The sequence below is a fragment of the Flavobacterium sp. JAS genome, from assembly GCF_020991455.1.
In the GTDB taxonomy this organism is placed as follows: Bacteria; Bacteroidota; Bacteroidia; order Flavobacteriales; family Flavobacteriaceae; genus Flavobacterium.
The window spans coordinates 1-57,671 of sequence record NZ_JAJMOX010000004.1; the positions used below are offsets into that span (position 1 = coordinate 1).

50 protein-coding genes (1 of these 50 running past the window's edge) are annotated in these 57,671 nt (G+C 34.8%); 30 read left to right on the top strand and 20 right to left on the bottom strand.

Annotated features, from left to right (window positions below):
• Positions 1-178 precede the first annotated feature (178 nt).
• Entirely contained in the window at positions 179-406 is a 228-nt protein-coding gene (locus tag LPB88_RS06000) for a CDGSH iron-sulfur domain-containing protein (protein ID WP_230713511.1), read from the bottom strand.
• A gap of 383 nt (positions 407-789) precedes the next feature.
• On the opposite strand from LPB88_RS06000, the gene metG reads away from it, so the two are divergent.
• From metG to LPB88_RS06025, 5 genes are all read left to right on the top strand, one after another.
• Positions 790-2,847 (top strand): methionine--tRNA ligase, encoded by a 2,058-nt coding sequence (metG, locus tag LPB88_RS06005; RefSeq protein ID WP_230713521.1) that lies wholly within the window; start codon positions 790-792, stop codon positions 2,845-2,847.
• A 126-nt stretch (positions 2,848-2,973) separates the two neighbouring features.
• Positions 2,974-3,861 carry a DMT family transporter gene (locus LPB88_RS06010; RefSeq protein ID WP_230713523.1) on the top strand — a complete coding sequence of 296 codons (888 nt, stop codon included), beginning with the start codon at positions 2,974-2,976 and terminating at the stop codon, positions 3,859-3,861.
• Positions 3,862-4,081: 220 nt separating this feature from the next.
• The gene (locus tag LPB88_RS06015; RefSeq protein ID WP_230713526.1) at positions 4,082-4,789 is read left to right on the top strand and encodes an HAD family hydrolase; all 708 of its coding nucleotides are present in this window, start codon (positions 4,082-4,084) and stop codon (positions 4,787-4,789) included.
• Positions 4,789-5,418 carry a chloramphenicol acetyltransferase gene (locus LPB88_RS06020; protein ID WP_230713528.1) on the top strand — a complete coding sequence of 210 codons (630 nt, stop codon included), beginning with the start codon at positions 4,789-4,791 and terminating at the stop codon, positions 5,416-5,418. The genes LPB88_RS06015 and LPB88_RS06020 overlap by 1 nt, the downstream gene beginning before the upstream one ends.
• A gap of 108 nt (positions 5,419-5,526) precedes the next feature.
• Complete coding sequence (locus LPB88_RS06025) at positions 5,527-6,657, top strand: OmpA family protein (RefSeq protein ID WP_230713530.1); 1,131 nt, start codon at positions 5,527-5,529, stop codon at positions 6,655-6,657.
• 567 nt (positions 6,658-7,224) lie between these two features.
• Here the strand turns inward: LPB88_RS06025 and LPB88_RS06030 are convergent.
• A complete protein-coding gene (locus LPB88_RS06030) occupies positions 7,225-8,025 on the bottom strand; it encodes a hypothetical protein (protein WP_230713532.1) in 801 nt (266 codons plus the stop codon).
• Between the two features lie 218 nt (positions 8,026-8,243).
• Here LPB88_RS06030 and LPB88_RS06035 point away from each other — a divergent pair, with 218 nt between their 5' ends.
• The 4 genes from LPB88_RS06035 (at position 8,244) to LPB88_RS06050 (ending at position 11,364) form a co-directional block, all read left to right on the top strand.
• Complete coding sequence (locus tag LPB88_RS06035; protein ID WP_230713535.1) at positions 8,244-9,692, top strand: hypothetical protein; 1,449 nt, start codon at positions 8,244-8,246, stop codon at positions 9,690-9,692.
• Between the two features lie 93 nt (positions 9,693-9,785).
• Positions 9,786-10,304, top strand: a complete 519-nt coding sequence (locus LPB88_RS06040) for a ferritin (RefSeq protein WP_230713538.1) — start codon at positions 9,786-9,788, stop codon at positions 10,302-10,304.
• Between the two features lie 82 nt (positions 10,305-10,386).
• Positions 10,387-10,572, top strand: a complete 186-nt coding sequence (locus LPB88_RS06045) for a hypothetical protein (RefSeq protein WP_083692280.1) — start codon at positions 10,387-10,389, stop codon at positions 10,570-10,572.
• A 99-nt stretch (positions 10,573-10,671) separates the two neighbouring features.
• Positions 10,672-11,364, top strand: coding sequence for a DUF2461 domain-containing protein (locus LPB88_RS06050; RefSeq protein WP_230713540.1), 693 nt, complete (start codon positions 10,672-10,674; stop codon positions 11,362-11,364).
• 69 nt (positions 11,365-11,433) lie between these two features.
• Here LPB88_RS06050 and LPB88_RS06055 read toward each other — a convergent pair whose 3' ends face one another.
• Positions 11,434-11,766, bottom strand: coding sequence for a single-stranded DNA-binding protein (locus tag LPB88_RS06055; RefSeq protein WP_230713554.1), 333 nt, complete (start codon positions 11,764-11,766; stop codon positions 11,434-11,436).
• Between the two features lie 174 nt (positions 11,767-11,940).
• Between LPB88_RS06055 and LPB88_RS06060 the strand changes: the two genes are divergently transcribed.
• The 4 genes from LPB88_RS06060 to LPB88_RS06075 are packed head-to-tail and all read left to right on the top strand — an operon-like array spanning position 11,941 to position 16,651.
• On the top strand, positions 11,941-13,470 hold the full coding sequence (locus LPB88_RS06060; protein WP_230713556.1) for a bifunctional GNAT family N-acetyltransferase/carbon-nitrogen hydrolase family protein: 1,530 nt from the start codon (positions 11,941-11,943) through the stop codon (positions 13,468-13,470).
• Positions 13,467-13,814 (top strand): hypothetical protein, encoded by a 348-nt coding sequence (locus LPB88_RS06065; RefSeq protein WP_230713558.1) that lies wholly within the window; start codon positions 13,467-13,469, stop codon positions 13,812-13,814. The genes LPB88_RS06060 and LPB88_RS06065 overlap by 4 nt, the downstream gene beginning before the upstream one ends.
• A gap of 12 nt (positions 13,815-13,826) precedes the next feature.
• Positions 13,827-16,220, top strand: coding sequence for a M20/M25/M40 family metallo-hydrolase (locus LPB88_RS06070; protein WP_230713560.1), 2,394 nt, complete (start codon positions 13,827-13,829; stop codon positions 16,218-16,220).
• An 11-nt stretch (positions 16,221-16,231) separates the two neighbouring features.
• Positions 16,232-16,651: an SRPBCC family protein gene (locus tag LPB88_RS06075; protein ID WP_230713563.1), complete on the top strand. Its 420-nt coding sequence runs from the start codon at positions 16,232-16,234 to the stop codon at positions 16,649-16,651.
• A 118-nt stretch (positions 16,652-16,769) separates the two neighbouring features.
• Here LPB88_RS06075 and LPB88_RS06080 read toward each other — a convergent pair whose 3' ends face one another.
• Positions 16,770-17,165: a rhodanese-like domain-containing protein gene (locus LPB88_RS06080; protein ID WP_230713565.1), complete on the bottom strand. Its 396-nt coding sequence runs from the start codon at positions 17,163-17,165 to the stop codon at positions 16,770-16,772.
• Positions 17,166-17,311: 146 nt separating this feature from the next.
• Between LPB88_RS06080 and LPB88_RS06085 the strand changes: the two genes are divergently transcribed.
• From LPB88_RS06085 to LPB88_RS06135, 11 genes are all read left to right on the top strand, one after another.
• Complete coding sequence (locus LPB88_RS06085) at positions 17,312-18,214, top strand: LysR family transcriptional regulator (protein ID WP_230713567.1); 903 nt, start codon at positions 17,312-17,314, stop codon at positions 18,212-18,214.
• Positions 18,199-18,648, top strand: a complete 450-nt coding sequence (locus LPB88_RS06090; protein ID WP_230713570.1) for a GNAT family N-acetyltransferase — start codon at positions 18,199-18,201, stop codon at positions 18,646-18,648. The genes LPB88_RS06085 and LPB88_RS06090 overlap by 16 nt, the downstream gene beginning before the upstream one ends.
• Positions 18,649-18,760: 112 nt before the next feature.
• Complete coding sequence (locus tag LPB88_RS06095) at positions 18,761-19,579, top strand: SDR family oxidoreductase (protein WP_230713572.1); 819 nt, start codon at positions 18,761-18,763, stop codon at positions 19,577-19,579.
• Between the two features lie 197 nt (positions 19,580-19,776).
• Entirely contained in the window at positions 19,777-21,666 is a 1,890-nt protein-coding gene (locus tag LPB88_RS06100; RefSeq protein ID WP_230713573.1) for a DUF2207 domain-containing protein, read from the top strand.
• 115 nt (positions 21,667-21,781) lie between these two features.
• A complete protein-coding gene (locus LPB88_RS06105; protein ID WP_230713575.1) occupies positions 21,782-22,258 on the top strand; it encodes a methylated-DNA--[protein]-cysteine S-methyltransferase in 477 nt (158 codons plus the stop codon).
• Positions 22,259-22,484: 226 nt separating this feature from the next.
• Positions 22,485-23,198 carry a 3'-5' exonuclease gene (locus tag LPB88_RS06110; protein ID WP_230713577.1) on the top strand — a complete coding sequence of 238 codons (714 nt, stop codon included), beginning with the start codon at positions 22,485-22,487 and terminating at the stop codon, positions 23,196-23,198.
• Positions 23,199-23,354: 156 nt separating this feature from the next.
• Positions 23,355-24,428, top strand: a complete 1,074-nt coding sequence (locus LPB88_RS06115; protein ID WP_230713580.1) for a winged helix DNA-binding domain-containing protein — start codon at positions 23,355-23,357, stop codon at positions 24,426-24,428.
• Between the two features lie 112 nt (positions 24,429-24,540).
• Positions 24,541-25,980 (top strand): nucleoside recognition domain-containing protein, encoded by a 1,440-nt coding sequence (locus LPB88_RS06120; protein WP_230713592.1) that lies wholly within the window; start codon positions 24,541-24,543, stop codon positions 25,978-25,980.
• 215 nt (positions 25,981-26,195) lie between these two features.
• On the top strand, positions 26,196-26,657 hold the full coding sequence (gene tnpA / locus LPB88_RS06125) for an IS200/IS605 family transposase (protein WP_230713595.1): 462 nt from the start codon (positions 26,196-26,198) through the stop codon (positions 26,655-26,657).
• 65 nt (positions 26,658-26,722) lie between these two features.
• Positions 26,723-27,454, top strand: coding sequence for a hypothetical protein (locus tag LPB88_RS06130; protein ID WP_230713598.1), 732 nt, complete (start codon positions 26,723-26,725; stop codon positions 27,452-27,454).
• Positions 27,455-27,531: 77 nt separating this feature from the next.
• Positions 27,532-29,136, top strand: a complete 1,605-nt coding sequence (locus LPB88_RS06135; RefSeq protein ID WP_230713601.1) for a fumarate hydratase — start codon at positions 27,532-27,534, stop codon at positions 29,134-29,136.
• Positions 29,137-29,291: 155 nt separating this feature from the next.
• On the opposite strand, the gene LPB88_RS06140 is transcribed toward LPB88_RS06135, so the two are convergent.
• Positions 29,292-29,789, bottom strand: a complete 498-nt coding sequence (locus tag LPB88_RS06140; protein WP_230713604.1) for a PAS domain-containing protein — start codon at positions 29,787-29,789, stop codon at positions 29,292-29,294.
• Between the two features lie 98 nt (positions 29,790-29,887).
• Complete coding sequence (gene dinB, locus LPB88_RS06145) at positions 29,888-30,970, bottom strand: DNA polymerase IV (RefSeq protein WP_230713614.1); 1,083 nt, start codon at positions 30,968-30,970, stop codon at positions 29,888-29,890.
• Positions 30,971-31,110: 140 nt separating this feature from the next.
• Between dinB and LPB88_RS06150 the strand changes: the two genes are divergently transcribed.
• Entirely contained in the window at positions 31,111-31,845 is a 735-nt protein-coding gene (locus LPB88_RS06150; RefSeq protein ID WP_230713616.1) for a metallophosphoesterase family protein, read from the top strand.
• 52 nt (positions 31,846-31,897) lie between these two features.
• Entirely contained in the window at positions 31,898-32,425 is a 528-nt protein-coding gene (locus tag LPB88_RS06155; RefSeq protein ID WP_230713617.1) for a DUF6646 family protein, read from the top strand.
• Positions 32,426-32,526: 101 nt separating this feature from the next.
• Here LPB88_RS06155 and LPB88_RS06160 read toward each other — a convergent pair whose 3' ends face one another.
• Entirely contained in the window at positions 32,527-33,414 is an 888-nt protein-coding gene (locus LPB88_RS06160; protein ID WP_230713620.1) for an S-adenosyl-l-methionine hydroxide adenosyltransferase family protein, read from the bottom strand.
• A gap of 214 nt (positions 33,415-33,628) precedes the next feature.
• Here LPB88_RS06160 and LPB88_RS06165 point away from each other — a divergent pair, with 214 nt between their 5' ends.
• Positions 33,629-36,283: a TonB-dependent receptor gene (locus tag LPB88_RS06165; protein ID WP_230713623.1), complete on the top strand. Its 2,655-nt coding sequence runs from the start codon at positions 33,629-33,631 to the stop codon at positions 36,281-36,283.
• A 316-nt stretch (positions 36,284-36,599) separates the two neighbouring features.
• Here LPB88_RS06165 and LPB88_RS06170 read toward each other — a convergent pair whose 3' ends face one another.
• The 8 genes from LPB88_RS06170 to LPB88_RS06205 form a co-directional block, all read right to left on the bottom strand.
• The gene (locus tag LPB88_RS06170; protein ID WP_230713626.1) at positions 36,600-39,383 is read right to left on the bottom strand and encodes a M4 family metallopeptidase; all 2,784 of its coding nucleotides are present in this window, start codon (positions 39,381-39,383) and stop codon (positions 36,600-36,602) included.
• Between the two features lie 369 nt (positions 39,384-39,752).
• Positions 39,753-40,409 carry a 3-oxoacid CoA-transferase subunit B gene (locus tag LPB88_RS06175; protein ID WP_230713628.1) on the bottom strand — a complete coding sequence of 219 codons (657 nt, stop codon included), beginning with the start codon at positions 40,407-40,409 and terminating at the stop codon, positions 39,753-39,755.
• A 111-nt stretch (positions 40,410-40,520) separates the two neighbouring features.
• Positions 40,521-41,420 carry a class A beta-lactamase, subclass A2 gene (gene bla, locus LPB88_RS06180; RefSeq protein WP_230713631.1) on the bottom strand — a complete coding sequence of 300 codons (900 nt, stop codon included), beginning with the start codon at positions 41,418-41,420 and terminating at the stop codon, positions 40,521-40,523.
• 190 nt (positions 41,421-41,610) lie between these two features.
• Positions 41,611-42,312 (bottom strand): CoA transferase subunit A, encoded by a 702-nt coding sequence (locus LPB88_RS06185; RefSeq protein WP_230713633.1) that lies wholly within the window; start codon positions 42,310-42,312, stop codon positions 41,611-41,613.
• A gap of 295 nt (positions 42,313-42,607) precedes the next feature.
• Positions 42,608-44,914, bottom strand: coding sequence for a penicillin-binding protein 1A (locus tag LPB88_RS06190; RefSeq protein WP_230713636.1), 2,307 nt, complete (start codon positions 44,912-44,914; stop codon positions 42,608-42,610).
• Positions 44,915-44,923: 9 nt separating this feature from the next.
• Positions 44,924-45,403, bottom strand: coding sequence for a gliding motility lipoprotein GldH (locus LPB88_RS06195; RefSeq protein WP_230713638.1), 480 nt, complete (start codon positions 45,401-45,403; stop codon positions 44,924-44,926).
• Positions 45,387-46,721 carry a regulatory iron-sulfur-containing complex subunit RicT gene (locus LPB88_RS06200; protein WP_230713641.1) on the bottom strand — a complete coding sequence of 445 codons (1,335 nt, stop codon included), beginning with the start codon at positions 46,719-46,721 and terminating at the stop codon, positions 45,387-45,389. Before LPB88_RS06200 ends, LPB88_RS06195 begins: the two co-directional genes overlap by 17 nt.
• Before the next feature lie 173 nt (positions 46,722-46,894).
• On the bottom strand, positions 46,895-48,253 hold the full coding sequence (locus LPB88_RS06205) for a rhodanese-related sulfurtransferase (protein ID WP_230713644.1): 1,359 nt from the start codon (positions 48,251-48,253) through the stop codon (positions 46,895-46,897).
• Positions 48,254-48,557: 304 nt separating this feature from the next.
• Here LPB88_RS06205 and LPB88_RS06210 point away from each other — a divergent pair, with 304 nt between their 5' ends.
• From LPB88_RS06210 to LPB88_RS06220, 3 genes are read left to right on the top strand one after another with little or no spacing between them, the layout of a single operon-like run.
• Entirely contained in the window at positions 48,558-49,706 is a 1,149-nt protein-coding gene (locus tag LPB88_RS06210) for an efflux RND transporter periplasmic adaptor subunit (protein WP_230713647.1), read from the top strand.
• 3 nt (positions 49,707-49,709) lie between these two features.
• Entirely contained in the window at positions 49,710-52,856 is a 3,147-nt protein-coding gene (locus LPB88_RS06215) for an efflux RND transporter permease subunit (RefSeq protein WP_230713650.1), read from the top strand.
• Entirely contained in the window at positions 52,853-54,217 is a 1,365-nt protein-coding gene (locus tag LPB88_RS06220; protein WP_230713652.1) for a TolC family protein, read from the top strand. Before LPB88_RS06215 ends, LPB88_RS06220 begins: the two co-directional genes overlap by 4 nt.
• 139 nt (positions 54,218-54,356) lie before the next feature.
• Here the strand turns inward: LPB88_RS06220 and LPB88_RS06225 are convergent, their stop codons facing one another.
• From LPB88_RS06225 to LPB88_RS06245, 5 genes are all read right to left on the bottom strand, one after another.
• A complete protein-coding gene (locus LPB88_RS06225; protein WP_056207398.1) occupies positions 54,357-54,767 on the bottom strand; it encodes a BrxA/BrxB family bacilliredoxin in 411 nt (136 codons plus the stop codon).
• A 169-nt stretch (positions 54,768-54,936) separates the two neighbouring features.
• Positions 54,937-55,365: a helix-turn-helix transcriptional regulator gene (locus LPB88_RS06230; RefSeq protein ID WP_230713654.1), complete on the bottom strand. Its 429-nt coding sequence runs from the start codon at positions 55,363-55,365 to the stop codon at positions 54,937-54,939.
• A 344-nt stretch (positions 55,366-55,709) separates the two neighbouring features.
• Complete coding sequence (locus LPB88_RS06235; RefSeq protein WP_230713655.1) at positions 55,710-56,870, bottom strand: lycopene cyclase family protein; 1,161 nt, start codon at positions 56,868-56,870, stop codon at positions 55,710-55,712.
• 18 nt (positions 56,871-56,888) lie between these two features.
• Positions 56,889-57,353: a thioredoxin family protein gene (locus LPB88_RS06240; RefSeq protein WP_230713657.1), complete on the bottom strand. Its 465-nt coding sequence runs from the start codon at positions 57,351-57,353 to the stop codon at positions 56,889-56,891.
• Between the two features lie 157 nt (positions 57,354-57,510).
• A protein-coding gene (locus tag LPB88_RS06245; protein ID WP_230713660.1) for a TonB-dependent receptor crosses the window boundary here: on the bottom strand, positions 57,511-57,671 show its end. Its footprint extends 2,137 nt past the window's final position; the window shows 161 of its 2,298 coding nt (coding positions 2,138-2,298); its start codon lies off the right edge, out of view; the stop codon is at positions 57,511-57,513.

Below are 57,671 nucleotides of genomic sequence, written 5' to 3' on the forward strand. Positions count from 1 at the left end.
ACTAAAAGTGGTATTTTTTTCATTTTCTAATTTTCTTACAATTCTGTGTAAATATATATTCTTTTTTTAAGAGTTTCCCATAATTATTATTCGAAAATTCCTTCAAAAACAAAATTATATAAAACAAAAAAGCTGCATTAAATGCAGCTTTAGTATGATAACATAGAAATTAAATTTCTTAGTTTGTTTTCATTGGCGGTAAATCAAACGCAACAGAATCGTGTTCGAAATTGTTACGGTGTCCACCATCGCAAAATGGTTTGTTTGCAGATAATCCGCAACGGCAAAGCCCTAATGCAGATCTTCCTTGAAGTCCGTAAACTGCTCCTTCAGAATCCATGATTTCGAAATCGCCTTCGATTTTTATAGATCCGTTTTTATTGATGATTAATTTTGTCTTGCTCATAACTTGTTTTTGTTTTTTCAGGGCAAAGGTTGCAAAATATATCTTTATTTATAAACTTCAAACGTAGTTTAAACTGGTTCTATTTTATTGTGATTTCACAGAGATACACGAAGTTTCCCGGAGATTCGCTAAGTTTTTTTTTAAAGAAATGAGAATTAATCTCGCAAACTCGCGAAGTCACAAAGTTTTTGTTTCACGCAGATTCCGCAGATTGAGCAGATTTAATTAAAAAACTTTGCGCCTCTGCGACTTTACGAGATTAAAAAACTTTGCGAATCTCTGTGTTTTTTCTTAGTGCAACTCTGCGAAATTGCGTGCGAATCTCCGTGAAATAACAAAATCTCAATTCTATTGCTTATTTTTGCACTCAATAAAATTGAGTTATGATACAGAATCCAAAGAGATATACTATTACGGCAGCATTGCCTTACACCAACGGACCTATACATATTGGGCATTTGGCGGGGGTTTACGTGCCTGCAGATATTTATTCGAGATATTTACGTTTGCAAGGAAAAGACGTTGCGTTTATTTGCGGAAGTGATGAACATGGCGTTGCAATTTCGATGAAAGCCAAAAAAGAAGGAATTACACCACAAGAAGTTATTGATAAATATGACGGAATTATTAGAAAATCATTTGCTGATTTCGGAATTTCGTTTGATAATTATTCTCGTACTTCGGCTAAAATTCATCATGATACGGCTCAGGAATTCTTTAGAACATTGTATGATAATGGTGATTTTATTGAAGAAACAACAGAGCAATTGTACGATGCAAAAGCAGATCAGTTTCTAGCAGACCGTTTTGTGGTGGGAACTTGCCCAAAATGTGGCAATGATGGAGCTTACGGAGATCAGTGTGAAAACTGCGGATCTACTTTGAATGCGACGGATTTGATTAGCCCAAAATCGACAATTACCGGAGAAACTCCGATATTGAAATCTACAAAACACTGGTTTTTACCTCTTGACAGATATACTGAATTCCTTACTGAATGGATTTTGGTTGGACATAAAAACGACTGGAAACCTAATGTTTACGGACAAGTAAAATCGTGGGTTGACGGCGGATTGGAACCTCGTGCGGTAACGCGTGACCTTGATTGGGGAATTGATGTTCCGGTTGAAGGTGCCGAAGGAAAAAAATTATATGTTTGGTTTGATGCGCCTATCGGGTATATTTCGTCTACAAAAGAATGGGCTGCACGCGAAGGAAAAGACTGGGAACCATACTGGAAAGATGAAGACACGAAACTGGTTCACTTTATTGGGAAAGACAATATTGTTTTTCACTGTATCATTTTCCCTGCGATGCTTAAAGCAGAAGGAAGCTATATTTTGCCGGACAATGTTCCTGCAAATGAGTTTTTGAATTTGGAAGGAAATAAACTTTCGACTTCTAAAAACTGGGCGGTTTGGTTACACGAATATTTAGAAGAATTTCCAGATAAGCAGGATGTTTTGCGTTATGCATTAACATCTAATGCTCCTGAAACTAAGGATAATGACTTTACCTGGAAAGATTTCCAGGCGAGAAATAACAACGAATTGGTTGCTATTTTCGGGAATTTTATTAATCGTGTGGTTGTTTTAACCAACAAATATTATGACGGATTTATTCCGACTCCGAATGAATTATCTGAAGTTGATGAAAATACTTTGGCAGAATTAAAAGCGTATCCAGCCGTGATTTCAAGTTCGGTTGAGCGTTACAGATTCCGTGAAGCATTGGGCGAATTGATGAATGTTGCTCGTTTAGGAAATAAATATCTTGCCGATGAAGAGCCTTGGAAAGTAATGAAAGACAATCCCGAGCGTGTAAAAACTCAAATGTATGTGGCGTTGCAAATTGCTGCTGCTTTGAGCATTTTGGCTGAACCGTTCTTGCCTTTTACTGCGGCTAAATTGTCAAGAATATTGAAAAACGAAGGCAATTTGAGATGGAATGACGTTGCTGAGAATTCAGAATTAATTCCGGAAGGGCACCAAATTGGTGAAGCTGAATTATTATTCGCAAAAATCGAAGACGAAGAAATACAAAAACAAATAGATAAATTGGAAGCTACAAAAACTGCAAATCTTGCCGAAAGCAAACAACCGGAACCTCAAAAAGAATTGATTCAATATGAGGATTTCGCTAAAATGGATTTACGTGTAGGAACAATCATTGAAGCCGAAAAAATGCCGAAAGCCAACAAACTTTTGGTTCTTAAAATTGATACCGGAACAGACGTTCGTACAATTGTTTCCGGAATTGCCGAAAGCTTTTCGCCAGAAGAAATCATTGGTAAACGTGTTACAGTTTTGGCAAACTTAGCGCCAAGAGCTTTACGCGGAGTTGAAAGTCAAGGAATGATCTTAATGACAACAAACGCCGAAGGAAAATTAGTATTCGTAAATCCTGATACTGACGCTCCAAATGGTGAAACGATAAACTAACGTTTTATAATAATTATAGAATTGCGTGAATCGATTAAAATTTTTAATTGATTCACGCTTTTTGTTTTTAAAATATGGCTTAATTGATTTACATTTAAAATAATTAAGTCTAAAAGTCCACAGAAAATGAAAATCACCAAACCAAGACTAGCTTTAATCTGCGGAATACTTTGTATTTCAATATTCCCGATATTGATTAAGCTTAAATTAGCACCGGGATTAATCTCAGCTTTTTATCGAATGACTTTTGCGGCGATTTTACTTGTGCCTTATGTGCTTATTACAAAAAGCTTCAAACTGCCTACGACAAAATTTATACTTCTTGCAGCACTTTGCGGCGTTTTATTCTCTTCGGATGTTGCCGTTTGGAATATCGCCATTCAGGATTCAAGCGCGACTCAGGCTTCGTTGTTGACGAATTTATCGCCGCTTTGGGTTGGAATTGGTTCTTTCTTCTTTTTGAAAATAAAACCTGCAACCAACTTCTGGATCGGAACTGCGGTTTCATTATTCGGGATGATTACTTTGGTTGGTTTTAGCTTTTTTATGGAATTGAATTTTGATCAGGCTTTCTTGTTTGCCGTTTTGTCCGGCATCTTATATTCGATTTATCTTTTGGTGAGTAAAAAAGTCCTTTCAGATGTTGATGTTTTATCCTTTATGACGATTAGCTTATTGGCTTCCAGCATTTATCTGGGAATACTTTGTTATTGCTTAGATCAGCCTTTTACCGGATTTTCTGATACGGGTTGGTTTGTGTTGGTACTTCAGGCGGTTATTTGTCAATTGTGTGCCTGGCTTTCTATTAGCTATGCCACACAACACATGCGTGCAACAAGGGTTTCGCTAAGTTTATTGAGTCAGGCTGTAATTACATCGATTTTAGCTTGGTTGTTTTTGGAAGAACAAATAACTTTACAAATGGTTTTCGGCGGAATCATTTTGCTTCTCGGAATTAGAATTACTTTTTACGACAAAACTATTTCATTTAAGAACTTGTTTGCTAAGAATTAGGATTGAGAAATGGGACGCGGATACACGGGTTTATGCGGATTTATTTTTTAGTCTCTCGCAGATTTGGCAGATTGAGCAGATAATTTTTTTAAATCTCTGCAAAAAAGTTAATGATCATTCATGAATTCGTGTTTAATCTGTGGCAAAAAAACCTGAAACAAAGAAAACCTGAAACTTGAAACAAATCTGCATCCAGCAGAAAACTTAAAACAAAAACATCATGTTACATAAAAGCAAAATACCAAACCTAAAAGTAATCGCATTTGATGCTGATGATACTTTGTTTGTAAACGAACCATACTTTCAGGAAACCGAACATAAATTTTGTGCTTTGATGGAAGATTATCTTTCACATCAGGGAATTTCACAGGAATTATTCAAGATCGAAATTGAGAATTTACCTTTGTACGGTTATGGAATCAAAGGATATATTCTTTCGATGATTGAAGCGGCGATGAATATTTCGAACAATACAATTCCGATTGAGGTTATTGAAAAAATCATTCAATACGGAAAAGAATTACTAGAAAAACCTATCGAACTTCTGGACGGAATCGAAGAAACATTGCAGGCTTTACATGGAAACTACAAATTGGTTGTTGCCACAAAAGGTGATTTAAAAGACCAACACAGCAAACTGCACCGTTCTGGTTTAGGGCATTATTTTCACCATATCGAAGTGATGTCAGACAAACAAGAAATAGATTATCAAAAACTTTTAGGCCGTTTAGACATTCAGCCTCATGAATTTTTAATGATTGGAAATTCTTTGAAATCTGATGTTTTGCCGGTTTTAGGAATTGGAGGTTACGCTGTTCATATTCCGTTTCACACCACTTGGGAACACGAAAAAATTAGTCATAAAGTAGAACATCAACATTTTAGTTCATTCGAAAAAATTACCGAAATAGTCCACAACTTACTCTAATGAAAACACTTTTAGATTTAGAAAACTGGAACAGAAAAGAGCATTTTGCACATTTCAGTAAAATGGAAGAACCTTTCTTTGGGGCTACCGTTGAGATTGATTGTACCAAAGCGTACCAAACAGCAAAAGAGCTCAAAGCTTCCTTCTTTATTTATTATTTACATAAAACACTCGTTGCAGTAAATTCAATCGAGAATTTTAAATACAGAATTGATAAAGACAAAATTTATATCAATGACCGAATTGATGTTTCGGCAACAATTGGACGTGAAGACGGTACTTTTGGATTTTCTTTAATCGAATATAACTCTGATTTTAAAACATTCGAACAAAATGCTTTAAAAGAAATAGAACGCATTCAAACCACAACCGGAATTTTTACAAGATCATTTGATGATGATAATGTAATTCATTTCTCGGCAATTCCGTGGCTAAATTTCACTTCACTTTCTCACGCAAGGAGCTACACTTTTCCTGATAGTTGCCCAAAGGTTTCTTTTGGTAAAATGATGACTTCAGAAACCGGAAAAAGAACAATTGCAATGTCTGTTCATGTTCACCATGGTTTAATGGATGGTTTACATTTAGGGCAGTTTGTTGATACATTTCAGGAATTAATGAATAAATAATAACCGAAAATATTTATTGTCCTATTCTGTTATATTTATAACTTATCTCGGAAGACATTTCTTACAAATAATTGTTTGTTTGAGGAAAATTTAAAATCTCAAATGACAATGAAAAAAATTGTGACAATGCTAGCATTTTCGGTAGGTTTAGCGAATCTGCATGCACAAACAGAAAAAGAAACTTCATCTAACTACAACAAATGGTCAGTAGAATTAGGGGCGGGTGTTAATAAACCACAAAGTCCAATGATGGAAAATCATTTTACATCTACACCAAGTTTTTGGGTAGGTGATTTAGGAGTGAGGTATATGTTTAATAATAAGTTTGGTCTAAAAGCAGATTTTGGATACAATAGTTTTACTGGAAAAAACAATTCAGTAGACTTTGATTCAAAATATTACAGAGCAGATCTTCAAGCAGTTGCAAACTTGGGCCGAATCATGAATTTTGAAACCTGGACTAAAACAATTGGTTTATTAGCTCATACAGGTTTTGGTTTAGCTCAGTTAGAGAACAAAGATTTACACGTTAAGGATAGAATGGGAAATTTCATCGCAGGTGTTACGGGTCAAATCAGATTATCTGACAGAATTGCTTTAACAGGTTATTTTACAACTATCGTAAATGCATCACAAGATTACACTTTTGACTGCGGATGCCCTGTAGAATCAAGAGGTTTTAACGGCGTACTTTTTAATGGTACAGTTGGGGTAAATGTTTACTTAGGTAAAAACACAAAACATGCTGACTGGACAGTTGTTTCACAAGATGTTGATCTTTCACCATTAGAAAGCAAAATTGCAGACCTTGAAGCTTTAGTAAGCAAAATCCCAGAGAAACAAGTTATTGTAGAAAAACCAGTAACTACAACGGTAGTAAATGACAAAGATCTTCTTAAAGAAATGATCGATGCTAAATACTACAGTGTTTATTTTGATTTTAATAAAGCGACACCTATAGAAAATTCAACAGCAGCAATTGATGTTGTTTTAACTTACTTAAGAAAAAATCCTTCAGCTTCTCTTGATATTTTAGGTTATGCTGATCAGGTTGGTAGTGCCGAATACAACGAGAACCTCTCAAATTTAAGAGCTAATAGTGTTAAAACTATTCTTGAAAAAGCAGGTATTTCGCCTTCAAGATTAAACGTAGTACCTCAAGGTGCTGATAATTCTATTCAAAAAGACTCAGAAGAAGCAAGAAGATTAGCAAGAAGAGTTACTTTTAAAATAAGATAGTCTCTACAATTACAAAATTAGAGCCCTGGAGAGATTTCTTCAGGGCTTTTTTTATACCTAACAATGCCTCTTTAGTTATCAACACAAAAGATACCACCATCGAATCTTCCAAATTATATAAACATTAAAGAACAAGTATAGTACTACTGTACCTTCTCAAAGCTTCATATTATCAGTCCTATTCAAAAGAAATGTCTGCACTGAGGACAATAGAACAATACGCTTTTCAAGCTCAATTTAAAGCTATTCTACCGCTTATAAATTTAACAACTTTGATTACCGGAAACCATCCCAACCAAAATCGATAGCTCTTTTTGAAAAAGATAATCCATGTTGTTTCCGTTTTATAGATATCCTTATAAACGTGCACAAAAAGGAGATTATATAACAAACTAAATACACTTCTAAAACAAAGTTCAAATGAGAGTTTATAAAAACAAAAAAAGTTGCAAGAACGTTCTTGCAACTTTTATATTAATTATTCTATCAATAAATCTATTTCGCTTTTTAAGACGAAACAAAACATATTTTATTGACGGTCGTCATCAAATTTTGTCTATAATAAACTTAGTAACTGTATACAGATGTTTCCGTAGTAATTGTATCACCAATTTGTAATGTCTCGGTTGACTTTGTAGGATAACCATTGGCATCATACTCATAACTGTAAGTCGTTGTCCCTGTTTGCGTAATAACATCATTATTTTTAGCCGTAGTAACTCTTCTAGTTACATTATTTGCAGAAAATAGCTGATTAAGTCCTGTTAGTAAATTAGAGCCTGAAGTATTGAGTCTAGGATTGTTTTTTGCATCATATGATTGTTTTTGAATCATATTGCCTCCAGAAAAAACATATCTTCCGCTTATTGTTGTTTGTTCTCCTTCATTTCCTAAACTATCACTGTTCCATTTAGTAAAAAAGATACTTCCATCATTATTATAAACATATTTAGTTTTATAGTACTTTCCAAATTCAGTACTTAAAACATAATCTACTTTTCCATTTGCATAAAAATATGCTTCTGAGTAATACACATCTCCTGCAAGATCCGCTTTCTCAATTTTCGTAATTATATCTCCGGTATAAGTATAATATGTAAAGTTAGAATCATTTACATCTTTTATTACCTTAGTCCCATCATAAGACAAATCAATTGTAGATGAAGCCCCGTTTGCATAGTTATGAACTAATTTTTTTAGCAAAATGGGCTCAACAATTACAGGAATTGAATCCGTTTTTGGCGGTGAAATTGTGTCATTCTTAATTGGGCCTACATTGTTTTTCGCCAAACAAGAAGCATCATAATCGTTAGTACAAGAAGTAAGTAATAATAAAGTACCACTCACTAAAAAAAGTATTTTTTTCATTTTTATATATTTATATATTTTGCGCGAAAATACATCTGAAATAATAGTTACCACATACACCAAAAGCTACTTTTGCACTAGAATAAGGTATCTTTAATTATGCTTTGAAAATAAAAACCATAATGATTGTGATATAGCATTAAAATTCTTAGTAACTTACAGTTCAAAAATTGTAAATTCAGCTAGTAAACTGGAATGATTTTCGACTTTAAAAACTCATGAAAAAACTATTATTCATTTTAGTATTAATCTGCAAATCAACTCTGTTTGGTCAAACAATATTGAATTCTTATCCAATAAACATGAGAAATTCAGGAGGATATGGTCAGATTATAAATGCTGAAAATACTAAAACACATGATGTGTTTGCTTTTATTGCAGACGATAAAAATCTTACCATCTTACAATACAACAAGGCATTGTTCTTAACGAATGAACTAAGAACTTCCCGAAGCAATATAGAAGACAAATTCATTATTGGATATAGTTTTGACGAAGACCGAAATCCAACAATTTATTGGTCTACAGAGGATTTTAAAAGTATTGTCCTAATTAAATACGACATGACCAACAAGGTTATTAAGCCTTTAAAGTTTAGTTTTCCGTATTCAAAAGAATATTTTATAGCCTCATTTCAAAAAAATAATATCTATTATATTCTGGCAAAAGACAGTGCAGAACAAACTTTAACCCTTTATAAGTTTAAAGATGAAACTGTTGAAGAAAAGCCTCTCGATTTTTCTGCTTTTACTTTTCAAAACAAAAACACACAATTCTTAACTTTCAATCAGTTCATCAGAGAATATCCTATCGAAAAGATTGAAGTACAAGATTATAATCCTCTTTCAAGAAGCATTAAAAAAAGCAAAGTCTATATGCTTGATAATCGGCTTGTATTGACATTTGATCAAAATCCGGCAAAAACACAGATATTTGAGGTCAATCTGGAAACCTACGAAATAAAGGAAAAGAATTTTCCTCAGTCACTTTCTGAAAAGCCAAAAAAACTGAGTAATTCATTTTTTCTCGATGATAAAGTTTTCCAAATCAACACTAATCAGGAGGAACTTTTATTAGACATAAAAAATTATAATACAGGCGAAACAATTAAAAGCGTCAAGATTTCGAAAAACGACACTATAAAATTTAAAAATTCGCCCTTGTTAGCTCAAATCGACGATCAAAAACCAAAAGAAATAAAAAAAACAAGCGCATTTTTAAAGTATTTATCAGGATTAGATTTAGGCATATCTGTTTTTAAAAACAACCAAAATACTTACATAACACTCGGAGGAATACCAAAAGAAGAAAGACCATATTATAGTTTTTATGATGATTTACAGCCTTTTCAAATAAACCTATCACAATTTGGTCAAAACCAAACTGTCTATTTTGAAAGTATATTAGATTCAAATTTTGAATTTATACAACAAAGACAAGAACCTTTTGCAAGTGATAATATTTATTATTTTTTGGATACAAACAAAAAAATAACGCTGCAAAACACACTAATTCTTGAAAACTATTCTATTCTGAGTTATTATGATTCCAGTGCGAAACAGTTTATCATGCGCAAATTCACCGATGGATTTATTCCAGATGAAATAACAAATCCTTTGATTGACAAAGCCGTTTTTTCAAAATCATTCAAATTTGACACTCCTTAACTTTATTGAGAATTAATCCAAATGCGCCATGTATTGAAGGTTTAAAAAAATGATTTGAATTATTTTTTTTAACTTTACAAAAAAGACACAATTATGTTATCAAAAAATATAGAAGCAGCATTGAACAAGCAAATTCGCATAGAGGCAGAATCTTCGCAAACCTACCTTTCTATGGCTTGTTGGGCTGAAGTACACGGATTAGAAGGAATCGCTCAATTTATGTACACACAATCAGACGAAGAGCGTGCACACATGCTTAAATTAATAAAGTATGTAAACGAACGCGGAGGTCACGCTCATATTACGGATCTAAAAGCGCCTAAAACATCTTATACTACATTTAAAGAAATGTTTGAAACTCTTTATAACCACGAAATTTTTGTTTCGGAATCTATTAATGAATTGGTACACATTACTTTTTCAGAAAAAGATTATGCAACTCATAATTTCTTACAATGGTATGTATCAGAACAAATCGAAGAAGAAGCTACTGCTAAATCTATTTTAGATAAAATCAACTTAATTGGAGATGACAAAGGCGGGCTTTACTTGTTTGATCGTGATATTCAGCAGTTAACAGTTACAAGCTCAATTGCAATCAATCCAAAATAAAAAAAGTTAAAGTTTATTTAGAATATATAAAAATAACATTTTTCATTTATATTTGCCACTGTTTTTATAATACAGAGGAAAATTGGGCAAGAAAGAAAAAGACAAGGACAAAAAAAAGGATAAAAAGAAAAAGAAGAATAAAGCTATCCTTGAGAACATTAAGAAGTTGGAAAACTGTAAATCTTCTTGTTGTGAGAAATACAAAAAAAGTGAAAAGAAACGTTGTTCACGTTGTCCTATGTTTGATTTATTCAAAAAAACAGCTTAAACTTATATATAAAATAAACCCACCAGAAAATTTGGTGGGTTTTTTTATGCTTAAATTACATTCGCATTCTGACTTTTAAAAAGACTCAAAATTTCTACTATGGAAAACAACATTATTATACCCAAATCAAGCCTTGATTTTTTGACTGAACTCAAGGAAAACAATAACAAACCTTGGTTTGATGCACATAAACAAAACTACTTAAACGAGTTAAATCACATTGAAACTTTTGCGGGTGCTTTGCTTCACGAACTCTCTAAAACTGATGTTCTGGAAACAGCTTCGGGCAAAAAAAGTGTTTACCGAATTTATCGTGATATTCGTTTTTCTAAAGACAAAACTCCTTTTAAAACTTTTTGGGGAGGCAGTTATACCAGAGCAACTAAAGAAAGACGCGGTGGCTATTATTTTCATATTGAAAAAGGAAACACTTTTCTAGGCGGTGGATTCTGGGGACCAAATACTGAAGATCTAAAACGCATTAGAGCCGAATTTGCTCACGATGACGAACCAATGCAAAAGATATTACAATCAAAATCTTTTGTAAGCAACTTTGGAAAATTACAGGGCGAACAACTCAAAACAGCGCCCAAAGGCTACGACACAGATCATAAAGCAATTGATTTACTTCGTTACAAACAGTTTTTGGTAATTAAACGTTTTACCGATGCTGAAGTCTTAAGTGATCATTTTTTAGAACAGGCTTTAAACACTTTCAAGAACATGAGGCCATTTTTTGACTATATGAGCGAAATCCTCACAACAGATATAAACGGAGCTTCCATTTTATAAGTTCAATTATAAAATTAAAAACCCGACACGTTTTACCTGTCGGGTTTGAATATCAAATCTTGATAAACATTATTTACTGAGTAGCAAAATCTCACTGACAACAACTTCGGTAATAAATCTTTTTTCACCGTTTTTATCATCATAACTTCTGTGAATTAGCTTTCCTTCGACACCAACTTCTTTTCCTTTTTCGACATATTTTTCGATAATTTCAGCGGTTTTCCCCCAGGCAGTAATGCGGTGCCACTCCGTTTGCTCAACTCTTTCGCCTTTATCATTCTTATATCTTTCGGTTGTGGCAATACTCAAATGCGCTAATTTTCTTCCGTTTTCTAATGTTTTGATTTCTGGATCGTTTCCTACGTTTCCAATCAATTGTACTCTGTTTTTCATTCCGTTCATGGCGTATACTGTTTAAATGTTCATATAAAAGAATTCGTTTATCAAATTCAACAAGGCAAAGATCCGCTGAGCCCCTATAAATATTCGGTTGTAAACTATTTACTTTCGGTTGTAAATATTTGTAAACGTTTGTAAGTGGAAATAATTTCGTATATTTGAGATAAATCTTACGATATGCAGACAAAAATCAATAAAGTTGAGTTGCGAAATTTAGAATTTGATGATTATAAACAATTGAAAGACTCAATGGTTGAATCTTATCCTGAAATGGCCGACTCATATTGGAAAGAAGATGATATCAAAAGATTACTTTCGATTTTCCCGGAAGGGCAACTCGTTATTCTTGCAGACGGAAAAGTAGTTGGATCAGCATTATCGCTTATTGTTGATGAAAAATTAGTAGATAAAAGACATAATTACAGACAAATTCTTGGCGATTATAGTTTTTCTACACACAATAAAGATGCGGAGATTCTATACGGAATCGATGTTTTTATACATCCAAATTACCGTGGTTTACGATTAGGACGCCGTTTGTATGACGCCAGAAAAGAGCTCTGCGAACAACTTAATCTAAAAGCAATTGTTTTTGCAGGCAGGATTCCTAATTATGGACAATATGCCAAAAAGCTGACTCCAAAAAACTATATCGAAAAAGTAAAACATAAAGAATTGCACGACCCGGTTCTTTCTTTTCAACTTAGTAATGATTTTCACGTATTGAGAATCATTAAAAACTATTTGGAAGGAGATGAAGAATCAAAGGAATTTGCTGTTCTCTTAGAATGGAATAATGTTTATTATGATGAAAGCCCAAAATTAATTAATCTTGAAAAAAGTGTTATCAGATTAGGTTTAGTTCAATGGCAAATGCGTCAATTGAATAATCTGGAAGAGTTTTTTGAGCAAGCAGAATTTTTTATTGATGTAGTTTCAGGTTACGGAAGCGATTTTGCTTTATTTCCGGAGCTTTTCATCGCACCTTTAATGGCCGATTATAATCATCTTTCAGAAGCTGAAGCCATTCGGGAACTTGCCCGATATTCTGATCCAATCCGAAAGCGTTTTCAGGAATTTTCCATCTCTTACAACATAAATATTATTACCGGAAGTATGCCTTATCTGGAAAATGGTAATTTATACAATGTTGGTTTTTTATGCAAAAGAGACGGAACTTCAGAGATATATACCAAAATTCACGTAACGCCAAACGAAGTACAACATTGGGGTATGAAAGGCGGATCCGAGTTTAAAACCTTTGATACTGATTGTGGTAAAATTGGAATCTTGATTTGCTATGATGTTGAATTCCCGGAACTTTCGAGAATTCTGGCAAACGAGGGAATGAATATTCTATTTGTTCCGTTTTTGACTGATACGCAAAATGCCTACACGCGTGTAAAACATTGTTCACAGGCTCGTGCAATAGAAAATGAATGTTATGTAGCCATTGCCGGTTGTGTTGGAAACTTGCCAAAAGTGAATAATATGGATATCCAATATGCACAAGCATCAGTATTTACGCCGTCTGACTTTGCTTTTCCCAGTAATGGTATAAAAGCCGAAGCGACCCCAAACACTGAAATGACACTAATTGTTGATGTTGATTTGAACCTGCTCAAACAACTTCACGAACACGGAAGTGTACGAATATTAAAAGATCGAAGAACTGATTTATATGAAATTAAAAAAATAGAATCATGAAGACTTGCCTTGAATGCTCCGGAAAACTGGTAGGTAGAGAAGACAAAAAATTCTGCTCAGACAGTTGCCGTAATGCCTACAACAATAAAATAAATAAAGATAGTACTAATTTCATGCGTAATGTAAACAACAAATTACGAAAAAATTACCGTATTTTGTCCGAGCTAAATACAGATGGCAAATCAAAAGCAACACGAGATAAAATGTTAAACAAAGGTTTCGACTTCGATTTTTTTACGAATGTTCTACAAACAAAAACAGGAAACACCTACTATTTCCTGTATGATCAAGGATATAGATCTTTGGACAATGATTATTTTATGCTCGTAAAAAAAGAAATTTAGTACTTATCAATCATGAAAAAAAACCAGACCTCAATTCTTGGCATCATCGGCATTCTAGCAATTCTAGCTATCATTTACCTCACAATGATGCCTCAATACATTTCAAAAAATGATGAAGCCCTTGCCGATTTTTCTACTGAAAGAGCACTAAATCAAGTCGAGATTATTGCACAAAAACCTCATTATGTAGGTTCATTAAATCATGAATTAGTAGCTAATTATCTAAAACTGGAACTTAATAGAATTGGACTAGAAACAAGTGTTCAGGAAGGTTTTACCCTCAATGATAAAGGGCTTCTGGTAAAATCCAAAAATATTCTTGCCCGTATAAAAGGAACAAACAGCTCTAAAGCGCTTTTATTACTATCTCATTACGACAGTGCGCCACACTCTTTTTCTAAAGGTGCAAGTGATGACGCTTCGGGAGTTGCAACGATATTAGAAGGAGTTCGTGCTTTTTTATATTCTAAACAACCTCACAAAAATGACATTATAATCCTTTTTTCAGATGCTGAAGAATTAGGTCTAAATGGAGCCGCACTTTTTGTAAACAAACATCCGTGGGCAAAAGATGTTGGTTTGGTGATCAATTTTGAGGCACGTGGTTCTTCAGGACCAAGTTATATGTTGATGGAAACCAACAAAGGAAATGAAGCTCTTGTTAAGGAATTCTCCAAAGCAAAGACCTCATATCCGGTTTCAAATTCTTTGATGTATAGCATTTATAAAATGCTTCCAAATGATACTGACTTAACCGTTTTTAGAGAACAAGGAAACATCCAGGGATTCAACTTTGCCTTTATAGACGGACATTATAATTATCATACACAACAAGACGATGTTCAGCATTTAAGCAAAACAACATTGGCACATCAGGGAACTTACTTGATGCCTTTATTAAAATACTTTGCCAATACAGACTTAAACGCTACAAACTCAAACGAAGATGATGTTTATTTCAGCGTACCGTTTTCATTCATTAATTATCCTTTTTCATGGGTAGCACCAATGACTTTTATTGCTCTGGGATTATTGATTCTCTTTATTTTCATCGGAAAAGCAAAACGCGTTATTACATTCCGAGAAATTTTCAAAGGATTTATACCACTACTTGGATCGATAATTATTGCAGGTTTGGTTACCTTTTTAGGATGGAAAATAGTTTTACAAATCTATCCGCAATACTCCGATCTACTTAACGGATTTACCTACAACGGTCATGCTTACATTGGAGCATTTGTAACACTTAGCATCGCAATTTGTTTTGCTTTTTACCATCATTTCTCAGAAACAAAGGTTACAATGAATCATTTTGTTGCTCCTCTACTTCTTTGGATTGTCATCAACGGATTTTTGGCCAATAGTCTAACCGGAGCAGGATTCCTTATTATTCCGGTTTATTTCGGAATTCTATTGTTTGGAATATTCGTTCTGACACAACATTATAGCTTAGGCTTAAATTTATTATTCTCAATCCCGGCTTTAGCGATCATAGCACCATTTATAGTAATGTTCCCTATTGGTTTAGGTTTAAAAATCCTTTACGGAAGTGCCGTTCTAACCGTTTTAGCCTTCGGCTTATTGCTGCCAATATTTGGTTCTTTTGCTAAAAAAGGAGTCTGGATAATGGTTTTCTTTATTACTTCGATTGGTTTCTTTGCTTACGCCGGATATCACTCTGATTATGAACACGGAAAAGCAAAATCAAACAGTTTATTGTATGTTTATAATGCCAACACCAACTCTGCAATCTGGACAACATACGATGTAAATTTAGACGAATGGACAAAAAGTTATCTAGGCGATAAAAATCAAAAAGCGGTTGGTTTAAACAACCTGCCAATATCCAGCAAATACAATTCGGGCTTTACATATAGTGCAATTGCGCCTGTTGTGGACGTACCAAAACCAACAATAGCATTTTTACAAGACAGCGTTGTTGGAAATAACAGATTTCTAAAAATAAAAATCACACCAAACCGAAAAGTAAACCGATACGATATCTACGCAAATCCTAAAATGACGTTTTATAATTTCAAAGCAAATGGTGTTTCTACTTTAGGACAAAAAGGAATTGAATTAGAGCGAGAAGGAATGCGACTTTTATCGTATTATGTTGTGGGTAATGAGCCGCTTGTAATGGAATTCTACATCAAAAAATCATCTGTTTTTGATATGGATTTAATCGAAAGCTCGTTTGATTTAATGACAAATCCGTTGTTTAAAATAAAACCTAGAAGCGACTGGATGATGCCAACACCTTTTGTTTTGAACGATGCCGTATTAATTCAGCAAAAAATCAAAAAATATACAGCTCCTGTAGCCACTATTCCAGCTGCAACAGTCGTAAAAGATAGTACAGCTATTGCAAAAGATACTTTGAAACCTATTGTAAAACCACAATAAAAACACTTGTTATGGCAACAAATATTTCTACAATCCATCTAAATGCGCCTATAGAAAAAGTTTGGAACACATTGACACAACCAGAATTGGTCAAACAATGGCAATACGGAAGCGATTTAATTACAGACTGGAAAGTTGGTAACGAAATCAGATTTAGAAATGAATGGGAAGGCCAGGTTTTTGAACAATGGGGAACGGTTTTAGAAGTTACTCCGAATCAGAAAATCAAGTATTCTTTGTTTTTCCCAAGACCAGAACTTGAAGATAAACCGGAGAATTATTTCATAATGAGTTACATTTTATCTGAAGAAAATCAGAAAGTAAAACTAGAAATTATTCAGGAAGACAATCGTCCCGGCGCAGTTCAGGAAGCTCCGCAAGGCGAAGAAAATCCAATTCTTCAAGGTTTAAAAGCTTTGATCGAATCTTAAAATTAGGCTTAAAGGTTCAAAGGCACAAAGGTTTAAAAAAGCACTATTTTTATAGTGCTTTTTGTTTTTTAGAATACCTTGAAAACCTTTGTAACTTTGAACCTTTGTACCTAGAAAATTAACAGGCACATTCAATTTTCAAACCTGCTTTTACACCGTTTGTTCCTTCGGTAGCATAACCGTCAAACTTCCACCACTCTATTCCGCCAATTAGTTCTTTTACTTTAAAACCAAGTTTCGCCATATTCAATGCGCCTCTTGTCGAGGCATTACAGCCAATTCCATCACAATAAGTAACGTATAAAACTTCTTTATCCAAGTGTTTTGTGGTTTCGATCGTCATTTCACGATGAGGAATATTAATCGCTGTCGGAATATGTTCTGCCTCAAATCCAAAAGCTTTTCTGGCATCAATAACAATTACCTTTTCTCCATTATTCAAAGCATCAAATAAATCAGACGGATCCATTTCGAAGGCTAGTTTATTCTCATAATGTTTAATTTGTACTTCCATTTTTTTATAGTTTTAATGATTTCGTTGATTCAAAAGTACTCCAACACCTCTTTCCATAAAAACGAAAAGAATTCATCACTTTGATTACTTTTTTTCATAGAAAAGCCATTCCTAAATTTCGTTACTTTGTATATAAATCCTCAAAAATGGAAATCCGTCATTTAAAATTAATAAAAGCAATTGTCGAAGAAGGAAGCATAACCAAAGCGATTGACAAATTGCATTTGACACAATCGGCTTTGAGTCATCAACTTAAAGAAGCCGAATACCAATTGGGAACTCCCATTTTCTTGAGAACAAACAAAAAACTGGTTTTGACAAAAGCAGGCGACAAAATCTATGAACTTGCCAATGAAATTCTGGACAAACTATCTCAAACACAATCGCAAATCAAGCAAATGGTTTATGGCGAGCATGGCGAAATCAGAATTAGTACCGAATGTTATTCGAGTTATCATTGGTTGCCGCCGGTTTTAAAACAATTCCATAATTTGTACCCAAATGTAGAATTGAAAATCATAACCGAAGCCACACATATTCCGTTACAAAAATTACTAGAAAACACAATCGATATTGCCATCATAAGCGATCAGATCAAAGACAACAACATCAAATACATTGAGCTTTTTCAGGACGAAGTAGTTATGGCGGTTTCTGAAAATCACGCTTGGGCGGATAAAAAATACGTTGTTGCCGAAGATTTTATCAACGAACATTTACTGATTCATTCCCTTCCGATGGAAACCGTGACGATTCATCAATTTGTTTTGGCTCCAGCCAAAGTAACTCCCAAAAAGATCACTCCTCTTCCGTTGACTGAAGCGTCTCTGGAAATGGTAAAAGCCGATATGGGCGTAATGTCTATGGCGAAATGGGCATTGTTACCACATTTGAAAAACAACCCGATAAAAGCCATTAAAATTGGTAAAAACGGATTAAAAAGAAAACACTTTATCGCCATTAGAGAAAACGAGCAATATCCCGACTATTTTCATCATTTTATAACCTTTTTACAAAACGAAATCAATCTGCAATGGAATATTCAATAAGAAACTGCGAAGTATCTGATCTACCAAAACTCGTTGTTTTATGCCAAAAACATGCTGAATACGAAAAAGCAGCTTATTCTCCGGAAGGAAAAGAAGAAGGTTTAAAGAAAGCTTTGTTTGACGAAAATCCAAAACTACATTGTTTGGTAGTTGCCACAAAAGAGACAATTGTAGGTTACGTTTCTTATACTTTTGATTTTTCGACTTGGAATGCAGCAACTTTTATCTACATGGATTGTTTGTTTCTGGAAGAAGAAACGAGAGGTCTTGGAATTGGTGAAATTCTAATCGAAAAACTAAAACAAATTGGAACGGAGAAAAACTGCGTCAACATACAATGGCAAACACCGGAATTTAACGAAAGGGCCATAAAATTCTACAACAGAATTGGCGGAAAAGGAAAAGATAAAGTTCGCTTTACGCTAGATTTGTAAAAGTCAATGCTTAAAATTTAATCTCGCAAAGGCTCGAAGTCGTGAAGAAAAAGACATAGTTTTAACCTTTGTCACTCTGAACCTCTGTACCTTTGAACCTTCAAAATAAAAAATGACACAAATAAGTATTTTAGGCTGCGGATGGCTGGGTTTACCTTTGGCGAAAAGCTTAATCGCAAAAAAGCGTTATTCAGTAAACGGATCTACCACTTCTGAAAATAAACTTTCTATTCTTAAAAACGCCGGTATAAATTCATTTTTAGTGGCGCTTGAAAGCGAAAGTGTTTCTGAAAGTATAACTTCTTTTTTAGCTAAAAGCGAAATCCTAATTATTGACATTCCACCAAAATTGAGAGGAAATAACGATGATACTTCCCGAAAGGTTTTCGTAGAGAAAATTCAAAATCTAATTGCGTTTATAGAAAAATCAACCGTAAAAAAAGTACTTTTTGTAAGTTCAACTGCGGTTTATGGCAATGAAAACGGAATTATTACCGAAGAAACTATTCCGAATCCTGAAACAGAAAGCAGTAAACAATTACTTTTAGCGGAAGCGATTCTTCAAAAAAATAAAAACTTCGAAACTACAATTTTACGCTTCGGTGGATTAATTGGCGAAGATCGTCATCCGGTTAAACATTTAGCAGGAAAGGAAAACCTTGAAAACCCAGACGCTCCAGTAAATTTAATTCATCAAAATGATTGCATCAGAATCATCGAAATGATCATTAATCAATCAAAATGGAATGAAGTTTTTAATGCCGTTGCGCCTTTTCACCCAAGTCGGCAGGAATATTATACGCAACAAGCAAAGGAACTGAACTTAGTTTTACCAAAATTCAGTCTTGAAAAATCGAATATCAAAAAGACTATTTCAAACGAAAAAATAGAAACCAGTTTAAATTACCAATTTAGGTTAGAGAATTATTAAACCATATAAGTGATATAAGTTCCAAACCGCAAAGCTTTGTGATCTCCAAAGTAAAACGCAATAACAACAAACTTTGCAGACTTTGCGTAAAACCTTTGCGAACTTTGCGTTAAAAAGATAAAACTTAAATTCACTTACATAACTTACATGGATTAGAAACAAAATCCTTATTTTCACTCCGCAAAATAACTTCTTTCATGATAAGACATTTCAGGTTTCTATTCACTCTCGGTTTAGTATTACTTTCATTTTCCCAATGTTTTAGTCAAACTGATTCAACACTTACAGAGGAACATGAACGTACGGAAAGAATAAAACAATTTCATGCTGACATTCTTATTAAGGAAAACGGAAACATTGTTGTTACCGAAACTATTACCGTTTATGCCGCACAACAAGAAATAGATCACGGTATCTTTCGTCAACTTCCGATGAAAAACTATTCCTCGAAAGTCTCCAGAAATAATTTTTATACAATCTTGAATGTTACCAAAGACTGGATCAAAGAACCTTATCACACAGATATAGATGGCGAAAATTTCAAGATTTATATTGGCGATAAAGACATTTCTCTTAGCGAAGGAACTTACACCTACAAACTAACTTACGAAGTCGAAGCACAAATACATTCTTATGACAATTTTGACGAAGTTTATTGGAATGTAACAGGGAATTATTGGCAGTTTGATATCGAAAATGTATCTGCAAAAGTAATCTTACCAAGCGGAACATCGGCATTACAAACTCATTGTTATACTGGCATTTTAGGATCGAAGCAAAGTGAATGTGATTCAAAAATTGGAGGAACTTCGGTTTATTTTACTTCAAAAAATCTAAAAAAAGAAGAAGGTTTTACTGTAGCAGTTGGATTTCCAAAGGGAATTGTTTATCAGCCCTTCTTTTTGCCTCATTATAAAATAGAAGAATTTGTTTCTGCAGAAAAATTATTCCTCGGACTTCTAGCCGTTTCAATTTGCTTGCTTTTTTATTATTTTTCATGGAAAAAGTATGGCGAAGATCCTTTAATTTCAAATGAAAGCAATCAATTCATTGATATAAAAAATCACCATACCGCAACTTCACTGCTATATATTAAAGAAAGATATTCTAACTCAAAAACACTTCTGGTTGCAATAATTAGCCTTTCGATTAAGGTTGCAATAGAAATTACCGGTAATGGATTTCAAACCTGGAGAGAGGAATTCGAGTATTATCTGGTAAAAGGCTCAAAAACCACAAATTTAGCACCAGAAGAAAATGCTGTTTTAGATGTTTTTTTTAAGGAAAGTGACACTTTTGCTATCAATTCTAAATCTTACACTATTTTTAGCCAAGCAGAGAAAATGCTTGAGAAATCACTTAAGAATCAGCACAATTTAAAAGATTACTTTTTAAGCAATCTCAAACAAATTTTAATAGCATCAATAATTACAATTATAACAATTGTTACTTACAGTTACTTAACAGTGGGCACAGCTTTGATCTTTGTTGTTATTGGTTTTACATCCCTAAATCTTACTGCAATATTGCTTATAGTAATTATAAAATCATTTATAAAAAGACAATTTTCTGTAGCATTTCCATGTATGATTGTAGCCATTTTTCCAGCAGCTTTTACTTTTGCATCTTTTTTCGCCATAAATGTCGACAAAAACTATTCGGCTCTAAATGCACTAGTTATATTTTTAATCGTTACAGGTTTTACAATATTTCTTAGCCTAATTAATTCTTATACTAAACTGGGACTTGTTACTAAAATTCAAATTGAAAAATTCAAACAGCACTTACTAAATTATCCTGTAGAACAAAGTACTAACATTATAAGCGCTTACGAAGAAAATCTGCCATACGCTTTTGCATTGGGCATTGAAGAAGAATGGAATCTAAAGTTTTCGGATGCCTTAAAAAGTTTAAATTACACCAGCAACTGGATCAAAACCAGCGATGGTTCTGTTGGCTTTTCGTATCAAAATATAACTCATTTTTATGACACTTATACTTCATCTTCGAGTTCTTCCAGTAGTGGAAGTTCTGGCGGTGGAAGTTCCGGAGGCGGAGGTGGTGGCGGTGGAGGCGGTGGCTGGTAGAATTAACATAAAACTTAAATTTACTTACATCACTTATACGGTTTAAATAAAATTGCGAACTTTGCGTATCCCGATAGTTATCGGGATTGCATTCTTTGCGGTTAAAACTAAAACTATGGAAACAGCTTATATCGATTCGCCTTTAGGAATAACCAAAATCGTTGGAGATGAAGATGGTGTTTCTGTAATTTCTGTTTCTGATGTTGGAACAAATGAGATTTCGCAGGAAATTCCAGAAGTTTTAAAAGAAGCCGTTTTGCAACTTCAGGAATATTTCGATAAAAAAAGAACCGATTTCAGCTTCAAACTAAACCCAAAAGGCACCGAATTTCAGCAGAAAGTATGGAAATCACTGTTAGAAATTCCATACGGAAAAACGATAAGCTACATGGACCAGACTAAAAAACTGGGCGATGTAAAAGCGATTCGTGCTGTTGCATCAGCAAATGGTAAAAATCCGTTATGGATTGTAGTTCCTTGTCATCGTGTGATTGGCACAAATGGATCTTTAACCGGTTATGCCGGAGGTTTACCACGCAAAAAATGGCTGCTTGAACATGAGAACCCAACAACACAACAAAGTTTGTTTTAAAAAAGTTAGCCACGAATTTCACTAATTTTCACTAATTTCTATTTTATTCGTCTGATAAATCTTAATTCGTGTTAATTTGTGAAATTGCTTCGTCTGTTCCGTATCGTTGAAAAAAACCTTAGAGCCCACTTTAAAATATAGGTTATTTCTTATATTAAAATTAAATTATTGTATATTTATCTCCAATAGAATTAGTGCTAATTTGTGCATTTCGTGGCAAAAAATTATGATTGAAAAAATAAACCTCAACAACATTTTGTTTCTGGATATAGAAACCGTTCCTGAAGAAGAGAATTTTAATTCGCTTGACGCGGAAATGCAATCGCTTTGGGATCATAAAACGCAATATCAAAGAAAAGACGATTTTACACCAGAAGAATTTTACGATCGTGCCGGAATTTGGGCTGAATTTGGAAAGATAATCTGTATTTCGGTTGGATATTTCACGATTAAAGGCGATGTCAGAAATTTTCGTGTAACATCGTTCTTTGGAGATGAAAAGAAGATTCTTCGTGACTTCAATAATTTACTGAACAATCACTTCAATCAGCCTCAACATCTTTTATGCGGACATAACGCAAAGGAATTTGATATTCCGTTTATTGCCAGAAGAATGATCATTAACCAAATTGCGATTCCGGACAAACTGAATTTATTTGGAAAAAAACCTTGGGAAATTGCACATTTGGATACTTTAGAATTATGGAAGTTTGGCGATTATAAACACTTTACGTCTTTAAAATTACTGACAAAGATTCTCGGAGTTCCATCGCCAAAAGGCGATATCGACGGAAGTCAGGTTGGCTACGTGTATTATGTCGAAAAAGATATCGACCGAATTATAACCTATTGCGAAAAAGATACAATCGCCGTAGCGCAGGTTTTCCTTCGTTTACGTAGGGAAGATTTATTGATTGACGATGAAATTATTCATGTTTAATTAAAGGGACAAAGGCTCAAAGTAACAAAGGTGCAAAGTATAAAATGAACTTATATAACTTATATGGTTTGAGTTTTAGTTGCAAAGGTTCAAAGTTACAGAGGCACAAAGCTAAAATGGACTTATTTAACTTATATGGTTTAATTTTTTTAGAAAATGACACATCCGGAAATCTCACATTATAGACTGGCTTCGCAAAAGCTTTATAAAACAACTCCATGTTCACCACAAGAAATTGTACAGCATTTGGGTGCCATGCAAGCACAAGATTATGCGATGGCAAAATGGGCGATTGGTTCTCGTTGTGATTCTTCTGAAAAAGAAATTGAAGAAGCTATAAATTCAGCCAAAATTATTAGAACTCATATTTTAAGACCAACCTGGCATTTTGTTGCTTCCGATGATATTTATTGGATGCTGGATCTTTCGGCACCACAGGTCAAACGATTTACTGCTTCGGCCGGTAAAAAATATGGTTATGATGAAAAGAAATTTGATCAGGTTAATACTAAAATCGAAAAACTACTAACAGGCAATAATCATTTGACACGTGACGAAATCATGCAGGAACTCAACATCAAAAAAAGTTCAAGCGAAGATTTTTTGAGCGCGGCCATTATGATGAATGCCGAATTGGATGGATTGGTCTGTAATGGAAAAATGAAAGGAAAACAAATCACTTATGCCTTACTCGAAGAAAGAGTTTCTAAACCAAAATTCAAATTAACGAAAGAAGAAGCGCTTTCAAAATTGGCCAAACGATACTTCGAAAGCCACGGCCCTGCTACACTCACTGACTTTTCGTGGTGGTCAGGTTTCCCGCCAACCACGTGCAAACTAGCCATTAACGCAATGGAGTTGCAATTGAATTCTATTGAGATTGAAAACCAGACGTATTGGTTTGGAAATAATATCATTAAAGATTCCGACTTCCGCGAAAGCGTACATTTTCTTCCCGCTTTTGATGAGATCTTGATTTCGTATAAAACTCGAGAAGCTTCTATTTTATCAGAACATCAATCGAAAGCTTTTACCAATAATGGAATCTTCAAACCTATTATTCTCGAAAACGGAAAAGTAATTGGAATCTGGAAAAGAACCATTAAAAAAGATCACGCTAAAATAGAAACGCAGTTTTTTCATGAAACTGAAAGTCATAAAAAAGCAATTCTGTTTGAAGGGATTAAAGCTTTTGAAAACTACCTCGAAACAAAAATTGTTATCGAATAAATCCGTTTTTCGCGAAAACATTCCATTTTCTGATAAATTCTTCGGGTTTCATCGGCAAATTCTTTGTGCATTTTATTGCTAAATAATTACATTTACAAAAAAAAACAGCGCTATGGTATTAAGTAGATTTTGGTTAACTATTTTTATTTCGTCGATTATCTTTGTTATAATCAGCTTGTTTACTGCCAATACTTATACCATTGATTATGTTTTGAATGGAAAAAAAGACGATCCGATCCTGGTTTCAGAAAAATATGCGGAACAACTTCCCGCTTTTATCAAAGACAGCATCAAAAAAGCACCGGATCAAACAATGATCATCAATCGTGACACACTTAATCCCGATACAACGTATGTTTATAAAAACAAAACTGTAAAAATTTATAGCGGAGTTCAAAAATCAGACGGTTTATTACCAACCTGTAAAACAACTTTACTGGATTTAATTTTACCATTAATGGCGTATTTGGCCTTTTTCTGTGGATTGATGGAACTTTTAATCATTTCTGGAGTTTCCGGAAAATTAGCCAAAGCCTTGAGTCCGGTTTTTGTAAAAGTGTTTCCTAGTATCCCAAAAAATCATCCTTCAATATCGTATATGACCCTAAACTTTGCCGCTAATTTCTTAGGATTAGATTCTGCTGCAACTCCGTTTGGTCTAAAAGCAATGGAAAGTTTACAAGAAATAAACCCCGATAAAGACAAAGCAAGTGATGCACAAATTATGTTTATGTGTCTTCATGCTTCAGGTTTAACTTTAATCGCAACTTCGATTATTGGATATCGTGCTGCAGCAAATGCAAGTAACCCGGCTGATGTAATGCTTCCGTGTATTATAACTTCTTTTATTGGTACAATTGCAGCGTTTCTAATTGTTGGAATCAAACAAAAAATCAATTTTAAAAGTGCTTCACTTATTATCGCCTTAATGGTATTAATCGCCGCCATTGTTGGTTTGTTGATGTATGTAAACCATTTGGACTTAATTGGGAAAAATTATTTCACTTCTAACCTTTCAGGATTAATATTAATCGGAATTATTGTAGCCACGCTGATTTTCTCCTTCATACACGAAAAGAAATTTACCGATGCAAACACTACCGTTTTTGATGCTTTCGTAGTTGGAGCAAATAATGGAGTTAAAACAGGTGTTACCATTTTTCCTTATGTTTTAGGAATGTTAGTTGCTATTTCGCTATTCAGAAATAGTGGTTTGTTTGAAATCATTAGTGATGGTATTGCTTTTGTTTTCTCCAATATGGGTGTTAACAAACAAATCACCGATGCTTTACCGGTTGCAATGCTTAGACCTTTTAGTTCGGCAGGATCAAGAGGATTTTTAATTGACTCTATGAATACTTTTGGCGCAGATTCCTTAACAGGAAGACTGAGCAGTATTTTTCAATGTAGTGCCGAAAGTACTTTTTATGTAATTGCTGTTTACTTTGGTTCTGTTAACATTAAAAATACACGATACGCTTTAGGCACAATGCTTTTGGTTGACGTAATTTGTGTAATTACAGCGATTTTTGTGGCGACGTGGTTTTTTTAAAATATGATTATTTGCAAACGCTATTATTAAAATGGACTGAAGTCCAGCCCTACAATATGAGGCGAGCCGATGGCTCTTTTTAAAGTTCCGGAGAAACGATTTATATTGTAGGGCCGGATTTTAATCCGGTTTAAAAGATATAAATGAACGGGATTAATATTTGTAAGATTTTTTTGTATCATTGTAAGAATTTAAATCGTTGCAATAAATATAAAATGTCAAATACATATCATCAAGTTTACATTCAGGCAGTTTTTGCTGTGAAATATAGAGGAGCACTTATTAATAATGAATGCAAATCTAAAATATTAAGTGTAATTGGAAATTTAATAAATGAAACAGGTTGTAAAACCATTATAGTAAATGGAACAGAAGATCATGTACATTGTCTTTTAGGTCTTAAACCCACCATTTCTATTTCAGAATTAATGAGAATTGTAAAAGGAAAATCATCAAGATTTATAAATGATCATCAATTGACAAAATACAAATTCGAATGGCAAGAAGGTTACGGCGTTTTCTCTTATAGTAAATCTCATATTGATGCCGTATATAAATACATTGCCAATCAAGAAGCACATCACAAAAAACAAAATTTCAAAGATGAGTATTCTTCTCTTTTAAACAAATACAATGTTGAATTTGATAAAAGATGTGTGTTTGAAAATTTAATATAACCAATATCTTTATATAAACTGGACTTCAGTCCAGTTTAAATTAAACAAACAAATACCACACATAAATGAAACCACAATACCTTTTCTTTTTATTAATCTTAATTGGTTGTCAAAAACCAAAACCAGAACAACAAATAACAAGTACAACGCCTGAAAACAAAACACAAACCGAAACTGTTGTTGAAGAAAAATTCTTAAAAACCGATACCATATCGATTTCAGAAGGCGAAGAAAACGCCGCAAATAATTATATTCTGGCACATCTTGTAGATCAGAAAGCAGATAAAGACAGTATTGTCACAGCAAAATATCAACTTGATTTTTATCAGAATAAAACCAAAACTGCTTCTTCAAAGATTACAATTAAAGGAACTGATAAAGGATCTGAATGGGGAGCTTCTTTCGGATTGACTTCAGCTATGGCTACTACCAAAAACTCTTCGCTTATTCAAATTAGTTTTGGATATCCAGCCTGCGGTTATACGCAAACTAACTATTTGTATTATTTGAAAAATAGCAATTTACAACTCGTTCATCAATGGGATTCTATGACGGATAGTGGTTGGGGAAGTTGGGTCGAATTCGAAAATCCTTCGGCGAAAGCAAATCCGGAATCTTTTTATTGCAAAACGGTTTCTTTTGAACCGGAAGATAACGATGAAAATATGGGAACTGTCACACATTCAGATTCGATTGTTTTTCGCTTAAGCGGAAATAGATACAAAAAAGAGCTTCTTTCGGCAAAAGACAAGACTTATTTCGAGAAAAAAATGAGTTTTGATGACTTTCATAAATAAGAATAAACATCTAAAAACTGTCCTTATTCAAATTCTTTCTTCGGTAAATAATTTCTAACTTTGTAAAAAACAAAGCAATGATTGATTTTATATACCAAGACCCTTATCCTATTTTAAAGGATGATACGCAATACCGCAAGATTACTTCTGATTTTGTGAAAGTAGAGCAATTTGGAGAACGCGAAGTTTTAACCGTTGATCCAAAAGGACTAGAATTATTGGCTGAAGAAGCCTTAACAGATGTTTCGTTCATGTTAAGAACAACACATTTGCAAAAACTACGTAACATTCTTGACGATCCTGAAGCGACAGACAATGATCGTTTTGTGGCTTATAACCTGCTTCAAAATGCTTCGGTTGCTGCCGAAGGTCAGTTACCAAGCTGTCAGGACACCGGAACTGCTATTGTTATGGCCAAAAAAGGTGAAAGCATCTTTACAGGCGTTGATGATGCTGAATGGTTGAGCAGAGGAATTTTCAACACGTACCAAAAACGTAATTTGCGTTACTCACAAATTGTTCCGATTTCGATGTTTGAAGAAAAGAATTCAGGTTCGAATCTTCCGGCGCAAATTGATATTTATGCTAAAAAAGGAACTTCTTATGAATTCTTGTTTATGGCAAAAGGTGGTGGATCTGCTAATAAAACGTATTTATACCAACAAACGAAGTCTTTATTGAATGAAAAATCTATGGATGCTTTCGTTCGTGCAAAAATCAAAGATTTAGGAACTTCGGCTTGCCCACCTTACCACTTGGCTTTAGTAATTGGAGGAACTTCTGCGGAAGCAAATCTAAGTGCAGTTAAAAAAGCTTCTGCCGGATATTATGATCATTTGCCTACTTCTGGAAATATGGCTGGTCAGGCTTTTCGTGATATCGAATGGGAGGCAAAAGTTCAGAAAATTTGTCAGGAAAGTGCAATTGGTGCTCAGTTTGGAGGAAAATATTTCACGCATGACGTTCGTGTAATTCGTTTGCCGCGTCACGCAGCTTCTTGTCCGGTTGGATTAGGTGTTTCATGTTCTGCAGATAGAAACATCAAAGGAAAAATTACCAAAGACGGAATCTTCGTTGAACAATTAGAAGTAAACCCAAAACAATTTTTACCAGAAACAGCGCCACATTTAGAAGCTCCTGTAGAAATTGATCTGAATATGCCAATGGCTGATATTTTGGCTAAATTGAGTCAATATCCAATAAAAACTCGTTTGAAATTAAACGGAACCGTAATTGTTGCCCGTGATATTGCTCATGCAAAAATCATGGAACTATTGGAAGCCGGAAAACCAATGCCGGAATACTTTAAAAATCATCCTGTGTATTATGCCGGACCAGCAAAAACTCCTGAAGGAATGGCTTCTGGAAGTTTTGGACCAACAACTGCCGGACGTATGGACGTTTATGTTGATGAATTCCAGAAACATGGTGGAAGTATGATTATGCTTGCAAAAGGAAATCGTACCAAACAGGTTACAGATGCTTGTCATAAATATGGCGGATTCTACTTGGGTTCTATTGGTGGTCCTGCGGCAATTTTGGCTCAGGATAATATCTTAAAAGTCGAAGTTGTTGATTTTGAAGAATTAGGAATGGAAGCGGTTAGAAAAATCACCGTTAAAGACTTCCCTGCTTTTATTATTACAGATGATAAAGGAAATGATTTCTTTGAAAATCTCTAAGGATCGGAGTTAGCCACAAAGGCACTAAGACACGAATTTTATTATATACAAAAACCGCCTTTTGGGCGGTTTTTCTGTTTTTATTAAATTATAAAAGCAAAAATTTTCTTTGTGTCTTCGTGCCTTTGTGGCAAAACCTCCTTTGCGGCTAATCTTTATGCGCTTAAATCTTTTTCGAAAGCTATAAAATGTGTCAATTTTCCTTTTACATTGAAAACCGGTGAAGCATTAATTTTACATTTATACATTCGGCCATCTTTTTTATAGTTCTGAATTGTTTTTTCAAACGGAATCTGCAATTTAATTGCTTCTCTCATTTCTTCGAGAGCAGTTTTACAAGTCATTGGCCCCTGAAACATTCTTGGTGTTTTCCCCAGAACTTCCTCTTCTTTATAACCAGTCATACATTTGATCTTATTCGAAGCAAAAATAATTTTTAGGTCCAGATCAGTAACTAACACAACTTCGTCCTGAATTCTGTCTTTAATATCCAGATTAACGTCATTCCAGGCAAATTGATCCGAAATCTTTTTTACTTTCTTCAAATCAGTCAAAACAGCCTTCAATTCTCTTAAATATTCACAATGAAATTCCCATGCCATAATAGGCAGAGAATGATGATTTGAAGCCACTTCAAATTTATTAGCTTTCATTATAAATGATTTAATGTTAGTGTGTCCTCTCTCAAAGATAGAGAGAAAATTCGTCACAAAAGCATAAAAATTTATAATTTAATGATAGATTAATCAAATTAGAAGGCAAATTTAAGCTGTACAACAACCGCTTTCTTTTCTTCGGTATTAAGATTACTCAAAGAAATTCCGAGCAATCGAACCGAGTCTCTCATACGTTCCTGATACAAAAGCTCTTCTACTATTTCAATAATCAGGCTTTTATCTGAAATAAAATAAGGCAATGTTTTGCTTCTGGTTTGTTGGGTAAAGTCGCTGTATTTAATTTTAAGCGTTACGGTTTTTCCGGATATATTATGCTTTTTTAATCGTTTTTCTAATGAAACAGCAATTCTGTCCAGTTGTTCCAACATAAAAATTTCCGAAGATAAATTCACATCAAAAGTATGTTCCGCCGCGACCGATTTAGTAATACGATCTGATTTTACCTCGCTATTATGAATTCCGCGAACTACTTTATAATAAAACGCGCCGGATTTCCCGAAATGCTTCTCCAGAAATTCCTCTGTTTTACTTTTTAGATCTGTTCCTGTAAAAATTCCTAATTGGTACATTTTTTCCGTCGTCACTTTTCCAACTCCGTAAAACTTTCTGATAGGCAATTCTTCTAAAAAAGCTTCGACTTCATCTGGATTTACCGTCTTCTGACCATTAGGTTTATTGACATCGCTGGCAATTTTGGCTACAAATTTATTAATCGAAATTCCTGCTGAAGCTGAAATTCCGACTTCATTTAAAATTCGCATTCTGATTTCCTGTGCCAATAAACTCGCGCTTGGGTTTCCTTTTTTATTATGGGTTACGTCAAGATAAGCCTCGTCAAGCGAAAGTGGCTCAACCAAATCTGTATAATCGTGAAAGATTTCATGAATTTTATTCGAAATCTCTTTGTACCGATCAAATCTCGGACGAACAAAAATGATTTCAGGACAATACTTTTTAGCCAAAACTCCACTTATGGCACTTCGGACACCGAATTTTCTGGCTTCGTAACTTGCCGCCGAAACTACTCCTCTATTTTCTGAACCACCAACAGCAATGGGTTTCCCGCGTAAAGCCGGATTATCCATCTGCTCTACCGAAGCATAAAAAGCATCCATGTCAATATGGATAATTTTTCGATATGTAGGCGCATCTGACATTATGCAAATTTAAACAGTAAAAACAATAAAAAGAACGTCGCTATAGTTATAAATCGTATCAATTTTTAAAGATTCTCAACTTAATGATCTCAAACAAATCATTTTCTTTATTTTTGTACTTCTACAAGAAATAAAATAAAATGCGAACATTTGTTATAGGCGACATACACGGTGGATTACTCGCCCTTGAGCAAGTGATGAAAAGAGCCCAAATTACTACTGAAGATACTCTTATATTTTTAGGCGATTATGTCGATGGATGGAGCCAGTCGCCGCAAGTAATTGATTTTCTGATTGACTTAAAAAGCAAGCAGAACTGTATTTGCATTAAAGGAAATCATGATGATCTATTGTTGTCCTGGTTTAGAAATGAAACCGAAGAAATTGACGAAACTTCGTGGTACAAACATGGTGGCGAAGCAACGGTATTGGCGTACCAAAAAGTAAGTGAAGAAACAATCAAAATTCATATTGCGTTTTTAGAATCACTGGAAGATTATTATCTGGACGAAGAAAACCGTCTATATATTCATGCTGGTTTTACAAACGTTAATGGTATAACTTACGAATATTTCCCAAAATTATTCTTCTGGGACAGAACACTATGGGAAACTGCACTTTCATTAGATCCAAATCTAAAAGAAGGCGATATGTTTTATCCTAAACGATTTACCTTATACAAAGAAATCTTTATTGGTCACACCCCTGTAACCCGAATTGGTGAAACAGTTCCGGTACAAAAAGCTAATGTTTGGAATGTAGATACCGGCGCAGCCTTTAGAGGTCCGTTGACAATGATGAATGTCGAAACCAAAGAATTCTGGCAAAGCGAACCGTTAAATGAGTTGTATTTTGACGAAAAAGGTAGGAATTAATCTATAAAAAACTATTTTTGCACTTTAAAAAAAATAATTAATATTTAAGTTTATGAAAAAGATCATCACACTTTTGTTTTTAGCATCATTTGGATTTACACAAGCACAACAGGCTTTTAAAGGAAAAGGAGATATTAAAGTTAACGTAGGCGCTAATCTTCAGGATGGTGGCTCAGGAATTCAAGGATCAGTTGATTTTGGTTTAGGAGAAAATTTCTCTTTTGGTTTTGTTGCTAATTATTTATTAGGCGTTGATAATTTTAATGGTTTCTATCACAATAACCCAACTCCATATTATGATGCGACACCAGATTTTAGTGAGCGTTTTGATGCTAAAGCAAGAATTAATGCTAATTTAAGCAGCGTTATTGGCGTTGAGCAATTAGACGTTTATCCTGGTTTAAGTTTAGGTTTGCATAATTTTGGTGGTCACGTTGGTGGTCGTTATTTCTTTACTGACGGATTTGGTGTTTTCACAGAAATCGGATTCCCAATCGCAAAATATGGCAACAATAATGATGTATTCGATCATTTAAATAATCAAACTACTTTTAGTTTAGGAGCTTCTTTTAATTTGTAAAAAAGGCTTTTTGCCACAAAGACACGAAGTCACAAAGTTTTATAAAAACAAAAACCGCCTCAATATGGGCGGTTTTTTATTTTTATGTTCAAAGTGGTAAACTACTTGCTAAGCAAAATGCTCCAATCTGCTCCGCTGTAGACTTTATATTTTTGAGAGAAACTGCCTTGGTTTACTGCCAATGAAAAATTCAAAAGGCTATTAAGGTAACAAACGTCAGTACCAACCGGAACTTCCCCGAAAGTGTGTACAAATTTTAATTTCCCGTCATATACTTTTTTAGCTCCGTTGAAAATTTGGATTTTAACCACATCTCCCGCTTTCAAATCTAAATTAGCAAATATCTTATTGTCCACATTTGTCCAAACATTTCCGTATTGAATGTCTAAAATTGGAATTCCACCTTTGATGATTCCTTTTTCAAAAACCGGTTTTTGATATTCTATTTTTACTACTTCATTTGGTAATTTTTGTCCAACTTCTTCAAAAGTAATTGTTTTAGATGCTAAACGAGCTCCTGTAAAAGCATACACATCACGACCGTGAAACGTATAAGATTCATTTGAATTCTGGCGACGGTTTTTTACTTCATCAATTTCACGAACTTCACGAATTCCTAATTGTTCTGCGATTAAAGTTAAAGTTCCATTATCCGGAGTCACAAAATAATGTCCAGATTTAGTCAATAAAACAACTGAATGTCTTGAAGTTCCAACTCCAGGATCACAAACCGAAACAAAAACAGTTCCTGCCGGATAGTATTGAGCCGTTTGCGACAAACGGTATGCAGCTTCCCAAATATTAAATGCCGGGATTTCATGTGTTACATCAAATATTTTCAAATCGGTCGAAACTCCCATCGCAACTCCTTTCATAGCAGATACTGCCCCATCTTTCAAACCAAAATCTGATTGAAAAACCAATACGTTATTTTGCGAAAATCCATTAAATGTAATAGCACACAAAAAAAGTAATAATCGTAATTTCATTTTTTATCTTTTTAAATTTTACGCAAAGATATTTCATTAAACTTGAAAATTGACACCATGAACTTAGAAAAAACAAGATTTTATAAATCGATTTTGATTATTTACAATTACATTTGCATTTTATTCATTAGTCTATATAAATACTAGACAAATACTTTTCATTTATTCTATTTGAAGGGTAATTTTTACATCATATTCAAAACCAAATTCAGCAATGAGAAAAAAACTAAAAATTGTCTTAACCGCAATTCTCACCTTATCAAGCACTTTGTTTTTTGCACAAAACCACGAGATAAAAGGAACGATTACAAATGAAAGTGGGAATCCGCTAGAATTTGCTACTATTCTTATCAAAGGAACTCGAACTAATGCAACAAGTGATGCTTTAGGGAAATTTACCGTAACAGCTACAACAAATAACCCAACACTTATCATATCGCTATTTGGCTATCAAACTAAAGAAGTCGTGGCAAAAGATCATTTTGTAGACATTCAATTGGCTCTGGAAAACAATAGTCTTGACGAAATTGTGGTTGTTGGAAGCAGAAATCCCAAGAAAAGCAAACTTGAAACTGCTGTTCCTGTCGATGTTGTAAACTTGGCAAAAATCAGAAATATAACGCCGCAGACAACGACAAATGATATCTTGACGTATATGATTCCGTCTTTTAACTCCAACAGACAATCGTCAGCTGACGGAACAGAACATATTGATCCGGCTTCTTTGAGAGGTTTGGGTCCTGATCAGGTTTTGGTTTTGGTAAACGGAAAGAGAAGACATACAACCTCATTAGTAAATTACCAAAATACGGTTGGAAACGGATCTGTTGGTACAGATTTAAGTGCAATTCCGGCTTCATCAATCAAACGAATTGAAGTTTTACGCGATGGTGCGGCAGCACAATACGGTTCTGATGCGATTGCAGGTGTAATCAATTTGGTTTTAAAAGACAATGCTGGTCTTGAAGCTAATGTAACTTATGGCTCAACATCAAGAGATGACGGTCAGACTACGAATGTGAACTTAAACTACGGTACAAAAATTGGCAATAAAGGCGGCTTCATCAACTTAACGGGAGAATTCAATAACCGTGAAAAGACCAATCGCTCTCAAAACAACAACCTGATTATCTTTGATCAGTCTGCAGAAGGCAATTTCTTTGCTTATGATTTTGCCGATGATCCAGCGCAATCACGACAAATTGATGATAATTTATTAGCACAAAACGGATTAAAACGTGATGATTTCAATTTTCAGATTGGAGATGCTAAAATCCAAAATATTCAGGGTTTCTTCAATGCATCAATTCCATTAAACGATCAAATTGAGTTTTATGCTTTTGGAGGCGTGAGTCACAGAGAAGGAACTGGATATGGTTTTAGACGTTTACCAAGCGAAACAGAGAATGTCGTAGCTTCTATATTCCCTTTCGGATTTCAGCCGGAATTAAACTCTGTTGTGACAGATCTTTCATCTTCAGTTGGTTTTAAATTTAAGTTTGGAGAATGGAAACTGGATGTGAGTAATACTATCGGGGAGAATAAATTTATATATGAAGTATCAAATACAAATAATGTTTCTTTGGGCGATAATAGCCCGACTGATTTTAAAGCAGGAAATCACTCTTTCTTGCAAAACACTGTAAATGCTGATATTACAAGATTATACAAAGATGTTTTTAACGGTCTGAATGTGGCTTTTGGAGGTGAATATCGCTTCGAAAAATACAAAATTGTTCCCGGCGAAGAAGATTCTTATATCGACGGCGGAGCACAATCGTTCCCTGGATTTTCTCCTTTGAATGCTGTTAACGAAAACAGAAACAGTGTTGGCGTTTATGCTGATGTTGAGGCTGATGTTACAGACAAATTATTAATTGGAGTTGCTGGTCGTTACGAGGATTTCACTGATTTTGGAAATACCCTTAACGGGAAATTATCTGCCAGATATAAAATCTTAGACAACCTTTTTGTTCGTGGAGCAATTAGCTCGGGTTTTAGAGCGCCTTCATTACACCAGCAATTCTTCAATAATATCGCAACAGATGTTGTTGACGGACAACTTTTGAATTCTGGTATTTTTAGAAATGATAGTCAAGTAGCGAAAGAACTTGGAATTCCGAAATTAAAAGAAGAAACTTCAAGAAACTATAGTTTTGGTATTGTTTATTCTCCAACAAAAAAACTACACATTACAGCTGATTATTATCACATTAGAATTGACAATAGAATCATCTTGACTGGAAACTTAGGAAATGACGCTTACGGAGAACCTGTTCCGGCGCTTCGTGATTTGTTTGCTCAATACGGTGCTCAAACGGGTCGTTTCTTTACTAATGCTATCAACACAACTACAAACGGTGTTGATGTTGTTATTGATTATGATATGAATGTTGGTCAGGGAAAAATGAATCTTTCGTTATTGTATAATTATAACAACAATGATGTAGACGACCAATTGAATAATATTCCGCCATTGTTTATTGGTCAGGAAGATGTTTATTACGGACCTCAGGAAAGAAGTTTGATCGAAACAAATACACCTAAACATAAAGGAACTTTTGCTGTGAACTATAGTTTAACGAAATGGAATTTCTTATTGAGAAATACTTATTTTGGAGAGGTAATTCGTGACGGTTTCCCTTTTGGAGGAATCCAGAAACACAATGGAAAAGTAGTCACAGATTTGACTGTCGCTTACAAAATAACGCCAAAAATTCAGATTGCTTTGGGCGCAAACAATTTATTTGACATTTTCCCGAACAAACAAATCTATGAAAACAGTTATTATGGGGTGTTTAAATATGCGCCGGTACAAATGGGAACTACTGGGGCTTATTACTTTGGTCGTATGAGTTTTAGTTTGTAGCATTCTTTTGCCAAGAAGGCGCTAAGACACAAAGTTTATTTTTTTAATCTCGCTAAGTCGCAGAATCGCAAAGTTTTGTTTAAATAGCTAAACGTACTGTTTGTCAATTTCGACGAAGGAGAAATCCTCGCAAGTAACTCCGCAACGAGAATCCAATCTTTGTCGAGCTTCTCGCGAGGATTTCTCCTTCGTCGAAATGACATAAAATGAGAAAAACTTTACGACTCTGCGACTTTGCGAGATTAATTTTAACTAAAATCTCCATAAAAAAAGCCTCGCAAATTGCGAGGCTTTTCATTTTTACTAATTCAATTTATTATTTTTTCACGAATTTCTTCACGATTCTTTTGTCACCTTTGTTTAATTCGATGATATAAACTCCTGTACTCAAATTGCTTACATCAACTAGATTTCCAGAAAGTTGGCCTGCTCTAAGTTGCTGACCTAATGTATTTATAATTCTAAAAGTATAACCTTCACTGTTTGCGAATGAAACGTTCAATTCGCCTTCAACCGGATTTGGATATAAAGCAAAACTTGAAGTTTCAACCGTTTCAACTAATCCTGCAGTAATTTCCTCATTTACAATTCCTCCTGAAGCAGTTATGTTGATAGAATAATCTTCTACTTGTCCATAAGAGAACGACTCACAAGATGTTGGAGTTCCATTGTATTTCATCGAAACTCTAACTCTTGTTGTTCCAAGAGTTGCAGTTGCAGGAATTGTGATTGTTCCTGTTACCGGAGTTGTAGTTGATGTTGCTTTTGTCCAAACTGTCTCGCCTGAATCTGCAAAATCACCATCTTGATTGTAATCAATAAAAACAGCATATCCTTCGCTATAAACAGTTGAAGTCCAAGTTGGTGTAATTGTGATCGTATAAGCTGTTCCTCTTGTTGCGTTTGTAGAGATAGCAGTATAGTTTTCATAACCCGTTGTTCCTGTCGAAGTATTATTGATTGTTCCTAAAACAACTTTACCAATTCTTTCATCTGCAGTGTTATTTCCTTGCGATGTACAATATGTTACGGTTGTAGCAGTTGTAGTAACATTTACAGCATTACTTGCAGCCGAAACATTTCCTGCAGCATCTTTAGCTTTTACTGTAAAAGTATATGCTGTTAAAGCTGTTAATCCGGTTACTGTGTATGATGTTGTTGTAGAAGAACCTTTTAATGTTGCTCCTTGGTAAATATCATATCCAGTTACGGCTACATTATCTGTAGAAGCTGTCCAGGTCAAATTAGTTGTTGTTCCTGTTGTTCCGGCAGCGGCAAGAGCAGTTGGAGCGCTTGGAGCAACAGTATCAGATGATCCTACGTATGCAGCACCAACACCCACAGCATAAAATGCATTTGTTGTTGCAATAACTTCAGCAGAACCTGCACCGTATAAATCAATAGCCGATTGTATTCCTGATGTTCTGGCATTAGCATAAGTTGAGTTAGCTGTTAAATATACGCTCTCTAAACGATAAGCAATTTTTGCCGCTTTGTCGATCGTGATACCTGTTACGTTGTAGGCATTTCCAATATCATTTGTTCCTGTTTTCCCAACAGACAAGATATAAAACCAGTGATTTAATACCCCTGAGTTTGTGTGAACCCCACATTGGTCATTATTATTTGTTGGCGTACAATTTACATTTACCCAATAAGTTCCTCCGTAAGTATCCGGTTGTCCTTCAGCATTTGGATCACTCATAGAACGCAAAGCAACATGCCCGCTTCTTCTTTCGATATCTTCACCTACTAACCAAGTCGATTTTGTTGGTGCAGCACGATATTCAATACAAGCTCCCCAAATATCAGAGAATGCTTCGTTCATCGCCCCTGATTCTTTCTGGTATGCTAAATTTGCAGTATAAGTACAAACAGCATGACCAATTTCGTGTCCGGCAACATCCATTGCAGTCAGGATATCAAATCCGCCTGTTCCGCTTCCGTCACCGTAAGTCATAACACTTCCGTTCCAAAACGCGTTGTTATTGCTTGAATACCCGGCAGCGATCAAATTATAGTGAACATAACTTTTGATTTTTGCTCCCGCATTGTCATAACTGTTTCTTCCGTGTACAGCTGACCAGTAATCATAAGTCATTTCGGCTCCCCAATGTGCATCAAGTGCTCCGTTGTCTTTGTTTGTGTTATTATATTCTGCTGCTGTCCAGTTATTATCCGCATCAGTAAAATTAGTTGTTGGATAAGTAGCAGTTCTTGCAGAATTATAAGTTTGAATTCCGTTTCCGCGAGTAACATCAGATAAAATATATGAAGATCCGCTTAAACTCGTTTGAATAGTTTGAGTTCCGCTATAACGTGTCGCTGCTGTTGCTGCAACAAACGCCGCTTTTGAAAACTCACTATTTTTTTGTTCTTTGGCTGTAGCCGAATTTAATCTGCCATGACTATTTTCGCCAAGATGTTTGATTGTTGCATTATAAAATAACGCTTCTCCGGTTTGAGCATCGATATAAAGATCACCACGGCTTAATGGTTTTGTGGCATAAATATCAAACTTATAGGCCAAACGCACTTTATCGCTTTTTCTTTCCTGCCCTTGATTTTCCATTGCAGGAAGTAAAACAAGTTCTCCTTCTGGTTTTTTATAATCCATTACAGCAGCATCTGCCGGAGTTTCCCATAAGTATTGTTGTGCTCCTGTGTATGCAACTGCCTTATCAAAAGCATCCTGACTTGATAATTTTGGAGTTGTTTTGACATTTTCAAGAGCATAAAACTCTCCATTCATCGAAACTACTTTTCCGTTTTTAGAATGTATAGAGTAATTAGCAAATTCAACTTTAACTCCTTGTTCATACAATTGAAACTTTTCATGTGTAAAACCTTCTTTATCTGATTCTTTTTTAATTTTCGAAAAAGACTGGTTTTCTTTTAAACCTAATTGTTCTCTAAAAACAGTATTGTAATCTGTTTCCTTGTAAGTAGATTTTTCACTAAAAGTGATTAAACTCGGCTGTCCGTTTTCGGATACGCTTTTCTGACTTACTCGTTTGTCGGTATTCTGAGCAAATCCGGATAGCGAAAATGTAAGAATAGCAACGGTTCCTGCCATAATTTTTGGTAGTTTTCTTTCCATAATAAATGTGGTATTTGAGTTTGGTTAAATGGATTACAAACAAAATATTTAATGTAAGTAAATACTTTATTTTGAGATAAAAGTATTTTATTTATGTTAGATAATCGATGAAATTTACCTTTAATCGATAAAATGCAACATTTTTTACTTAAAATTCACATTTATTTAACAAACCGTGAAGATTTCACAAAAAGAAAGGCTAAAAAACAATTATTCTATTGATTTATAATGTATTAAAGCGTAAAAAACTGCTGAGATGCCAATTTTACTGGAAAAAAGCGCTTTCTAAATTCTTAAATTATTCTCACAAAAAAAGGCCAGCCTTTTAAAAGCCAGCCTTCATACATTTCAAAACTAAAAAGTAAGAATTTATTTGATATCCATTTCCGGAATATCTCCTTCAATTATTAATTCAGCTTCTGTAGAAGCAATAATATGTTCGACAGAAATACCTGGCGCGCGTTCTAAGAGTTTAAAACCCTTTTCGGTCACTTCCAGAACTGCAAGCTCTGTTACAACCTTTTTTACGCACCCTACGCCCGTTAATGGCAAAGTACATTTTTTTAGTATTTTAGATTCACCTGCTTTATTCACATGCATCATAGCAACGATGATATTTTCGGCAGAAGCCACTAAATCCATTGCCCCTCCCATTCCTTTTACCATTTTTCCCGGAATCTTCCAGTTGGCAATATCACCGTTTTCCGAAACTTCCATTGCGCCTAAAATCGTTAAATCAACTTTTTGACTGCGGATCATTCCGAAACTAAAAGCCGAATCAAAGAAACTCGCTCCAGGCAATGTCGTAATGGTTTGTTTTCCTGCGTTGATAATATCAGCGTCTTCTTCTCCGGCAAAAGGAAATGGTCCCATACCAAGAACGCCATTTTCGCTTTGAAATTCCACAGCAATATCTTCTCTGACATAATTTGCCACAAGAGTTGGAATCCCGATTCCAAGATTCACAAAATATCGATCTTTTACTTCTTTTGCAATTCGTTTTGCAATATCTTCTTTTGTTAACATAAATTCAATGTGTCAATTTATTAATGTGTCAATTAGTCAATTTGATAATTAGATAATTGAAATAGATTGCGCATAGTAATGCATTATCTCATTATCAAATTGACTAATTATCTAATTTGTTTTATCTTTTTTGATGAAATAATCCCAAGTTGCTCTCGCTATGTCGGCAATTATTTTCTCTGTGTCTTCTTGAGTTTCTGTGATGTTTTTTAAATACACCGATAAAATGAAATGCTTTCCGTTTGGGAGTTTTACAATTCCAATATCATTCATTGCAATTCTTAAATTAGCATCGTTTGTACCCGAAATCCCCGTTCTGTGCGCCAATTCTGTGTTTTCCGGAAGTCCTGCTTTCATCCATGTTAATCCTCTTGAAGTCTCAACCATTATTTGATACAAGTACTTTGTTGTTGATTCTTTTAGAATTTGCCCATTATAGAACTTTTCCAATAACTCCGTTGTTGCCAGTGGAGTTGTTGTATTAACAAAAAGGTTCTTCCAATTTTTCATTTGGTCCTCATTAACTTTGATAACGAAGTCTTTAATTCCTTGTTTATTGATAAATTTCTGTACTTCTTTTGTACCTCCAACTAAATCAATAAGAATGTCACATCCGTTGTTATCACTATGCGAAACGGTATATCTTAACAATTTGTCTAATGTCAGATTCATATTCCCTTGTGGATAATCTTCTCTAATCGGACTCCAGGTATCTTCATGCAGATCTTTCTTTTTAATGAAAATTTCCTGTGTCAGCGAAAGTTTGCCTTCATCGACCTTATTTAAAACCGTCAAAGCAATATGAAATTTAAAAACACTCATCATTGGAGCTTTCAGATTTCCGTTAATGCTTAAAGTGTCTTTATCTTCAATACCTTTTATAGAAATTCCAACTGTCGCATTCTTGGTCGAAATAATCTGATTCAACTGTTGTCGCAATTCGTTTGTCGATTGCCCAAAAGTCGAAATGGATAATAAAGAAAACAGGATTATATTAAAAAGCTTAGTCATAAGTTTAATGTATCAATTTTTGAATGTGTCAATTAGTCAATTTGATAATTATATAATGTTTTACTTTATGTAATTCACACTAAATATCTAATTATCAAACTATTTTATTTATAAAAAATAACATAACGCAACATTGTTGCTGTTTTGTTTAATTATCTAATTGACAAATTATCTCAATTATCTAATTAAACTAAGCTCTCTGTCTTACGGTACGCTGTTCAATTCTCTTTTCAAATTTTTCTCCTTGAAAGATACGCTGTACCATGATTCCCGGAATATGAATTTGATTTGGATCTAATGTCCCAACCGGAACTAGTTCTTCGACTTCGGCAATCGTTATCTTTCCTGCACCAGCCATACAGGCATTAAAATTTCTCGCAGTTCCTTTAAAAATAAGATTTCCGGCCTCATCACCCTTCCATGCTTTTACAATGGCAAATTCGGCTTTAAATGCTTCTTCCATAATATGCATTTTTCCGTTGAATTCGCGAACCTCTTTTCCTTCGGCAACTTCAGTTCCATAACCTGCTGGCGTAAAGAAAGCTGGTATTCCGGCTTGTGCTGCACGGCAACGTTCTGCTAAAGTTCCCTGAGGTGTTAATTCAACTTCCAATTCTCCTGAAAGCATCTGACGCTCAAACTCGGCATTTTCACCTACATAAGACGAAATCATTTTCTTGACTTGTTTCTTTTGCAATAGCAATCCTAAACCAAAATCATCTACTCCTGCATTATTCGAAATACAAGTTAAATCTGAAATTGAAGTATTTACTAATGCTGCAATAGTATTCTCCGGAATTCCGCATAAACCGAAACCTCCAAACATGATGGTCATTCCGCTTTTGATTCCTTCAATTGCATCCTGAACGTTGTTTACTTTTTTTGTAATCATAACAAACTGTCTTTATTACTGTATATTTTTGATAAAAATAAGATTTTTAGATTGAATTATAACGATTTCGTAAAATAAAATCAACCATTAGTAACCGATATTAACCGCAGAGCTCACAAAGGCAGAACCGCAAAGTTCGCAAAGCTTTATAAAATATACTTTGGAAAACTTTGCGTAAATCTTAATGCTCTTTGCGGTAAAATCTTTTTATGTTTATTCCAAAAAAAATCCTTTTGTTTTCTTCCGAATTTCAGAAGATCGCAAAAGGATAATTTTATTTAAAGCTAAACTTGAACTATAGTTCGAATTCGTCTGTATTTTGTTCTGTTTGTGTTGTATCTTTTACAACTGCTGGTCTGCTGTAACAATCTACTTTTATAGAAAGGTTTGCAGGTCTTTCAAATTCTGCTTTAGAAACCTGAAGTCCAGGGTCTGCGTAACAAAGTTTCATGAAATAACCCCAAATTGGCAATGCAGCTGTAGCACCTTGTCCGTAAGTTAAACTTTTGAAACGTGCCGAACGGTCTTCACAACCAACCCAAACACCGGTTACTAAATTGGGAACCATTCCCATAAACCAACCGTCTGACTGATTTTGTGTTGTTCCCGTTTTTCCTGCAATTGGATTTCTAAATACGTATGGATATCCTGTCCAACGGTTATCTCCACTTCCTCCTCCTTCTGTACGTAAACGTGCACCAGAACCGGTTTCAGTAACTCCTTCTAATAATTTGATTACTGCAAAAGCAATATCTTTATTCAAAACATCATGAGATTCTGGGATTGGTTCATAAATAACCTCTCCACTTTTGTTTTCAATTCGGCTTAAAAACTGCGGTTTTACATAAACACCTTGATTAGCAAATGTGCTGTAAGCTGCAACCATGTCTTCAACTGTAATATCAACGGCTCCTAAAGCGATAGAAGGCTGCGCAGGAATTTCGGTTTTAACACCTAATTTATGCGTTAACTCTACAACGGCTTCCGGACCAACACGGTCAATTAATTTTGCCGAAACTGTATTGATCGAATTCGCCAAACCTTGTTTTAAAGTTACCATTCCGCGGTATCTGTTGTCAGAGTTTCTTGGTTCCCAATCTGCAGTAACATTGTGACGCCCTTTGTGGATCATAAATGGTCCGTCAAGAATAGAATCACAAGGAGACATATTTAATTGTTCTATTGCAGTTGCATAAACGAATGGTTTAAATGTAGATCCTACTTGTCTTGCTCCTTGTCCAACGTGATCGTATTGGAAATATTTATAATTAATTCCTCCAACCCACGCTTTAATATTTCCGGTTTGAGGTTCCATTGCCATTAAACCTGATTGCAAGAAGTGTTTGAAATAACGGATAGAATCCATTGGAGTCATTGTCGTATCACGCTCGCCTTTCCAGGTAAATATGCGCATTTTAGTTTTCACTTTGAATGAAGCAATGATATCATCTTCGCTTTTATCCAGGTCTTTCATGATTGCCCAACGTGTTGAGTTTTTCATGGCTTGCATCATAAGTTTATCAGTTTCTGCCTGAGTGATATTTACGAATGGTGCATTTTTATTGTTTTTCTGTTCGATGAAAAATTGTTGTTGTAAATTTTTCATGTGCTCAGAAACCGCTTCTTCAGCATGCAATTGCATTCTTGAATCGATTGTGGTATAAATTTTCAATCCATCTTTGTAGATATCATAATCTGAACCGTCTGGTTTTTTGTTTTCAGAAACCCATTTTTTCATGTAATCACGAAGATATTCTCTGAAATATGTTGCCGTTCCTTCGCGGTGACTTTCCAATTTGAATTTTAAGGCAACTGGCATTGCTTTGTACTTTTCTCTTTGAGATTCTGTAATCATCTTGGCTTTTACCATTTGACTCAACACCACATCACGACGGTTTTTAACACCTTCAGGATTGCGCAACGGATTATAAAGAGAGGAGTTATTAAACATTCCAACCAATATTGCCGATTCGTCTATAGTTAAATCTTTAGGTTCTTTGGAAAAATAAGTTTGAGCTGCCGAACTTACCCCAACAGCATAATTTCCGAAATCATAAACGTTGCAATACATTGCTAAAATCTCATTTTTGGTATATTGTCTTTCCAGACGAATGGCAATAATCCATTCTTTTATCTTTTGAACTATTCTAAAGGGTAAAAAGCTAGATCCTCCACGATGAAATAACTGTTTTGCCAATTGCTGTGTTAAAGTACTCGCACCTCCATTGGTTCCCAAAGAAAAAGCAGCACGTAAAGTCCCACGTCCGTCGATTCCTGAATGTTCATAAAAGCGGGCATCCTCTGTAGCAACCAAAGCATCTACCAGATTTTTTGGTAAATCCGAATACTTCAATTGAGACCTGTTTGTTTTGAAATACTTACCAATAACTACTCCGTCTGACGAAATAATTTCGGTAGCCAAATTGGAATCCGGATTCTCTAAATCTTCAAAAGAAGGCATTGAACCAAATAATCCCCAAGAGGCAAATAAAAAGAAAGCCAGTATGCCTAATAAAGTGTAGGCAAAAACTCTCCAGAACTTCTTTTTATAGTAATTAATATCTTTAACGCTATTTGATTGATTGTTTTTTTTAGCAGCCATAACTATTTTCTAATCTTTTTGTTCTATTCTAAAACCAACGTCTGTAATACCATCAAGAGCCTGAACTCCAGGGATTTTTCCTGATTCTCTAACAGCTTGTTTGATGTGTACTTTGTATTTCCCTCTAAACTTTACATCTTCTTTATAAAACAGTTTACTCTCTTTGATATCTGTAAAACCGTTTCCTAATAAGGTCCCGTCCGGATTTGCCATTTGGTATTCTAAAGTATCTACTTTTGTGAAACCACTTGGCGTTTCTATAGCAACAATTAAAAACAAATTATTGAACGGATAATTGTTATTGTCTCTCAAATTTACAAATAAATTGTACCTTTTTGTAGAATCCAAAACTGGTAGATCGAAGCTTACAACGCTGTCTTTGTGCCATGCACTTCCAACAGATTTGTACTGATCGAAGACTCTTTTTTTGTCACAAGAAAAAAGAAGAATCGCTACCAAAAGAAGAATTCCGCTATTTTTTATTCTCATTTTTAGTAATAATTATAGGTTTTCTAGGTTCAGCCGGTTTGTTATCATTCGAATTATTAGCTTTATTCGATTGATTTGGCTTATTATTATTCGGCTTATTTCCTTTGTTCGGATTTCCTCCTGCAGGTTTATTTGGATTTTGATTTCCCTGTGGTTTAGCCGGAGTTGCCACAACCGCTGCTTCTCCATTTGGTTTGCGTTTGCGATTTGGTTTTTTCTTTCTTTTTGGCTGATCAAAACGAGTTAAGCTCTCCTGACCCATTGCATTATTAAAGTCCTTTTCAGGCTCTGAAGTAATTTCAATTGCAAAATCTTCTAATGAAGAAACTTTGTTTTTCAACTTATTTTCGGCAATAATTTCTTTTACCTGGTCAATTTTCAAAACATGCCAGTTTGCGAAGTTATTCGTGTAAGCAAACCACATTAATCCTTTAAAAATATCTTGTTTTTGACATACTGCATCTCCTTTTTCGGTCACTAATTTAGTGTCATAATCCGGAAAATCTTTCAGCGCATCCATGTAAGTGTCTAGCTCATAATTCAAGCAACACTTTAATTTACCACATTGTCCGGCAAGTTTTTGAGGATTTAGCGAAAGCTGTTGGTAACGCGCAGCCGATGTATTGACACTTCTAAAATCTGTCAACCAGGTCGAACAGCAAAGTTCACGTCCGCAAGAACCAATTCCGCCTAAACGAGCAGCTTCCTGACGAAAACCAACTTGTTTCATCTCTACTCTTGTGCTAAATTCTTTTGCGAAATCTTTAATTAAAAGTCTAAAATCGACTCTGTCATTTGCGGTGTAGTAAAAAGTCGCTTTTGATCCGTCTCCCTGAAATTCAATATCAGAAATTTTCATTTCCAATTTATGCTGAATTGCTAATTCACGCGCACGAACTTTCATTGGTTCTTCACGATCACGTGCTACAGACCAGATATCGATATCTTTTTGAGATGCTTTTCGGTAAATTTTAGGAACTTCGTTACTTTCGTGATTAACACCTTTTTTCTTCATTTGAATTTTTACCAATTCTCCTGTCAAAGTAACAATTCCAATATCATGTCCTGGTGATGCAACAGTTGCTACAATATCACCAATACTTAAAGTTAATTTCTCTGAATTTCTAAAAAATTCCTTACGTCCGTTTTTAAAACGAACCTCAACACAATCAAAAATTGCCTCTCCATTGGACGGACTCATGTTCGCGAGCCAGTCAAAAACCGTCAATTTATTGCAGCTATCGGTGCCGCAAGTCCCATTATTTTTACAACCTTTTGGTGCGCCACCATCTGAGGTTGAACAACTTGTACATGCCATAATTATATATGTAGTGTTGCAAAAAAGCAACTTAAGTTCATAAACGTTTGATCGGTAAAGATAGTACTTTTTTTAGTTTGCTTTTTAACGATTAAAACTAAAGGGTTGTTAAATAAAAAAAGCCCATTTTGTTTAACACAAAATAGGCTTTTTATAATATATTTTTAGATGAATTATCCTAAAATTTTATATAATTTATCTGACAACCTAATTCTAAATGGAACCTCAAAAGTAACTTTATCTCCAATTTTAGCTGTAGTGGTTTCAGCTCCGTCGACAACCATCTTATCTAAAACCAATTCCTGATTACCTGTAGTTGGTCCCGAAATTAAGATTTTATCACCAATGGTTAACTCTTGGTTTTCAATAGTAAATTGCCCAACTTGTGCTTTCACATAATAATGTTCTGCTTTTCCAAGAAGTACTTTTTTTACTTTTATTTTCTGGCGAATATCTGCAGGTTTTTCGGAAGTAGCTAAAGCAGTATTTGGTAATTCTCCTGAATGTTTGAATCTTAAATTTTCAGATTTTCCTTTTCTGAAAACTTTATTTCCAACTTGTTTTCCGGTTCTCAAACGAACTTGGTCAACTAAAGGCATGTGAACAATTTCAAGACATTCTGTAGAACAGCAGTTTTCCATTGCAGCTTTACATTCATCACATTGAATAAACAACAAATGGCAACCATCATTTTCACAATTGGTATGATTGTCACATGGTTTTCCGCATTGGTGACATTGCGAGATAATATCATCCGTGATTCTTTCGCCAAGACGATTATCAAACACAAAGTTTTTTCCGATGAATTTACTTTCTAAACCTTCAGCTTCAATTTGTTTGGCGTAATTGATAATTCCGCCTTCTAATTGATAAACATTTTTAAAACCTTGGTGTTTAAAATATGCACTTGCTTTCTCACAACGAATTCCTCCGGTGCAATACATAACAAGGTTTTTATCTTCTTTGTGATTTTGAAGCTGATCATTGATGATCGGTAAACTTTCTCTAAAAGTTTCAACATCCGGAGTAATTGCACCTTTAAAATGTCCGACTTCACTTTCGTAATGATTTCTAAAATCAACTACAATAGTATTTGGATTGTCAAGAATTTCGTTGAATTCCTTGGCTTTCAAGTGAACGCCTATGTTGGTAACATCAAAAGTTTCGTCGTTAAGACCGTCGGCAACGATTTTATCACGAACTTTAATGGTTAATTTTAAAAATGAATGATCATCATGTTCTACAGCTTCATTCAATCGTATGCCTTTCATGAAATCATAAACTTCAAGAGTTGCTCTAAAAACCTCCAGATTTTCTTCAGGAATACTCATTTGAGCATTTATTCCTTCGGTGGCAACATAAATTCGGCCTAAAGCATCGAGCTTATTCCAGGCTAAAAATAAATCATCGCGAAATTTTTTGGGATCTTGAATTTTGGCATACGCATAGAAAGACAACGTTAGTCGTTGTTTACCGGCATCATCTATCATGATGGCTCTTTCTTCTGCGCTTAAAGTGTTGTACAGTTGCATGCTATAAACTAATTTAAGTTGAGAAATAAATATGTAGTGAATTCTATTTTCCTAGTGAATTCGGGCGCAAAGGTAAGCCTTTATATTCAATTTCAAAGCAGACAAAAGTTAAACTCTGTTAATTATGTAAGAAAATGAATCTAATATTACTTTATCTCTCACAAATTCACGAGAATGGTTAAAACTGAACCTACATCGCTTAAAACAACAATAAAACCTTACAAAGTCAAAAAACAATACCTGTTTAACAGACTGTTACAAAAATTCAGTATATTTATGTTAACTAATTTTAACATTTATGCTTATGAATGCTTTAAAACTACCAAAATTCCTCCTTCCCCTTATCTTAATTTTGACAATTTTTATTTCCTGCAAAAAAGAACAAAAGCAAGCACCTCCACCCATACAGGCACCTTTTGTTGTGGTTAAAACTGAAGATGTCCCTATCTATAAAGACTTTGCGGGACAGACTTTTGGAGATTTAGACATTGAGTTAATCGCCCGAGTAGACGGAATATTGACCGGAGTGTATTTTAAAGAAGGTCAAAAAGTCAAAAAAGGACAACTACTTTATACCATTGATCCATTGGAATATGAAACGAAAGTCGAGCAGGCGCGCGGACAAGTTGCTGTAGCTCAAAGTAGTTTAGTAAATGCTAATGAAGAATTAAAAAGAATTCGTCCGCTTGCCGATATGAATGCTGTAAGTAAAAGAGAATTAGATGCCGCTGTTGCGAAAGACAAAGCTGCAAGGTCTAATTATGCCAGTATGCAGGCAAGTTTAAAAAATCAAGAAATAGAAAGAGGTTATTGCAATATAAAATCGCCAATAGATGGCGTCATCGGACTTTCGAATGCAAGATTAGGAGATTATATCACCAAAATAGGCAATGCTTCAAAATTAAACATGGTTTCGAAACTGGAAAAAGTACGCGTACAATTTACAGTGAGTGAATCTGATTTTCTAAAATACCAGAAAAGCACTAAACAAGGTGAAAAAATCACAGATCTTCAATTAATATTATCCGACGGAAGTATTCATCCTCAAAAAGGGACTCTTAATTTTTCTGATACTAAGATAGACCCCACAACCGGAACCGTAACAATTGAAGCTCAATTTCCAAATCCTGACGGAACTTTACGCTCAGGACAATTTGGAAAAGTTCGCGTTCTTATCCGTACAGCAAAAAATGCAATCGTAATTCCCCAAAAAGCTGTTACTGAAATTCAGGGACTTTTTCAGGTTTCTATAATTGATGATAAAAACACGATTCAAAACCGAATGGTCGAAGTGGGTCAGAAAACAGGTGTTGACTGGATTATTACAAAAGGATTAAAACCTAATGAAAAAGTAGCCATAATTGGTAATCAGTTTATTCAGCCCGGATCAACTGTCGCCCCAGTTCCTTATGTAGCCGATAAAAAACAGATTGCATCATCTCAAAACGACTAAATTATGGATAATTTTTTTGTAAGAAGACCGATAGTCGCCATCGTGCTATCTGTATTTATCGTTATTATTGGAGGACTTTCTATACTCGGAACTCCTATTGCGCAATATCCCGAAATTGCTCCACCTCTCGTACAAGTTTCAACCAGTTATAGAGGTGCAAACGCTTTAAATGTGGAACAAGCTGTTGCTACACCAATCGAACAAAAGGTAAACGGGGTTGAAAACATGCTCTACATGCAATCGACCAATACCGGTGACGGAAGTATGACACTTAATATTACATTTGATATGGGAACTGATTTGGATATTGCCACAATGCTTACCCAAAACAGAGTAAACGAAGCAACCAATAAACTCCCAAACGATGTTAAAACTACGGGGGTTACGACCAAAAAGTCACTTTCGATGCCTTTGCTGATTATATCTTTGTACTCTCCCGACAAAACATTCGATAATAACTTCCTGACCAATTATGCCAACATCAATATTGTCGATGCATTGGCCCGTATTAAAGGAGTTGGAGAAGTTACGCTCTATGGAGGAAGTAATTATGCAATGCGAATTTGGGTCAAGCCCGATATCATGTCCAAATACAATCTTACGGTTCCCGATATTATTCAGGCGATTAAAGAACAAAATGCGATTTCGCCCGGAGGAAAATTCGGAGCACCACCCGCAACAGACAACAACGAGTTTACGTATAATGTAACCCTAAAAGATCGCCTCGTAAATCCAGAAGATTTTGAAAATATCATTCTAAAATCAAACATCAACAACCAACAAGTTCGCTTGAAAGATGTTGGAACCGTAACTTTAGGAACCGAAAGTTATGCTTCAGTTGCAAGACTAAACGGAAGTCCGGCAGGAACCATCGGGATTAAACAAATGCCGGGTTCTAATGCTTTGGAAGTTGCTGATAATGTCAAAAAAACCATCGCACAATTAAGCAAACGTTTTCCTCAGGATTTAAAATATAGTGTTTCATTAGATACAACTTTAGCTATTTCTGAAGGAATTAACGAAATCATGCACACACTATTCGAAGCCATTATACTGGTAATTATAGTAGTTTTTATCTTTTTGCAAAACTGGCGCGCAACGCTGATTCCATTAGTAACCGTTCCTGTTTCTTTAATTGGAGTTTTCATGCTTTTCCCATTATTAGGCTTTTCGGTAAACGTACTTTCGCTTTTAGGATTAGTACTCGCCATTGGTATTGTTGTCGATGATGCAATTGTCGTCGTTGAGGCCGTAATGCATCATATCGAGCAAGGCATGTCACCAAAAGAAGCCACAAACCAAGCGATGAAAGAAGTTTCAGGTCCCGTAATTGCCATTGCGATTGTACTTACAGCCGTATTTATTCCGGTTGCCTTAACACCCGGAATTACGGGACGACTCTATCAGCAATTTGCCATTACGATCGCCATCTCGGTAATATTCTCCGCTTTAAGCGCCTTAACTTTAAGTCCCGCTTTATGTTCGTTGTTATTGAAACCGAATCAGGAAGCAAAAGGCTGGCTCGGGAAATTCTTTGCCGCTTTTAATCGAAAATTTTCAATTTTTACAGATAAATACACCGGTTTCTCAGGTTATTTAATCAAGAAAATGGCACGAAGTTTTATTTTTATCGGAATTCTGATTGGAGCTATTATTCTCTTAGGAGGAAAAATTCCGGGTGGATTCGTTCCCGAAGAAGATCAGGGTTACATGTTTGTGAATATTGAATTGCCTGGTGCTTCGTCATTGGAAAGAACCAACAAAGTCATCCAGAAAATCGAGCATATTTTAGCTAAAAATGATGGAGTTGAATATTATACTTCTGTTGCCGGATTTAGTTTGATTAAAAACTCGGTGGCAACCAATAATGGATTTTTCTTTGTTGCTTTGAAAGAATGGAAAGAACGCAAACAAGATGTTTATCAGATTCTAAAGGAAGTAAACGGGAAAGTAGTTTTTGGAATTCCCGAAGCTACCGTCTTTGCTTTTGGCCCTCCGCCAATTACCGGAATTGGTAACGCCGCCGGATTCTCGATGATGCTTCAGGACAAAGAAGGAAATACGCCTCAGTATCTTTTCGAAAACGCACAACGCTTTATGGCCGAAGCCAAAAAGCAACCCGAAATAGGAACCATCCGAACAACCTTTAATCCTAATGTGCCACAAATTAGTTTAGATATCGATCGGGAAAAAGTCACAGAACTTGGCCTTTCCTTATCAGATGTAAATCTCGCTATTGGTGCCAGTTTGGGAGGTCAATACATTAATGAGTTTAACAAATTTGGACGTCAATACATTGTATTACTTCAGGCAGATCCGAGTTTTACGGTAAATCCCGAAGACATTAATAAGATTTTTGTTCGAAGTAAAAGCAACAAAATGATTCCGATTTCGAGTATTGCTACTATTCGAAAAGAAAGCGGACCCGAATTTACAACCCGATTTAATCTGTATCGGGCTGCAGAAATTGGAGGAACACCCGCTCCTGGATTTACTTCGGCGCAAGCCATGAATGCTTTACAGGAAACTGCCGAAAAAACTTTGCCAGCAGCAATGAGTTACGAATGGGCAAATATGAGTTATCAGGAAAAGCAAGCCGAAGGAAAAGGAAACACAGTGTTCTTAATGGCTTTACTTTTTGTATTTTTAATTCTTGCCGCACAATATGAAAGTTGGAAACTTCCTTTTAGTGTACTACTAGGAACGCCTTTTGCCGTTTTTGGAGCCTTCTTAGGATTATACATTTGTCGATTCTTTAGTCCGGATTATGTTAATAATGTCTTTGCCCAAATTGGTCTCGTAATGCTTATTGGTCTCGCCGCCAAAAACGCCATTTTGATTGTAGAATTTGCCAAAGAACAATATGAAAAAGGAATGCCGGTTAAAGAAGCTGCTTTATACGCTGCCAAACTTCGTTTTCGTCCTATCTTAATGACTGCTTTTGCTTTTATCCTCGGAGTTGTACCGCTTTTAACAGCAAGTGGAGCCGGAGCACAAGCCAGAAAAGTTATGGGATTAACCGTTTTTAGCGGTATGCTCGTCGCCACCATTTTAGGAGTATGTTTGATTCCGGTGTTATTTGTATTTATTGAAAGTTTTGGGAAAAAACCTTCAGAGGAAATTGATGAAACTAAAAAGGAGGAACCATGAAAAATCTAAAATTAGTCTTAGCAGTACTTTTGATAGCCATTTTTCCTTTTGGATGTATGGTTGGACCAAAATACGTGCAACCCGAACAACCTAAACAGGAAAGTTTTCTGCATGGAGATCATACTACTGACACAACAAATACGGTACGAACCATAAAATGGTCAACGATATTTAATGATCCTGTTTTAATTGGATTAATAGAAAAAGGGCTTCAAAACAACTTCGATTTAAAGATCGCTATTGCGCGATTAGAGCAGGCACGTGCTAATCTGGGAATTGCTAAAGCCGATTTATATCCTGCATTTCAATATTCTGGACAAATAAATAGTGCCGAAACGTTTGCACAGCCAAATTCTGCATTTGCAAATATGTCATGGGAATTAGACTTTTGGGGGAAATACCGCCATCAGAATAAAGCACTTCAAAACGAACTTTTGGCAACAGATGAAGCCCGAAAAGTGGTGCTTTCAAACATTGTCAGTAATATTGCCACTTCGTATTTTGAATTGCGAGATTTTGACAATCAGTTAGAAATAACCATTCATACATTAGAAACCAGACAAAAGGCATACGACATTATAAACGAACGTTTTAAAAGTGGTTATGTTGCCGAATTAGATAAAGTTCAAATCGAACAGCAAGTAGCAATTGCCGAGGCTAATATTCCGGCTATTAAAAGGCAAATTACCGCACTCGAAAATTCGATTTCTATTTTAATCGGACAAGTTCCCCAACCTATAGAAAGAGGAAAAACCAATAGCGAATTATTGATTCTAACGACTTTTCCAACTTCAGTTCCGTCAGCTTTGCTTGAAAATCGACCTGATGTAAAAGCCACTGAGCTTTTGTACCGATCAGCAAACGAAAGAATTGGTGTTGCTCAAGCCATGCGTTATCCGTCTTTTAATATCGCAGCGCTTGCCGGTTTTACAAGTATTATGGTAGCAGATTTATTTAACGATGCTTCTTATTTGCAAAACGTTGGTGCCGGAGTAACGGGTCCAATTTTCAATTTCGGAAAAAACAAACGTCGTGTTGAAGTCAATCGTCAAATTGCCGAAGAGCGCAAACTAAACTTCCAAAAAACTTATTTAATAGCAATTTCTGAAGTAGAAAATTCACTTCAAAACGTTGCGATGTATAAAGAAGAATGGATCGCAAGAAACAAACAAGTTGTAGCTGCTCAAACCAATTACGATTTATCAAACGCCAGATATTACAATGGTTACGTTTCGTATCTGGAAGTTCTCGATGCACAAAGATCTTTGTTTGAAGCGCAACTTAGTCTTTCTCAATTAACTCAAAAACAATTAACCTCAATGATCCAATTGTATAAAGCACTTGGCGGAGGGTGGAATTAGTCTTTTTTGAGGTTCAAAGGTTCAGAGTGACAAAGGTTCAAAGGCTTTAATAACAAACTAAAGTAAAAACAAAAAAGCACTATTTTCATAGTGCTTTTTTAATCTTTGTACCTCTGTACCTTTGCTTCTTTGAACCTAATTAGCAGAATTCATTAAACGCATCTTGCAAGTTCTCAGCAATTAGTTCCGCTGGACGACCTTCGATGTGGTGACGCTCTAACATGTGAACCAATTCTCCGTTTTTGAACAAAGCCATAGATGGCGATGATGGAGGAAAAGGAAACATGTGTTGTCTTGCAGCATCAACAGCTTCTTTGTCAACACCTGCAAAAACAGTGATTAAGTGATCTGGTTTTTTAGCTCCTTCTAAACTCATTTTTGCTCCCGGACGTGCATTTCTTGCAGCACAGCCACAAACAGAGTTTACAACAACTAAAGTGGTACCTTCGGCTTTGATAGCATTCTCTACAGCTTCGGCACTATGTAAATCTTGAAAACCTGCAGCAGTAAGTTCTGCTTGCATTGGTTTTACCATTTCTTCTGGATACATATTTTTATTTTTTAAATTTTACTTTCGAACTGCAAAGTTACAAAGTTTACTCGCAACTACTTAATTTGAAGTATAAAGTTTTATTATAGTACCATAAAAGCTTTTAAATAGAACATAATAGTCTAAAATTATGTCCTTTTACTATTTTAATAAATAGAATTCTCAATAACTAAAGAGCTTGTTTTATTCTTCTATCCGGAAATTGATAATTGTATTGTTTCAAATGGTTTTTTCTTCCTATCAATTTGTGTTTAGTTTCTGAAACGGTTGACTTACTTTGTTCTGGAATTTCGATTGTCGAAAGGTAACTGGTCAAATATTTTTTAAGTATTTGAATATTATCAACTTCAATAGAATAGATCGTTTTCTTTCCGATGTTTTCAATATTTACCAAATTTGCTTTTTTTAACTCCAGTAAATGCTTTGATATTGTTGATTGTGCCAACGGAATTAACTCAACGATTTCACCACAAGTTCTATTATTTCTTTTCCATAAAAGGGTCATAATCTCAATTCGCGTTGGATGCCCGAGTGCTTTACAAATTTTTCCTATTGCTTTTGTTTCTAAATCAAAATTTAAGTGTTTGGTAACTCCCATAAATCTGCTCATTAATTCATTATCGTAAATCGACGATTACACTAGATTTACATTGTTTTCAATCGGCAAATCTAGATGTTAAATGACTTTTCAATCACCTCTAGAAGTTCTTAAAACAAAAACATAAGACATTTTTATACAGACAAATTTAGATTTTAAAGGTATCCACTATTTTTTACGATAATAGAATTTTCCCTTATCAAAGCGCATATAAAAGCTTCAAGAGTTTGAGAAAATTGCACGCAGATTGTACCGATTTAAGCGGATTAACACAGATTTTATTTAAGTTTCAATAAATAAAACAGATCCGAACAAATCTGTAAAATCTGCGTGAAAAAAACTTTTTATCTCAATATTACTCGAAACAAAGCTTTGATAAATGGAATTTTAGGGCATTTTAAAATCACTCTAAAATCCTCAATTAAAGTAGTTTCTTCATCCAGAAACTTAAAGATTAAAGCTGGATTTCCTTTTCTGAATAGAGAAGAGAAAATAGCACTTCCCAATTCGTTATGTCTATACAAAATATCCAAAAGCAGTAAATCATAAAACCAAAATCTGCTTTTCTGATAAAAAGAATACATTTTAAAAGTATCTTTCTGAAGAAATTCTACTAATTCAGATGTTTTTTTATCGGAATTTCTAAATGTAAACCCTGTACTTGCTTTTGTCCATCCGCCTGCGGTTCCAATATTCAAGACTCTTTTGGTGTTCTTTTTCCAAAAAAGATAAGACGTCATTGGGATACTTCCCTGCTCCTTTTCCTGAATTTCAAATTTCTGTATTCCTAGTCTTTCTAAGTAAAGCTGAATCTCCTTTTCGTATTCTTCTTTTGGAAGAAGCTTTTCAGAAAACAAAGTATATTCGACCAAAGCTTCGGTTTTAGAAGTAGGCAAAACATACATGAAACGGGTATTCCCTTTTTGCTCTACCGAAAAATCCATGAAAGTAGCTTCTTCAGGGCTGAAGACTTCCTTTTCAGTTTTCACAAACCAACCTACAAAATGTTGTTGCAAAACCGGATATTTAGTCTGGCTTAAAACAAAAGCTTTGGTATAAATACTGTTGAATAAATGATCGCAAGTATATCTGTTCTCTTCTGTTCCAACAAAAACATGCGTTTCGAGTTCATTAATATCCGTTACTTTTTCCTTTAGAAACGTAATATTTGAATGTTTAGAAAGCGCTTCAAAAACAAAATTATAAAAGTCTAAACTTCGAATTTGATTGTATTGATAAGGCTTCAACGCCAAATCACGTTTAAAATCTTTACTGGCAAATAAAGCAGAATCCCATCTTTTGGAGATAATAGAATTCCAGATTGTTTCTTCTTCAGCCCAAAAACACCATGTTCTGTCGTTAGTTTTCTTTTGATTTTCATCTAAAAGTAAAACTGACTTATCAGCAAACTTTCCAGACAAAACCATTTTGTAAATGGTCATCAAAGCTGCTAAGCCCGTTCCGGTAAAAATGTAGTTGAAATGTTTTATTTGTGAAGAAGCCATCCTCAAAAATAAGAAATTTTATTCTTCCAATTTTTCTAAAAGCACTTTAAAATCGGTTGCATTGAGATAATTATTGTATTGCAAAATGATTTCGTTTTTCTCATTCAAAACACATAAAACCGGATAAACAATTTGGTTATTCATGGTTCCTAATTGCAAAGCCAGTTCATGAACGCCAACATTGTTTCCTGAAGGCTGATATTTAAAAACCTGATTGTTAAAAGAAATGTTTTGTTTTTCCTCGGCATTGAAATCAATAAAATAGAAATTGGAATTCAAACTCTCGATAATTCCCTGATTTTTGAATGTTGTATTTTTCATTCTTTGGCAAAACTGACACCAATCAGTATGGATAAAAACGACTGTTTTTCGCTTTTGAATTTGCTGCAAACTATCAATCGTCTCAAAAGATCTGCTTTGTAGTTGACAGAATCCCGTTGAAGTTATTCCAAGAAAGAAGATAATTAATGCTAGCTTTTTCATTTCTTTTTATTTTTTAACCACTCCCGATAGCTATCTTGATTCACAGATTAAAAGGATTATTTTAAAAGATGGTTTGCCACGAATTTCACTAATTTACACAAATTAAATTCGAGATAATTCGTGGCGAAAAAATCTTTTTAATCTGCAGCATACAATTTTACCTCAAAGTATATCGCAATCCAAAAAATCCGCGGATTGTTTGGTTTTGTCCGTAAACATAAGTCGTGTCAAAAGTCAAACCATACGGATTATCCAGTGTATCTACTATTTGTCCTTTTGGAACTACTTTACCATGAATACCGACTGCGGTTCCATCTG

What these genes read in the sequence shown, in the direction of transcription:
- LPB88_RS06000 (WP_230713511.1), bottom strand. Translation starts at nt 406, where the DNA reads ATGAGCAAGACAAAATTAATCATCAATAAAAACGGATCTATAAAAATC.
- metG (WP_230713521.1), top strand. Translation starts at nt 790, where the DNA reads ATGATACAGAATCCAAAGAGATATACTATTACGGCAGCATTGCCTTAC.
- LPB88_RS06010 (WP_230713523.1), top strand. Translation starts at nt 2,974, where the DNA reads ATGAAAATCACCAAACCAAGACTAGCTTTAATCTGCGGAATACTTTGT.
- LPB88_RS06015 (WP_230713526.1), top strand. Translation starts at nt 4,082, where the DNA reads ATGTTACATAAAAGCAAAATACCAAACCTAAAAGTAATCGCATTTGAT.
- LPB88_RS06020 (WP_230713528.1), top strand. Translation starts at nt 4,789, where the DNA reads ATGAAAACACTTTTAGATTTAGAAAACTGGAACAGAAAAGAGCATTTT.
- LPB88_RS06025 (WP_230713530.1), top strand. Translation starts at nt 5,527, where the DNA reads ATGAAAAAAATTGTGACAATGCTAGCATTTTCGGTAGGTTTAGCGAAT.
- LPB88_RS06030 (WP_230713532.1), bottom strand. Translation starts at nt 8,025, where the DNA reads ATGAAAAAAATACTTTTTTTAGTGAGTGGTACTTTATTATTACTTACT.
- LPB88_RS06035 (WP_230713535.1), top strand. Translation starts at nt 8,244, where the DNA reads ATGAAAAAACTATTATTCATTTTAGTATTAATCTGCAAATCAACTCTG.
- LPB88_RS06040 (WP_230713538.1), top strand. Translation starts at nt 9,786, where the DNA reads ATGTTATCAAAAAATATAGAAGCAGCATTGAACAAGCAAATTCGCATA.
- LPB88_RS06050 (WP_230713540.1), top strand. Translation starts at nt 10,672, where the DNA reads ATGGAAAACAACATTATTATACCCAAATCAAGCCTTGATTTTTTGACT.
- LPB88_RS06055 (WP_230713554.1), bottom strand. Translation starts at nt 11,766, where the DNA reads ATGAACGGAATGAAAAACAGAGTACAATTGATTGGAAACGTAGGAAAC.
- LPB88_RS06060 (WP_230713556.1), top strand. Translation starts at nt 11,941, where the DNA reads ATGCAGACAAAAATCAATAAAGTTGAGTTGCGAAATTTAGAATTTGAT.
- LPB88_RS06065 (WP_230713558.1), top strand. Translation starts at nt 13,467, where the DNA reads ATGAAGACTTGCCTTGAATGCTCCGGAAAACTGGTAGGTAGAGAAGAC.
- LPB88_RS06070 (WP_230713560.1), top strand. Translation starts at nt 13,827, where the DNA reads ATGAAAAAAAACCAGACCTCAATTCTTGGCATCATCGGCATTCTAGCA.
- LPB88_RS06075 (WP_230713563.1), top strand. Translation starts at nt 16,232, where the DNA reads ATGGCAACAAATATTTCTACAATCCATCTAAATGCGCCTATAGAAAAA.
- LPB88_RS06080 (WP_230713565.1), bottom strand. Translation starts at nt 17,165, where the DNA reads ATGGAAGTACAAATTAAACATTATGAGAATAAACTAGCCTTCGAAATG.
- LPB88_RS06085 (WP_230713567.1), top strand. Translation starts at nt 17,312, where the DNA reads ATGGAAATCCGTCATTTAAAATTAATAAAAGCAATTGTCGAAGAAGGA.
- LPB88_RS06090 (WP_230713570.1), top strand. Translation starts at nt 18,199, where the DNA reads ATGGAATATTCAATAAGAAACTGCGAAGTATCTGATCTACCAAAACTC.
- LPB88_RS06095 (WP_230713572.1), top strand. Translation starts at nt 18,761, where the DNA reads ATGACACAAATAAGTATTTTAGGCTGCGGATGGCTGGGTTTACCTTTG.
- LPB88_RS06100 (WP_230713573.1), top strand. Translation starts at nt 19,777, where the DNA reads ATGATAAGACATTTCAGGTTTCTATTCACTCTCGGTTTAGTATTACTT.
- LPB88_RS06105 (WP_230713575.1), top strand. Translation starts at nt 21,782, where the DNA reads ATGGAAACAGCTTATATCGATTCGCCTTTAGGAATAACCAAAATCGTT.
- LPB88_RS06110 (WP_230713577.1), top strand. Translation starts at nt 22,485, where the DNA reads ATGATTGAAAAAATAAACCTCAACAACATTTTGTTTCTGGATATAGAA.
- LPB88_RS06115 (WP_230713580.1), top strand. Translation starts at nt 23,355, where the DNA reads ATGACACATCCGGAAATCTCACATTATAGACTGGCTTCGCAAAAGCTT.
- LPB88_RS06120 (WP_230713592.1), top strand. Translation starts at nt 24,541, where the DNA reads ATGGTATTAAGTAGATTTTGGTTAACTATTTTTATTTCGTCGATTATC.
- tnpA (WP_230713595.1), top strand. Translation starts at nt 26,196, where the DNA reads ATGTCAAATACATATCATCAAGTTTACATTCAGGCAGTTTTTGCTGTG.
- LPB88_RS06130 (WP_230713598.1), top strand. Translation starts at nt 26,723, where the DNA reads ATGAAACCACAATACCTTTTCTTTTTATTAATCTTAATTGGTTGTCAA.
- LPB88_RS06135 (WP_230713601.1), top strand. Translation starts at nt 27,532, where the DNA reads ATGATTGATTTTATATACCAAGACCCTTATCCTATTTTAAAGGATGAT.
- LPB88_RS06140 (WP_230713604.1), bottom strand. Translation starts at nt 29,789, where the DNA reads ATGAAAGCTAATAAATTTGAAGTGGCTTCAAATCATCATTCTCTGCCT.
- dinB (WP_230713614.1), bottom strand. Translation starts at nt 30,970, where the DNA reads ATGTCAGATGCGCCTACATATCGAAAAATTATCCATATTGACATGGAT.
- LPB88_RS06150 (WP_230713616.1), top strand. Translation starts at nt 31,111, where the DNA reads ATGCGAACATTTGTTATAGGCGACATACACGGTGGATTACTCGCCCTT.
- LPB88_RS06155 (WP_230713617.1), top strand. Translation starts at nt 31,898, where the DNA reads ATGAAAAAGATCATCACACTTTTGTTTTTAGCATCATTTGGATTTACA.
- LPB88_RS06160 (WP_230713620.1), bottom strand. Translation starts at nt 33,414, where the DNA reads ATGAAATTACGATTATTACTTTTTTTGTGTGCTATTACATTTAATGGA.
- LPB88_RS06165 (WP_230713623.1), top strand. Translation starts at nt 33,629, where the DNA reads ATGAGAAAAAAACTAAAAATTGTCTTAACCGCAATTCTCACCTTATCA.
- LPB88_RS06170 (WP_230713626.1), bottom strand. Translation starts at nt 39,383, where the DNA reads ATGGAAAGAAAACTACCAAAAATTATGGCAGGAACCGTTGCTATTCTT.
- LPB88_RS06175 (WP_230713628.1), bottom strand. Translation starts at nt 40,409, where the DNA reads ATGTTAACAAAAGAAGATATTGCAAAACGAATTGCAAAAGAAGTAAAA.
- bla (WP_230713631.1), bottom strand. Translation starts at nt 41,420, where the DNA reads ATGACTAAGCTTTTTAATATAATCCTGTTTTCTTTATTATCCATTTCG.
- LPB88_RS06185 (WP_230713633.1), bottom strand. Translation starts at nt 42,312, where the DNA reads ATGATTACAAAAAAAGTAAACAACGTTCAGGATGCAATTGAAGGAATC.
- LPB88_RS06190 (WP_230713636.1), bottom strand. Translation starts at nt 44,914, where the DNA reads ATGGCTGCTAAAAAAAACAATCAATCAAATAGCGTTAAAGATATTAAT.
- LPB88_RS06195 (WP_230713638.1), bottom strand. Translation starts at nt 45,403, where the DNA reads ATGAGAATAAAAAATAGCGGAATTCTTCTTTTGGTAGCGATTCTTCTT.
- LPB88_RS06200 (WP_230713641.1), bottom strand. Translation starts at nt 46,721, where the DNA reads ATGGCATGTACAAGTTGTTCAACCTCAGATGGTGGCGCACCAAAAGGT.
- LPB88_RS06205 (WP_230713644.1), bottom strand. Translation starts at nt 48,253, where the DNA reads ATGCAACTGTACAACACTTTAAGCGCAGAAGAAAGAGCCATCATGATA.
- LPB88_RS06210 (WP_230713647.1), top strand. Translation starts at nt 48,558, where the DNA reads ATGAATGCTTTAAAACTACCAAAATTCCTCCTTCCCCTTATCTTAATT.
- LPB88_RS06215 (WP_230713650.1), top strand. Translation starts at nt 49,710, where the DNA reads ATGGATAATTTTTTTGTAAGAAGACCGATAGTCGCCATCGTGCTATCT.
- LPB88_RS06220 (WP_230713652.1), top strand. Translation starts at nt 52,853, where the DNA reads ATGAAAAATCTAAAATTAGTCTTAGCAGTACTTTTGATAGCCATTTTT.
- LPB88_RS06225 (WP_056207398.1), bottom strand. Translation starts at nt 54,767, where the DNA reads ATGTATCCAGAAGAAATGGTAAAACCAATGCAAGCAGAACTTACTGCT.
- LPB88_RS06230 (WP_230713654.1), bottom strand. Translation starts at nt 55,365, where the DNA reads ATGGGAGTTACCAAACACTTAAATTTTGATTTAGAAACAAAAGCAATA.
- LPB88_RS06235 (WP_230713655.1), bottom strand. Translation starts at nt 56,870, where the DNA reads ATGGCTTCTTCACAAATAAAACATTTCAACTACATTTTTACCGGAACG.
- LPB88_RS06240 (WP_230713657.1), bottom strand. Translation starts at nt 57,353, where the DNA reads ATGAAAAAGCTAGCATTAATTATCTTCTTTCTTGGAATAACTTCAACG.